Source organism: Kitasatospora sp. NPDC053057, assembly GCF_044546945.1.
In the GTDB taxonomy this organism is placed as follows: domain Bacteria; phylum Actinomycetota; class Actinomycetes; order Streptomycetales; family Streptomycetaceae; genus Kitasatospora.
Genome location: NZ_JBITZP010000050.1, coordinates 1 through 54,559, shown reverse-complemented (window position 1 = coordinate 54,559; position 54,559 = coordinate 1). Strand labels below are relative to the sequence as shown.

The following is a 54,559-nucleotide window of genomic DNA, read 5'->3' as shown; positions in this document are numbered from 1 at the left end:
CAGGCCGCCCTCGACGTGCACCACAACAAGCACCAGGGCAAGGTCGGCGTCCTCTGCCTCGCCCCCGAAGAGGGCCTGGGCGTCCGCGACCAGGAACTGCGCGAGAAGCACCTGCCCGCGATCAACCGCTTCCGCGAACTGCCGGCCGAATAGCACCCGCCGGACAACCCCGTTCCAGCACAAGAAAAGTGGCCCCGGTGCGCGGTACACCGCGCACCGGGGCCACCTTCGGAGGGAGGTCAGCGGGCGTCGCCCTCTGGCCGGGCCCGGCGGCGGCCGGCCAGCCAGACGTACACCAGGATCCCGGCGAACAGGAACAGCACACCCTGGTAGACGGCCGCGTAGCCGGCGCCGGCGAGGAGCCAGATCGAGAAGGCGAAGGCGCCGAGGCCGAGGACGGCGTCGCGCACCAGGTGCGGACCGTTGACCTTGTCGGTGGCACCGCGGACCAGCCAGTACAACTGGGCGGCGGTGGACAGCAGGTAGGGCACGACCGCGGTGAAGGTGGTGACCAGCACCAGCATGTCGAACGCGCCCTTGGCGCCGCTGGCGAAGTTGGCGATGGTCAGCACCGAGGCCAGGGCGACGCTGACGATCACGCCGAAGGTCGGCACGCCGCGCTTCTCCTTGCCGAAGGCGGCCGGGAACAGCCCGTCCTTGGCGGCCGCGTACGGCGCCTGGGCGGCCAGCAGGGTCCAGCCGTTGAGCGCGCCGGTCATCGAGATCAGCGCGGCGACGGCGATCACCGTGCCGCCCCAGGTGCCGCCGAACATCGCGTTCATGGCGTCCGAGAAGGGAGCGCTGGAGTTGACCAGCTGCTGGTGCGCGACGGTGCCGAACACCGCGAGCGTGCCCAGCAGGTAGACCACCGCGGCGCCGCTGGTGCCGAGCACGCTGGCCCGGCCGACGTTGCGCTCGGGGTCGCGGACCTGCCCGGCGCTCATCGCGGCCGACTCCACGCCCAGGTAGCTGAACAGCAGGATCGCCGCGGCGGCCGTCATGCCGCCCATCCAGCCCTGGCCGTTGCCGTCGAAGGGCCCGATGTTCTTCGGGTCGAAGAAGAACAGCCCGCCCACCGAGACCAGCAGCAGCGGGATGAACTTCAGTACGGTGGAGACGAGTTGGACCGCCCCGACGAAGCGGGTGCCGGCCAGGTTGGCCAGCGCGGGCAGCCACTGGAAGGCCAGCGCGGCGGTGATCTCCAGCGCGATGTCGCCGTGGATCGGCACCAGCACGTCCAGGTAGCCGACGGCGGCCACGGCGAGCGCGGCATTGCTGACCCAGGTGGTGATCCAGTACGACCAGGCCGAGAGGAAGCCGGCGAAGTCCCCGAAGGCCTCGCGGGCGTAGACGTACGGCCCGCCGGTGCGCGGGTTGCGGCGGGCCAGCTGCCCGAAGACCAGCGCCAGCGCGATCGCGCCCACGGTGAGGACGACGAAGGCGAGCAGACTGACCGTCCCGAACGGCGCCACGGCGGCCGGGATCATGAAGATGCCGCCGCCGATGATGTTGCCCATCACCAGCGCGGTGGCGGTCGGCAGCCCGAAGCGGCCGTTCTTCGCGGGAGCGGGGGTGGGGGTGACCGGGTCCGGGCCTGCTGGATCGGAGCCGGCCGGGCTGCTCGGTCGGGTCGCCTGCCGGGTCGCGGCGGGGCTGGTCTGCATGAGGGTGGTGCGCCTTTCGTGGTCCTGCTCGTGCTCGGTGGAGCGACCGTTCATGCTCGGACCGGGCGGTACCTTGCACCAAATCGATGGGATTTGTTCATCCGGCCCGGCGGATCACCGCAAGACTTGCGGTCGCACGCCGGTCGGACGGGCACTCGTCCGGTGCGCCCCGAGAAGCCGTTCGGCCCGCAACGCGGGCGTACGGCCGTGTTCATCCAGGCGCGTGCGGGCGTACGACCGTGTTCGTCCGGTGCGTTCCTCCGGCCGGGGGAGATGTGTCACCCGGATGCCCCAGCCCGGTTGCGGCGCGCCGTCGGGCCGCGCGTTCGTGTGCCAACGTTGGCGCGGCGCCTCCCCGGTGGGGCGCCCGCCCGGCCCGTCGATTCGGCTCGAACTGGCCGTTCGGGGGCTTGGGTTGAGGACCAGACAGACGAACCAAAAGGACATCAGATGTCGCTTCGTGGGAACATCCGCAAGCTCGCCGTGATCGTTGCCGTGGCCGGTGCCGTCGTGGCGGTCCCGACCTCGGCGATGGCCGGGGGCCACGCGCCGACGCAGTCGTCCGGGCAGAGCCTGGAGTCCGGCTCCGCGGGCGTCGGCCTGTTCGGCCCGCACGCCAACTGGTTCAACTTCCACGAGCACAGCGACAGCGACTGCGGCTGCTGATCCCTCCGCACCCCGAGCCCGGAGGCCGTCCCTCGGCCCCCGGGCTCAGTGCTGCTCCTCCGGCTCTCACCCCCAGGCGGCAGTGACTCGTTCCGGCCGGCCACCGCCCCGCCCGACCGGCAGCCCCAGGCCGGGCCGGCGGATCTCAGACCGGAACGGCCGCCCGCTCGCGCAGCTCCCGCAGCACCGCGATGTCCATCGCGTGCCCGGTGCCGTCCCCGCCGTGCTTGCGGTCCGGGGTCTCCACCAGCAGCGGCACCCCGGCCGTCTCCGGGTGCTCGAACAGCTCGCGGAACGGCTCCGCGCCGATCATCCCGGCGCCGATGTTGGCGTGCCGGTCCTTGCGGGCGCCGACCACGTCCTCGGAGTCGTTGGCGTGGATCAGCCGCAGCCGGCCCGGACCGGCGGCCGAGGCCAGGGCGTCCAGCGCGGCCGTCACCCCGCCGGGCACGGCCAGGTCGTGCCCGGCGGCGAAGGCGTGGCAGGTGTCCAAGCAGACGCCCACCTTGGGGTGCCCGTCCAGCGCCTCCACGTACTCGGCCAGCTGCTCCAGCCGCGAGCAGAGCGAGCTGCCCTGGCCGGCGGTCGGCTCCAGCAGCAGCCAGGGCGCGTCCTCGCCGAGTGCGTCCAGCTCGTCCAGCAGCGGCCGGACGTCGGCGCGTACCTGCGCCATCGCCTCGGCCCGGCGCGAGCCGCCGCCTGGGGCCGTACCGACGGCCGAGCCGGTGTGCAGCACGACGCCGAGGGCGCCGATCGCGTGGCCGCGGTGCAGCGAGTGCCGCAGTGAGTCGGCCGAGCGCTCCCGGGTGGCCGGATTGTCCGAGCCGAAGTTGATCAGGTACGGCGCGTGCACCCAGGCCGGGACGCCCTGCTCGGCGCAGGCCGCGCGGAACGCCTCGTCCTGCGCCGGATTGCCCGCGGGAGTGGCCCAGCCGCGCGGGTTGGCCACGAACACCTGCACCGTCTCGGCGCCGACCTTCTCCGCGTACGCCAGACCCGTCCCGGCCAGGCCGCGGCCGGCCACCGGGACGTGGGCCCCGATCGGGTTGCGGCGGGCGGCGACGGGCGGTACGGGCGCGGTGCTCATGCCCCCGAGGATGTCACGGGCCCGGGCGGGAACGGCGCGCGGGCCGTCGTCCCGGCGGACAGGCACGCCACGCCGGGCCGTACCACCAGTGGCCGACGCCCCGTCAGTCCGGCAGCCCAGCCCTGGTGGCGGCCCCTCCGGGGCGACCGTACCGTCGACTCGGCCCTACTCACCGACCGTCACCACCCGCACACGCCGGGTCGGACCGGCTTCCCGAACACCCCGAAGACCGCCCCACCCGTCGAACCGTCCCACCGCGCGCCGAAAGAACAGGTCACCACTCATGCCCATGTGTCGGGTCCACCACCTCGCCGCGGCCACCGCCGCCGCCACCGCTCTGACCACCGCCCTGGCCACCCTGGCCGTCGCACCCGCGGCCCACGCCGCCGGCGGCGCCCTGCACCTCGTCCAGCCGGGAGGGTCGATCCAGCGGGCCGTCGACGCCGCCCAGCCCGGCGACGTCGTTCAACTGCTCCCCGGCACCTACCGCGGCAGCGTCCGCATCACCACCCCCGGCCTCACCCTGCGCGGCTCCGGACCGGCCAGCGTGATCACCCCCGGGACCGGCACCGAGAACGCCTGCGCCACCGCCGGCCACGGCGTCTGCGTGGTCGGCACCGAGGCGGCCCCGCTGTCCGGCGTCACCATCGAGTCCCTCGCCGTCACCGGTTTCGGCAAGAACGGCATCGACGCCGGCGGCACCACCGGACTGACCGTCCGCGCCACCTACGTCCACGACAACGGCCAGCAGGGCATCAGCCAGGAGATGTCCACCAAGGCCGCCATCCTCGGCAACCGCGCGACCGACAACGGCCAGTCCGGCGTCTTCCTCGCCAACTACGCCTACCGCGAGGGCGGCGCGCCCGACACCGGGGGCACCCTCGTCGAGGGCAACGAGCTCTCCGGGAACCGGGTCGGCGTCACCGTGCGCCGGCTGCGCGCGCTGACCGTCCAGGGCAACGAGATCAGCGGCAACTGCAGCGGCGTCTTCGTGGTCGGCGACGAGGGCGTGCCCCGCGCCGGGGACCTCGACGTCCGGAAGAACCGGGTCGTCGCCAACAACAAGTTCTGCCCGGCCAATCCGCGTCTCGGTGCCGTCCAGGGCGCCGGCATCGTGCTCACCGGCACTGAGGACACCCGGGTCACCGACAACGAGGTCCACGACAACGTCGGCCGCACGGACTTCTCCGGCGGCATCGTCCTGTTCAAGAGCGTCGTCGGCATCCCGAACACCCGGGCGACCATCGCCGACAACAAGCTGAGCGGCAACGGCCCGGCCGACCTCGCCGACCGCGACACCGGCACCGCCAACACCTTCGCCCGCAACACCTGCTCGGTCTCCGAGCCGTCCGGCCGTTGCTGACGCCCCCGATCGGGAAGGACCACCCATGACCACCGCCCCCGTCAACACCACCGCCCAGGCCGCGATGCGGTTGCGCGAGCTCGTCTTCGGCGCCGCCTGCGCCGCCGCCGTCCGCGCGGTCGCCCGGCTCGGTGTCGCCGACGCGCTCGGCGACACCCCGACCAGCGTCACCGACCTCGCCGCGCAGCTCGACACCGAACCCCGCCAGCTGCGCCGCCTGATGCGCGCGCTCACCTGCTACGGGATCTTCTCCGAGACCGGCGGCGACCACTTCGAGCACACCGAGATGTCCCGCCTGCTGCGCGAGGACGCCCCCAACTCCCTGCGCTACATCTCCCTCTGGTGCACCGAGCCGTGGACCTGGGAGGCCTGGCCGAAGCTGGACGAGGCGGTGCGCTCCGGGCGCAACGTCTTCCCCGAGCTGTTCGGCAAGGAGTTCTTCGACTACCTGCACAGCGACGCCGGCGACTCGGCGAAGGTCTTCGACAAGGCGATGACCGCCTCCAGCCAGCAGTCCGCCCAGGACTTCGCCGACTACCTGGACCTCACCGGCATCGACTCGGTGGCCGATATCGGCGGCGGCCAGGGCCACGTGCTGGCCAGCCTGCTGGAGAAGCACCCGGCCCTGCACGGCACCCTGCTCGACCTCCCCAAGGTCGTCGCCGGCGCCGACCCCCGGCTGCAGGACGGCGGCGCCTTCTCCGCCCGCGCCCGTCTCGTCCCGGGCGACTGCCGTACGGAGATCCCGGTCCGCGCCGACCTCTACATCATCAAGAACATCCTGGAGTGGGACGACGACAGCACCCGCCGCACCCTCGCCAACGTGGTCGCGGTGGCCCGCCCAGGCGCCCGGGTCGTGGTGGTGGAGAACCTGGTCGACAACAGCCCGTCGATGCGCTTCACCACCGCCATGGACCTGATGCTGATGCTCAACGTCGGCGGCGCCAAGCACTCCGAGGAGAGCATGGTCCACCTGATGGAGGAGGCCGGCCTCGACGTCGTCGCCGTTCGCCCGGTCAACCCCTACCTCCACGCCTTCGAGGCCACCGTCCGGGTCTGACCCGGCCCCCTCGCACACGACGGCCGCTGCTCCCCGATCCACCGGGGAGCAGCGGCCGTCCGACGTGCCGGCGTCAGGCCTTGTGCGAGGACTCCAGGTGGGCGAAGACCACCACGTTGTCCAGGTAGTCCCGCCGCTTCTTGTCGTACGTGCCGCCGCAGGTGATCAGCCGCAGCTGGGCGTCCGGGGTCTTGCCGTACACCTTCTGGTCGGGGAAGGCGTCCTTGGCGAAGGTCTGCACCGAGTCGACGCCGAACACCGCGACGGTGCCGTCCGCGCGGCTCACCTCGACCTTGTTGCCCGGAACCAGCAGGCTCAGCAGCAGGAACACCGCCGGGCCCTTGGTGGTGTCCACGTGCCCGGCGACGACCGCGCTGCCGCGCTCGCCCGGGGTGACGCCGTCGCGGTACCAGCCGACCAGGTTCTTGTCGTCCGGCGGCGGGGCGTTGAGCTGGCCGGCCGGGTTGAGGGTGAGCTCGGTGAAGGGCGCGTCCACGGCGATCTGCGGGATCCGCAGCCGGGTCGGCTTGGAGCGCTTGAGCGCCGGTGCGCCCGGGGCCGCGGTGGGCGCCGCCTGTCCGACGGCGGTGGCCGACGGGCCCGGGACGGCGGGTGCGACGGCCGCCGGGGGAGCGGCCTGGCCCGCGACCGGGTCGCCCTTCCCGGTGGCCACCGAGTTGTAGATCAGCAGCAGGCCGACCGCCGCCGCGCCCATCCCGCCGCGCAGCAGCCGGGTCATCCCGGAACCGGGACCGCCGGTCATTCCTGTCCTCCGCTCGAAGTCCTTCGTCAGGAGCCTGTTCCACAACGACCCGCCGCCCCCGGGCGCCCCACCCGGTCGGGGGAGGGGCCCCAGAGGCGGCAGTGGCAGGTGTCAGACCGCGGCCGCACCGGAGGTGCGGCGCCCGCGGCGCAGCGCGTACGCGCCGGCCCCGAGGCCGCCGAGCAGCAGCACCGCGCCGGAGGCGAGGCCACCGCCGGACAGTGCCAGGCCGCCACCGCCGGTGTGCACGCCGCCGTGCGGGCCGTGCTCCTCACCCCGGCCTTCGTTGCCCCGGCCTTCGTTGCCTCGGCCTTCGTTGCCCCGGCCCTCGTTGCCGCGGCCTTCGTTGCCGCGGCCTTCGTTGCCTCGGCCTTCGTTGCCTCGGCCTTCGTTGCCCCGGCCTTCGTTGCCTCGGCCTTCGTTGCCCCGGCCTTCGTTGCCTCGGCCTTCGTTGCCCCGGCCCTCGTTGCCCCGGCCTTCGTTGCCTCGGCCCTCGTCGCCGCGGCCTTCGGAGCCCCGGCCTTCGGAGCCCCTGTCGTCGGACTGCTTCTCCTGCCAGCTGAGGTTCTTGCCCTGGACCGAGGAGCCGTCGGCGAAGGCCATGGGAGTGCCGGCGGTGAGGACGGCGGCGACAGCCGCTCCGGCGAGCAGCGTGCGTGCAGAACGCATGAGGATGATCCTTCCGGCGCGCGGACCGCGGCTGCCGGCAGGGTGCCGGTCATGGGGACTCGCGGGAAAAGTGGCGCCTGATCCACCGTCAACCACGCCGGGGCCGCGTGCCACCGGAGCGTGGCGGTGCCGGTGCGGACCGTGATCCCTTCGGGTGGTGTCCCGGGTGTGTTCACTCGACTGCCCCGGCGATCCGGGTGAACCCACGGCGGTGCCGGGTGGTACGGGTGCGCACCCGGGTGATACGGCCGCGCACCCGGGCCGCACCCGGGCGCGCACGTGGGCCCGCCCCCGGCGCACGGCCGGGGGCGGGCCCAAACGGGACCGGGTTCAGCGGTCCCAGCGGTAGAACTCTCGTGCCATCGCGTCCTTCGGCTCGCGCCAGGTGGCGGGGTCGTAGGCCTGGACGAAGGCGGTCAGGCGGTCGCTGACGGTCCGGAACTCAGGGTGGCCGAGGACCTTGGCGACGGCCGGGCCCGGCGGGCGGTCGGCCTCGATCAGGTGCAGGTAGACGTCGCCGAACTGGAAGAGGCTGCGGCCGGTGACACCGATCAGGTGCGGCAGTTCGCCCCGGTCGGAGTCGGCGAACACCTCGGCGATGTCCGGGGCGGCGCCGGGCTTCATCCGGGCGACGATCAGGGCGCGGTGGGTCTCGGTCACTGCTCTGCCGCCCGCTTCTCGACCTTCTCACGGATCAGCTGCATCTGGATCCGGGAGTTCTTGTTGATGTGGTTGACCATGCCGTCGTCGTCCACCGGCGCGGTGGGCTTCATCGCGAAGTCCTGGATCCAGCGCATCCTGGTGCCGGCCGGGACCTCCGCGTACTCCCAGCGGATCTCCATGAACTCGAACGGCCCGGGCTCGACCCGGCGGGCCTTGACAGCGAGCGAGGAGCGGTCGGTGGTGCGCTCGGAGACCCAGCTCCACACCTTGCCGTTCTCGTCCGGGTGCATGGTGAGCCGGAACCGCACCCGGTCGCCCTCGCGCTCCAGCACCTCGACCGAGGCGTACTCGCTGAACAGCTCCGGCCAGTTCTCCAGGTCGTTGGTGATCTCCCAGACCAGGTCGAGCGGAGCGTTGATGACGATCTCGTTGTCGGTGTGTCCGGGCATCTCAGGCGCCTGCCTTCGCGGAAAGGGAGCTGTTGACCAGCTCCAGGAACTCGGCCGGGGTCTTGGCGGACTCGGCGCCGGAGGTGACCTTGAGACTGTGGCGGTTCTCCAACTCGCCGACGACGCCGAGCAGTCCGAGCGAGTCGATGCCGAAGTCGTCGAACTGGGCGCCCGGCTGCTCCAGGTCGCCGGGGGCGACGGTGACGCCGGCCCGGGCCTGGAGCAGGGCGGCCAGCTCGGGATAACTGAAGGTGGTGCTCACGGGTTTCCCTTCGAAGGTGCAGCGGATCGGGGGTACGGGGGGATTCAGAACCACTCCCCGCGCCGGAGCACCAGCGCGGAGTTGGAGCCCATCAGCCCGCGGCTGAGCACCAGCGCGGTGCGCAGTTCGGCCGGGCGGGCGCGGTCGGTCACCAGGGCGAGCTCGTGGCAGACCTCGGTGACGTTGGGGGTGGGCGGCAGCACGCCGTCCTCCATGGCCAGTACGGCGGCCGTCACGTCCAGCATCGGGGCGCCGCAATAGGCCCGCCCCGTACCGGACTTGGGTGCGGTGACCGGGACCCGTTCGGCGGTCGGGCCGAGCGCGTCGGCCAGCGCCAGGGCCTCGGCCCGGTCGGCGGCGGGGACGCCGAGGGCGTCCGCGAAGACCACGTCGATCTCCTCGGCTGGGATCCGGGCCTCGTCCAGCGCGATCCGGATCGCGGCGGCCAGCCCCTCCCGGGACTCCTCCCAGCGGGAGGCCCCGGTGAAGGTGGCGCCGTGTCCGGCCAGGTGCGCCCGGACGTTGGCGCCGCGCCGCCGGGCGGCCTGTTCGTCCTCCAGCAGCAGCATCGCGCCGCCCTCGGCGGGGGCGAAGCCGCAGGCCTGCGCGGTGAACGGCAGGTAGGCCGCCTCCGGCCGGTCGGCCAGGCTCAGCTCGGGGTAGCCGAGCTGGCAGACCATGGAGTACGGCGCCAGCGGGGCCTCGGCGGCGCCGACCACCACGGCGTCGGTGCCGCGCGAGACCGAGCGGGCGGCGTGCGCGAGGGCGTCCAGGCCGCCGGCCTCGTCGCTGGCGACCACCCCGCACGGGCCCTTGTAGCCGCCGCGGATCGAGATCTGGCCGGTGCTGGCGGCGTAGAACCAGGCGATGGACTGGTACGGGCCGACGAACCGCGGCCCCTGGCCCCAGAGTTGCTGGAGCTCGCGCTGACCGAACTCGCCGCCGCCGGAGCCGGCCGCGGTCACCACGCCGACCGCGTAGGGCTGTTCGGGGTCGGGCCGGAACCCGGCGTCCGCCACCGCCAGGTCGGCGGCGGCCATCGCGTAGTGGGTGAAGCGGTCGGTCTGTACGAGGAAGCGGCTGTCGATCACCGACCGCGGATCGAACTCCCGCACCTCACCCGCGACTTTGAGCGGCATGTCGGTGCAGCCCTCGCGGGATATCCGGTCGAGGACGCTCACGCCCTGCCTGGTGGCCTTCCAGAAGGCGTCGGCACCGACACCGTTCGGCGCCACCACGCCGAGGCCGGTGACCACCGCCCGGCGGCCCTGCTGACGTGACGTCATGGCATTCACCCCGTTCTGTTGAGCACGACGGCGGACTGGAATCCGCCGAATCCGCTGCCGACCGAGAGGATGTGGCTCAGCGGCAGCTCGCGCGCGGTGCGCGGCACGTAGTCGAGATCGCACTCCGGGTCGGGAGTCTCGTAGTTGGCGGTGGGCGGCACCACGCCGTGGGCCAGCGCCAGGGTGCAGGCGACCACCTCGATCGCGCCGATCGCGCCGAGCGAGTGCCCGACCATCGACTTGATCGAGCTCATCGGCGTGTCGAAGGCGTGGTCACCCAGCGAGCGTTTGACCGCGGCGGTCTCGTGCCGGTCGTTCTGCTTGGTGCCCGAGCCGTGCGCGTTGACGTAGTCGACGTCGGTGCGGTCGACCCGGGCGTGGTCGAGCGCGTGGTCGATCGCCCGGGACATCTCCAGCCCCTCCTTGGTGAGGCCGGTCATGTGGTAGGCGTTGCCGAAGGTGGCGAAGCCGCCGATCTCGCCGTAGATCCGGGCGCCGCGGCGGCGGGCGTGCTCCAGCTCCTCCAGCACCAGGACGGCGCCGCCCTCGCCGAGGACGAAGCCGTCCCGGTGGGCGTCGAAGGGGCGGGAGGCGTGCTCCGGGTCGTCGTTGCGCTCGCTGGTGGCCTTGATGGCGTCGAAGCAGGCGACGGTGATCGGCGAGATCGGGGAGTCGGAGGCGCCGGCGACGCAGATGTCGGCGCGCCCCTCCTCGACCGCCTGGAAGCCGTAGCCGATCGCGTCCAGGCCTGAGGTGCAGCCGGTGGAGACGGTCTGCACCGGGCCGTGCGCGCCGACCCGCTCGGCCACCGCGGAGGCCAGCGTGCTGGGTGCGAAGGCCCGGTGCAGCTGCGGCTCGGCCTGCCGGTGGTCCACGTCCCAGCGTGCGCCGGTGGCGCTGACCAGCGCGTAGTCGTGCTCCAGCCGGGTGGTGCCGCCGACGGCGGTGCCGAGTGAGACGGCGATCCGCCACGGGTCCTCGGCGGCCAGGTCCAGCCCGGCGTCGGTGACCGCCTCGGCGGCCGCGACCATCGCGAACTGCACGTAGCGGTCTGCCCGTTGGACGTCCTCGGGGCTCAGCCCGTGGGCCTGCGGGTCGAAGTCGCACTCGGCGGCTATCCGGGAGCGGAACCCGGTCGGGTCGAAGAGCGTGATGCCCCGGGTGGCGGTGCGGCCGGCCGTCAGGAGGTCCCAGAAGGCCGGGATCCCGATCCCTCCGGGCGCGACCACACCGATCCCCGTGACGGCGACGCGCCGGGTCACGAGCCCACCTTGGCGTGTTCCGGCGGGCCGGATGCGGCGGACTCCTCGGTGCTCACGTGGCCGAGGTCGGGGCGCGGGGCGAGCGGGCCGCAGTGGAAGACCATCCGGGCCTCGGTCTTGCCGACGTTGCGGAAGCGGTGGCGCATGTTGATCGGGATCATCAGGCCCTGATCCGGCTTGAGCGGGTGGGCCTTCCCGTCCAGGTCCACCTCCAGGTCGCCGGAGACGACGAACACGAACTCCTCGGAGTACGGGTGGTAGTGCTCGTTGATCCGCTCCCCGGGCTTGATGATGGCCAGGCCCATGAAGCCGCTGGTCGCCCCGCAGCTGGGAGGGGTGAGCATGGTGCGCAGCTCGGCGCCGTGGCGGCGGTTCTCCGGGGCCTCGTCGACGTTGATGATCCTCGGGTACTGCGTGGTCATGATGGTTTTCCTCCAGGGGGGTTGACTGGGTGCGTCAGTCGCTCAGTCGCTCAGTCGCTCAGCGAACTGCGGTCGGTGACCGGGCTCATGGCGCGGGCGGCGAGGAACGCGCTCAGGCCGGCGACGGTGCGCAGGTCGCCGGCCGGGCCGAGGTCCAGCAGCCCGGCCAGCTCGGCCGCCTCCTGGGCGCCCGCCACACCGAGCGCGGCGGCCGGCTCGGCCTCGGCCGGCACCCGCAGGTCGACCAGGCGCACCACGGTGTCGTCGCGCTGGAAGACGGTGGCCGCCGCGACCGGGCCGGTCGGGTCGGCGGTGGCGAGGTTGTCGTGGTCGAAGAGCAGCTCGGCGACGGCCTGCCCACGGCCCGGGCGCACCGGGTAGAGCACGGCGTGCCGGTGCAGCCGGCCGGAGGCGGGGGAGCTGGCGATCGCCTGGTGCCGGGCGGGCAGCGCCGCCTTGGCGAAGAAGGCGCGGGCGGACTGCGGGTCGCCGAACTGCCGGGCCTCCTCCAGGTACGGGTTGAGCTCCTCCTCGACCGCCCGCACCTCGGGCTGCATCGACACGTGGCGCAGCGCGTCGCCCAGGTTGCCGACCACCTCGACGGCCCGCACCACCCGGTTGCCGTGCATGAACAGCGAGGTGCGGTGCAGCCGGGTGTGCTCGTCCACCTCGGCCCTGGGGGAGGCGTAGGCGGACAGGATCCGGGCGACCTCGGCCTCGCTGCCGGGCTTGACCGTGAAGGTCAGCGCGTGGCGCACCAGGCCGTCCGGGCCCGGCTCGGCCCTGGGCGGGCCGACGTGCCCGGCGGGCTCGCTGCGCGGCATGCCCGGCGGCACCTCCATCGGGGCCCGGTCGCCGGTGGCGCCGGCCGCAGAGGTCTGGCGCAGGACGGCGTAGCGCAGCGAGCGGAAGTTGTCGCTGACGCAGCCGTGCATCGGCTTGACCATCTCGCGGTGGGCGGGGCTGTCCACCCACTGCAGGAAGGTCTCCTGGTCCTCCCACTCACTGGTGATCAGCCACTGGCGGGGGTCGTTGATGGACTGGCACAGCTGGTCGCTGACATGGCCGGGCACCGCGGCCACCTGGTGGCGCAGCTGCTCGTAGACGTCGAGGAAACGCTGCTGGGCGCCGTCCTGGATCTCCAGCATCAGCACCACCCTCAGCCGGGTGTCGGACTCTTTGTGCTGCTTCGGCTGCGGTTCGGACAGAGTTGTCATGATCCACTTTCTGCTCTCGGCCGCTCGCGGCGGGCCCTGACGGCCGCGTCCGGCGGGTGCTCCCGGCCTGGGGGAGGGGGTGCGGTGGCGGTCGGCCCGGGCAGTGTCGGCGCCAGGCCTGAGGTCGATCGTGAGCGGCCGACCGGGCGCGGCGCGAGATTTGCGGGCCATCCGGGCGAAGAGGCGGCACAGCCCCCCTCGGGCGGGGGATGGAAGAGCGGGGCCCCCGGCTGAGCGGGCCCGTCGAGGGCGGCGCCGAGTCCAGCTGCCGGGCCGCGGAATCCCCTTACAGGGTGGAGCAATTGATGAATCCGAAGGTTGACGACCGGGTGCCGGTCCTGATCGTGGGCGGCTCCCTGGTCGGGCTGTCGGCCTCGCTCTTCCTCGGCCGGCTGGGTGTCAGGCACCTGCTGGTCGAGAAGCACGCCGACACCTCGCATCACCCACGCGGACGAGGCAACAACGTCCGCACGATGGAGCTGTACCGGGTGGCCGGGATCGAGCCGGCGATCCGCGAGGCGGCCTCGGTGCTCGCCCCGAACCACGGCATCCTCCAGGCGCCCTCGCTGACCGGCGAGGAGCAGGAGTGGCTGTTCCGGGAGATCGACCCGGGCGGCAAGCTCGCCCGGTTCAGCCCCAGCCGCTGGTGCCTGTGCAGCCAGAACGACCTGGAGCCGGTGCTGCTGCGCGCGGCCCGCGACCTCGGCGGCGACGTGCGGTTCAGCACCGAGCTGGTCTCCTTCGAGCAGGATGCCGACGGCGTCACCTCCCTGCTGCGCAGCCGGGAGACCGGCGAGGAGCGGGTGGTGCGCTCGGACTACCTGATCGCCGCGGACGGCCCGCGCAGCCCGGCCCGGGTCCGCCTCGGCATCGGCCAGACCGGCAAGGGCGAGCTGTTCCACAACGTCAGCATCACCTTCCGCGCCAAGCGGCTGGCCGAGGTGGTCGGCGACCGGCACTTCATCGCCTGCTACCTGACCAACCCGGAGGCGGACGGCGCGCTGCTGCCGGTGGACAACCAGTCCGAGTGGGTCTTCCACGCGCCCTGGCACCCCGAGCACGGCGAGCCGCTGGAGGCCTTCACCGACGAGCGCTGCGAGCGGCACATCCGCACCGCCGTCGGCCTGCCCGAACTGGACGTCGAGGTCACCGGCCGGGCACCCTGGCACGCCGCCGAACGGGTCGCCGAACGGTACAGCGCCGGGCGGGTCTTCCTCGCCGGGGACTCCGCCCACGAGATGTCCCCGACCGGCGCCTTCGGCTCCAACACCGGCATCCAGGACGCCCACAACCTGGCCTGGAAGCTGGCCGCCGTGCTGTGCGGCTGGGCCGGGCCCGGCCTGCTGGAGACGTACGGGCAGGAGCGCCGCCCGGTCGCCGAGGTCACCAGCGAGCGCGCCTCGGCCCGCTCCGCCGAGCACAGCCACCCCGGCTACGCGGTGGTCCCGGGCGTCGGCCGCCAGGCCGGGGTGCTGGCCGTGGCGCTCGGCTACCGCTACCCGCGCGGCGCGGTGCTCGGCACCGACCCGGCGGGCGCCGTCGTCCCGGAGACGTTCGAGTCGGCCGGCGAGCCGGGCAGCCGCGCCCCGCACCAGTGGCTGCTGCGCGCGGGCGTACGGCTGTCCACGCTGGACCTGTACGAGCAGGCGATGGTGCTGCTCACCGGCCCCGAGGGCACGGCCTGGCAGCAGGGCGCCCGGCGGGCGGCCGACCGGCTGGCCGTCCCGCTGGACGCCTACCGGATCGGCGACGGCGCCGAGGACGACCTCGCCCCAGAGCCCGGCACGGACTTCGCCGCGCTGCACGGCCTCGGCCCTGGCGGTGCGCTGCTGGTGCGCCCGGACGGCTTCGTCGCCTGGCGCTCGCCGGGCCCGGCCGCCGACCCGGAGGCCGAGGTGGAGGCCGCGCTGCGCGCGGTGCTGGACCTGTAGGACGCGCGGACGGGCCCGCCGGTCGACTCAGCGACCGGCGGGCCCGTCCGTCGGGTGAACGATCAGGAGGTCAGTGACCGCCCGCGTCGACCACCTCGACGTCGGCGACCTCCCGCTCGATGTCCTCGGCGGGCAGCGCCACCCGGATCGCCCAGTAGTAGATGGCCAGCGAGAACACCGCGACCAGCGCCATGTCGTACCACATCGGGATCCGGCCGGTGCCGTCGCCGAAGCCGCCCTGCCAGGAGATCAGGCCGAGGCCCAGCAGGTAGACCGGCAGCCACTGGGCGGCCTTCCAGTTGAGCCGCGGCGCGTTCGGCAGGCCCTTCTTGATCGCGTACGCCGCATAGCTGCCGAGCAGGACGTAGCCGAGCACGATGGCGATGCCCAGGCGGGACAGGGTCTGCCAGCCGGCCCAGTAGATGATCAGGCTGGAGACCACGAAGGCGGCCGGGGAGATCACGCCGCCCAGCGGCAGCCGGTAGGAGCGCTCACGGTCGGGCAGCCGGCGGCGCAGGGCGCCGAAGGCCAGCGGGGCGCCGGCGTACATCAGCACGCTGGCGGAGGTGATGAAGCCGACCAGCTCCTGCCAGCTGGGGAAGGGCAGGAAGCAGATCACGCCGGTCACGAAGGAGATGATCAGGCCGAACCACGGCACGCCGTTCTTGTCCAGCTGCTCGAACTTCTGCGGGGCGTAGCCGTTGCGGCTCAGGCCGTAGGAGATGCGCGAGGTGGAGGTGGTGTAGATCAGGCCGGTGCCGCCGGGGGAGATCACCGCGTCGACCTTCAGCACGTAGGACAGCCAGCCGAGGCCGACCAGGGTGGCCAGGCCGGCGAAGGGGCCGTCGATGCCGGGGAAGTCGAGCTTCGCCCAGCCGTTGGCGAAGGCGCTGACCGGCAGCGCGCCGATGAAGACGACCTGCAGCAGGGTGTAGATCAGGGTGCCGATGGCGACCGAACCGAGCACCGCGCGCGGGATGTCGCGCTTGGGGTTGCGGCTCTCACCGGCGATCTGGATGGCCTGCTCGAAGCCCAGCAGCGCGAAGATGATGCCGCTGGTGCTGATCGCGGCGAGCACGCCCTTGGCACCGAACGGGGCGAAGCCGTGCGAGGTGAAGTTGGAGCCGTGGAAGCTGGTGATCGCCAGCAGGAAGATCGTGAGCAGAGGAACGAAGATCTTCAGCCAGGTGGCGACGCTGTTGGTCCGGGCGAGGACCTTCACGCCGAGGAAATTGACCGCGACGAATACGGCCATCAGCACGGTCGCGACGATGAACCCGCTGGTGGTCAGGGTCTTGTCGGCGTTCAGCAGCCCGCTGGCCCAGGGCGTGTCCTTGGCGTAGTTGATCATGGCCTCGACCTCGATCGGTGCCACGGTGGCCGCCTGGAGCCAGGAGAACCAGCCGAAGGACATGCCGGCCAGGCCGCCGAAGGCGTAGTGCGGGTAGCGCGCGGTGCCGCCCGAGACCGGGAAGAGTCCGCCGAGCTCGGCGTGCACGAGCGCGAGCAGCACGATCGCGACGGCGCCGATGCCCCAGGAGATGACGGCTGCCGGTCCGGCGGCGGTGACGGCGCTCTTCGCGCCGAAGAGCCAGCCGGAGCCGATGATCGAGCCGACCGAGGCCCACATGAGGCCGACGAGTCCGACGTGGCGCTTGAGCGACCGGTGGGCGGTTCCGGTGGTGCCGGAGCTCTGGCCGGGCGGCGAGATCTGGTTGAGGGAAGCCATGGATGATCTCTCTGTGTGTGGGGGCTCCGGGGTGGGCGGAGCGCGGAGAGTTGCCACACAGTAGGGCTATTCAGAGACCTCTGCACAGATTTCATTGCTGAATGTTTACTTTCTTTGCCAGATATCCGTGCAGGTAGGGGGCCTCCTGTTCATGGGCGTGTTACGTGACTCGCGAGTAGGTTCAGTATTTGAGCGCGAATTGAGCGTCGCTTCGAGCTCTGACAATATGGAGCACCCATCAATTCATAGAAATGACAGATTTCGCATAATCATGCTGTCGTGGGCCGGCGGCCGCCCGAGGCTTGCCGGGCGGAGTGCGGCCGCGTCGATGCCGGTAGCTGTGAAGAGGTCCCGCGATCCGGTCGATCGGATCGCGGGACCTCTGCGCAGTCTTGGCTGGATGTGATGTGGCTGTGGCGAGTTCAGCTCGCCAGTGGTGGTGGGCGGTGATGGATCGGGTGCGCGTTGCTCGGAGTCGGATCATGGAGTGGTCGCTGCTGCGCTGTCCCGGCGGACATCATCGCGGGGCGGGCTGCAGGGACCTGTGGAAGGATGCTGGTGTCGGTGCCCCGGCCCGATTACGGCGGGCCGGGGCTCCAGATTAGGCCGTTGGATGAGTTCTACTTCTCGCCGCGCTCGCCACGCTCGCCGCGCTCGCCGAAGCCGAAGTCGTGGTGCACGACCCGGAAGCTGCCGATGACGCCGTCCTCGACCTCGAGGCTCTCGTTGTGGCGGCGCGGGTGCACGCCGTCGCTGGAGCTGTGCGGCCCGACGGTGGCGATGGGGGCGCCGTTGTCGCAGACCGCGCCGCTGAAGACCTCGACGGTCCGGTGGCTGTCGTTGCGGACGTTGAGCGACTTGGCGCCCAGGCCGCTGACCACGGTGATGCAGCCGAAGTCGTCGGCGGAGTACGACCGCTCGTTGACGTGGATGACGCCCCGGTGCTCGCGACGCTCGTGACGCTCGCGGCCCTCGTTGCCCTTGCCCTCGTTGCCCTTCGTGCCGCCGTCGAGCGGAGCCAGGGCGGGAGCGGCCGCTGGGGCAGCCGCCGCCGGAGCGGCCAGCGGGGCGGCCTTCTGAACGACCGGGGCCGCCTTCGCCACGGGCTCGGAAGCGGCCGAGGCGTAGGTGATACCGGTCACGGCCACGGCCGCCGACGCCGCGAGGACAATGGCGGTGGTCATCTTGTTCATGGACCTTCTCCTGTTTTCCTGTTTCTGGACTGGATCGGCTTGGTGCCGACATGAATGAACGTACCGACTGACTAAATGACTGTCATATCAATCCGCGCCAAATGGTTGACGCCCAGGTCTAAACGGGTGTCAGGTGAGCCCCCGGACCACTTCCAGGGCTGGTGTCGGCCGGCGGCCCACGTTTCTCAAATCGCCTGACTTATAGGGGAGTTGACGGAGCGGTTTGGGCCATCTGTGTAATGCCTGACTCCCGCTCACTCATTTGGCCTGATCTCGGCATTCGTCCGCGGAAGTCGGGCCGGAATGACGGCGGGCCAGGTTGCCGGATCAGGCGGACGCGTCGAGGGGCGGGCGGCCGCGGCGGGCCTGCCGGGCTCCGTGCCAGTGGGGGGCTCGGCCTCCTCGGGGGGGGGCGAAGCGTCCCATTGGCACGCGTAGGCGCTGGGCGGGTCGGCTGCCGCTGCGGTCGAGAGGCTCACCACAGCCCTGCGGGTGCTCGGTGGCCTGCCGGCCACCCCGTCCACCCTCGGTGCGATACTCGCCGACCTCTCGCCCTCGGCGAGCTGAATTCCATTGGTATCAGGAAGTGTTGACGGTTCCAACGGACTGTTGGACCAGGTCCGACGGATTCACATCGGCGCCGCACAGCAGGGCGACCGTAGTCGGCCCGGGCGGCCCGGAAAGAGCACCGACGGGCGGGCATAGGCTGGCCGCGTGCGTTTCGTGATCCTCCCGCCGCCGGTCCGCTAGCGGGCGGCGTACTCCGACGAACCCGGCCGAGCGGGGATGCCCGCCGCCGGGGCGATGGCTGCCGCCCGCGTACCCCGCGGACCTGAACCGGCGAACCATCGTGGAGTACCGACGCATGACCTCGCACACCGCCGTGCCGTTCCGGCACGGACTGTTGTCCATTTCCGCCGCCGCCGTCGCCTGGGGGGTGGGCGGAGCCGTGGCCGCACTGCTGATGCGCACCAGCGGACTCGGCCCGGTGGCCGTCTCCTGCTGGCGCTTCGGCGTCGCGGCGCTCTGCCTGGCGCTGCTGCCCTCGGACGGCCCGTCCCACTCCGGCGGGAAGCGCGGCTCGGCCGTGCTGACCGGCCTCGGGCTGGCCGTCAGCCAGTGCGCCTACTTCGGCTCCGTGTACTACGCGGGCCTGGGGCTGGGCACCCTGATCACCATCGGCGCCGGACCGGTGCTCACCAGCATCGGTGCGCACCTGCTGCTCGGCGAACGCCTCACCCGGCGTTCGGCGGCCGCCGTCCTGCTCGCCCTCGGCGGGCTCGCCCTGCTGGTCGCGGCGCCCGCCGCCGGACCGCGCCCGGAGCTCGGCGTCGCCCTGGCGGTGCTCGCGGGCACCGGCCAGAGCGGACTCACCCTGTGGGCCCGCGGCGGCGGCTCGGCCCGGGCCAGCACCGGCGCCTTCACGACCGGACTGCTCTGCCTGCTGCCCTTCGCGGCGATCCAGGGCGTGCTGCCGACCGTGGGGCAGCCGGCGCTGACCGGCGGAGCCCTGCTGTTCCTCGGGACGGTTCCGACCCTGCTCGCCTACCGCTGGTACTTCAGCGGTTTGACGGCCGTGCCGGGCACCACCGCCTCCGTGCTGGTGCTGCTGGAACCGGCCACGGCAGCGGTGATCGGCGTGCTGTTCCTCGGCGAGCCCTTCACCGCCGGCCTGGTGGCCGGCTCGGCACTGCTGCTGGCCGCCATCGCGGCACTGACCCGGGCGTAACGGGGCTGGGGCCGGGGCACACCGCCGCAGGGGCGTGCCCCGGCTTCCGGCTTCCGGCTTCCCGTCGCCGGGCCGGCTGGGCGGGGTGGGCGGGGGCGTGCACCCGGGCGGGCGAGTCGTGGTCGCCGGGTGCACACCGCCGTGCTGTCGTGGCGGCATGAAGACCTCACGCGCGGCCCGGGTGGCCGTCACGACCGCGACCGCCGTCCTCCTCGCCGCTGGTGCTGTGGCCCCGGCCGCCTCGGCGGCGACGACCGGTCGGCGCGACGTCACCGCCGACACCTGTCGGGCCGCGGGCGGGCATGTCGAGGGCAGCGGCTACTGCGTCGATGCGAGCGGCGAGGACGCCTGGGGTGCGGAGATCGACGGTCAGGCGATCAATCCGAACCCGCGCCCCGGTTTCGAGTGAGGTACAGCGAGTCATGTGGCCGGTGCCGGGTGTAGTGGGTGCCGGCCTTCGGCGGCTGCAGGGGCGGGTGGGTGAGGTGCGGCGGGAGTTGCCCGCCGGTGAGGCCCGGCCCGGGGCGCGGGGCGCCGGGCCGGGCGGGGGGTTACGGCACCGGCCGCAGGGTCACCGGGGTCGGGGTCAGCGCGCGCAGGACCAGGTCGATGCGGATCTTGGTGGCGCCCGCGCGGTGGAGGGCGGCGGAGACCGCCCGTAGTTCCTCGGGGCCGGTGCAGGCGAGGCGGAGTTCCAGGTCGGCGTCGCCGGCGAGGGCGAGGCCGCTCCGCACGGCGGGGAACTCCGCGGCGAGGCGGTCGAAGTCGAGTGGGACCGGTCCGTGGCTGATCCGGGCGACGGCGTGCAGGACCCGGGCCTGCTCGGGTCGTCCCGGGGCGGGGGTGAAGCCGTCCGGGACGAGGTGGAGGGGGGCGGTCACCGGTGCTGGAGCTGGGTGGCCGGGGCCGGGACGGGTGCCGGGGCGGGTGCCGGGGCGGGGGTGGGGACGGGTGGGGCGACCAGGCGCGGGTCGAGGACCAGGGTGTCGACGCCGAGCGGGGTGGTGAGGGTGCGCAGGGCGGGCTCGCCGAGTTCGGTGTAGGCCTGCTCCGGTCCGAGGAGCGCGGCGAGGGCCTCTGGGCTGGAGAATCCGACCGCGCAGCGGCGGCCGTCGCGCGTGCGGAAGAGGCGCAGGGTGGTGGTGCTTCCGGTGGCGTTGGTGGTGACCGGAACGTGCCAGACGACGCGGGCCATGCGGATGCTCCCGGTTGGGGTGGTGGTGGCTGCCGGAACTGCTCTGTCCCGACGCTAGGTCGGGTCGGGCCGCGCGTCGCCGGTCCTGACGCAGCGTTGACCGAATGGGGTGGTGCATTGACGCACTCCTGACACCCGACTCATTCGATTGGACTACGCCCGTATCCCGGCCGCCCGAACATCGCCCGACCGGTTCCGGAACACCAGCCGACCGCCGCCTGATCGGGACGGTCCAGAAGCCCTCCGCTTGCCGCCCGGGCGGCCGAGGACCACGGTGGAGTCGGCCCTCCCGGCGCCCCCGGATCCGACCGGCGCACGCTCCGGGGCGGGGGGAGGTGGAGCGAGGGGCCCGGGACGAGATATCTTGACGTCAAGACGTTGGAGACGTGAAGCGGAGTACCGATGACTGACTCGACCATCATCTATACGCACACCGACGAGGCTCCGGCCCTGGCGACCTACTCGTTCCTGCCGGTGGTCCAGGCGTACGCCTCGACGGCGGGTGTGCGGGTGGAGACCCGTGACATCTCCCTGGCCGGGCGGATCATCGCCAGCTTCCCGGAGCGTCTGACCGAGGCCCAGCGGATCGGTGACGCCCTGGCCGAGCTGGGCGAGCTCGCCAAGACCCCGAGTGCCAACATCATCAAGCTGCCGAACATCTCGGCCTCCGTGCCGCAGCTGAAGGCCGCCATCGCCGAGCTGCAGGCCCAGGGCTACGCCCTGCCGGACTACCCGGACGACCCGCGGACCGACGAGGACAAGGACGTCCGCGTCCGCTACGACAAGGTCAAGGGCAGCGCCGTCAACCCGGTCCTGCGCGAGGGCAACTCGGACCGCCGCGCCCCGCAGTCGGTCAAGAACTACGCCAAGACCCACCCGCACCGCATGGGTGCCTGGACCGCCGAGTCCAAGACCAACGTCGCCACCATGGGCGAGAACGACTTCGCGAGCACCGAGAAGTCCGCCGTGATCGCCGCCGACGGCGCCCTGCGCATCGAGCTGGTCGGCCAGGACGGCACCACCACCGTGCTGCGCGAGAAGGTCCCGGTGCTGGCCGGCGAGGTCGTCGACGCCTCGGTGATGCGCGCCGCCGCCCTGAACGAGTTCCTGGCCGCCCAGGTCGCCCGTGCCAAGGCCGAGGGCGTGCTGTTCTCGGTGCACCTCAAGGCCACCATGATGAAGGTCTCCGACCCGATCATCTTCGGCCACGTGGTCCGCGCCTTCTTCCCGAAGACCTTCGCCGCGTACGGCGAGGTGCTGGCGGCCGCCGGTCTGAACCCGAACAACGGCCTCGGCGGCATCCTGGCCGGCCTCGACAAGCTGCCGAACGGCGCCGAGATCAAGGCCTCCTTCGACGCCGAGCTGGCCGAGGGCCCGGCCCTGGCCATGGTCGACTCCGACAAGGGCATCACCAACCTGCACGTGCCGAGCGACGTCATCGTCGACGCCTCGATGCCGGCCATGATCCGCACCTCCGGCCACATGTGGGGCCCGGACGGCCAGGAGGCCGACACCCTCGCGGTGCTGCCGGACAGCAGCTACTCCGGCGTGTACCAGGCCGTCATCGACGACTGCCGCGCCCACGGCGCCCTGGACCCGGCCACCATCGGCTCGGTCCCGAACGTCGGCCTGATGGCCCAGAAGGCCGAGGAGTACGGCTCCCACGACAAGACCTTCGAGATCGACGCGGCCGGCACCGTCCGCCTGGTCGACGCCGAGGGCAACGTGGTGCTGGAGCAGGCCGTGCAGCCGGGCGACATCTTCCGCGCCTGCCAGACCAAGGACCTGCCGATCCAGGACTGGGTCAAGCTGGCCGTCACCCGAGCCCGCGCCACCGGCGACCCGGCGGTGTTCTGGCTGGACGAGAACCGCGCCCACGACGCCGTGCTGATCCAGAAGGTCAAGACCTACCTGCCGGAGCACGACACCACCGGCCTGCAGATCGAGATCAAGTCCCCGGTCGAGGCCACCAAGTTCTCGCTGGAGCGCATCCGCCGTGGCGAGAACACCATCTCGGTCACCGGCAACGTGCTGCGTGACTACCTGACCGACCTGTTCCCGATCCTGGAGCTGGGCACCAGCGCCAAGATGCTGTCGGTCGTCCCGCTGATGGCGGGCGGCGGCCTGTTCGAGACCGGCGCCGGCGGCTCCGCCCCGAAGCACGTCCAGCAGCTGGTCAAGGAGAACTACCTGCGCTGGGACAGCCTGGGCGAGTTCTTCGCCCTGGCCGCCAGCTTCGAGCACCTGGCCACCAGCACCGGCAACGCCCGCGCCAAGGTGCTGGCCGACACCCTGGACCGCGCCACCGGCACCTTCCTCAACGAGGACAAGTCGCCGAGCCGCCGCCTCGGTGGCATCGACAACCGCGGCAGCCACTTCTACCTGGCCATGTACTGGGCCCAGGAGCTGGCCAAGCAGACCGCCGACGCCGAGCTGGCCCAGGCCTTCGACGGCCTGGCCAAGGCGCTGACCGAGCAGGAGAAGGCCATCGTGGACGAGCTGATCGCCGTCCAGGGTTCGGCCGTCGACCTCGGTGGCTACTACCAGCCGGACCCGGCCAAGGCCGCGGCCGTGATGCGCCCGTCGAAGACCTTCAACGAGGCGATCGCCAACCTGGCCTGACACCAGACGGGTTGAAGCACCGGGAGGCCCCCTGGTCCGCTGCGGCGGACCAGGGGGCCTCCCCGCGTGTCAGGCCGCGTCGCGGAGTTCCCGGGCGGGCCGGCGGAGGCGTGCGCCGAGCCAGGCCGGGTCGTCCACCGTCCAGTCCCGGGCGGCCAGGGCGGACGCCACCACCGCCGTCGCGAAGGCCGGCACGCTGACCGCGCCGCCGATCCGTTGGAGCGGGCTCCACCCGTTCTCCGGTTCTGTCATGCCGCCCCCTGAGCGCTTGGTTTCGTCCTCATACTGACGGAGCGGGCGGCATGATCCAATGGCCCGTTCAGGCCAGGCCCAGCACCACCCCGGCGCCGGTCAGCAGCAGGAGGGCGGCGCCGTTGACGCGCGGCAGGGCGAGCGCCGTGCCGACCGCCTCGCGCAGCAGCTGGTACGGGCCGTGCGCGAGCGGCCCGTCCGCGCCGAGCACCCGGCCGGGGGCGCCGGCCAGGCGGGCGGCCAGGGCGGAGCGGACGGTGTGGAAGCCGCTGGTGACGACGGTGCAGCGGTAGCCGGGGCGCTCGGCGGCCATCAGGGCGGCGCTGAAGCGCAGGTTCTCGGCGGTGTTCACGGCCCGCTCCTCGCGCCGGATCCGCTCGGCCGGCACGCCCCGGGCGATCAGGTAGCGGGCCATCGCGCCGGCCTCGGTGCACTCCTCGTGCGGGCCCTTGCCACCGGTCACCAGCAGCAGCGGGGCGTGCCCGGCGGCCTCCTCGGCGGCGAGGCGTTCCAGCGCGGCGTCCAGCCGGGCCGCCAGGGTCGGCGCGGGCTCGCAGCCGTCCAGCGCGGCGCCCAGCACCACCAGGTAGTCGGCGCCGACGGGCAGCGGCCGGCGGCGCTGGTGCAGCGCGCAGGCGAGGAAGCCGAGCAGCCAGAGCAGGACGTACCCGCCGAGCAGGACGGCGGGCGTGAACAGGGCGTGCATACCCGTCGAACGCGGCCGGTGGAACCACCGTTCCGGAACGCGGGGGAGGGCGGTATGACGGAGCCCACGTCCTCGGGGAGGACGTGGGCTCCAGGGGTTCCGGCGGTTCCGGGGGCGGGGGCTTCGGGTGTTCCGGGCGGGCGGCGGGGCTCAGCCGGCGTCGGCCGCCGGGCGCCGGCCACCCTTGTTCAGCGAGGCCAGGTAGGCGTTGTACGCCTCCAGCTCGGCGTCGCCGCTGCGCTCCTCGGCGCGGTCGCGGCGGCGGGCCTGCCGCCGCTCGGAGCCCATCCACTGGTAGACCAACGCGATCAGCACGATCGCGGTCGGGATCTCGCCGAACGCCCAGGTGATGCCGCCGGCCAGCTTCTGGTCCTCCAGCAGGTCCGTCCCGGGTGGTGCGCCCTGGACGGTGAAGGTGGAGACCAGCGGGTGGCTGGCCATCATCACCGCCACGCCGAAGAACGCGTGGAAGGGCATCCCCATGAACAGCTCGATGATCCGCATCACGTGCCCGGGGCGGTGCGGGCCCGGGTCCACGCCCATGATCGGCCAGAAGAAGGCCAGACCGGTCATGAGGAAGTGGACCATCATGAAGATGTGCCCGAGGCGGTACTGCATCAGGACGTCGAACACCGGGGTGAAGTAGACCCCGTACAGGCTCGCGATGAACAACGGGATGGTGAACGCCGGGTGCGAGACCACCCGGACGTACCGGCTGTGCAGCAGCGCCACCAGCAGCTCGCGCGGCCCGCGCGGCCGCCCCTTGCCCGCCGGGCGCAGGGCGCGCAGCGCGAGCGTGATCGGGGCACCGAGCAGCAGCAGGATCGGCGTCAGCATGGACAGCACCATGTGCTGGATCATGTGCGCGCTGAACAGCACCATGCCGTAGTCGTTCAGCCCGCTGCAGGTGACCAGCAGCATGCTGGCGACGCCCGCGACCCAGCCGACGACCCGGCCGATCGGCCAGCGGTCGCCGCGCCGGTACAGCCGGACCACGCCGACCAGGTACAGCGCCAGGGCGACCAGGCCGCCGAGCAGGAACACCCAGTCCGGGGACCAGGTCCACACGCTGGAGAGGGTGAACGGGCCTAGTCGCGTCATCCCGCCGTGGTGGTGCATTCCTGACATTCCGTCGCCCATCGGCGGGTCCCGCTTTCCGTCCTCGTGGTCCCCGCTGGGGGTCCGGTTCGCCCGTTTTGCTTGGCATACAGCCTAGGTGGGCCTTACCTCGGCCATACCGCCGCCCCCTCCGTACGGGACTCCGTGCGGGGTCCGTACGGGCGGCGCCCCCGGCGCTCGGCGTCGTGGCTAGACTGACCGGTCGGTCGGCAGGGAGGAGTCAGCCATGGCGGCGTCGCAGCGGCCGGCGGCACGGACCACGGTCGCACTCACCGGGGCGACCGGCTTCATCGGCTCGGCCGTACGGGCGGCCCTCGCGGCGCGCGGAGTCCCGGTGCGGGCGCTGGTGCGCGGGGAGCCCGCCATGGACGGGCACACCGCCTGGGTGCGCGGCGACCTCGCCGACCGGGCGGCACTGGCCGAGCTGTGCGCGGGCGCCGGGGTGCTGCTCCACCTCGCCTCGCTGGTCGGCGGCGGCGCCGAGGAGTGCGCGGCGGTCAACGACCGGGGCACGGCGGCGGTGATGGCGGAGGCCACCCGGGCCGGGATCCGCCGGATCGTCCACCTGTCGACGACGGCGGTGTACGGCGAGGGCCCGCACGCGGGCATCGGCGTCGACGAGGTGCCCACCACGCCGCTGTCCGAGGCCAGCCGCACCAGACTGCTCGGCGAGGGCCACGCCCTGGCGGCCGGCGCCGTGGTGCTGCGCCCCGCACTGGTCACCGGGACGGGCGACCGCTGGGTGGTGCCCGGTCTGGCCGAGCTGGCCCGGCGGGTGCCCGGTCGCTGGGCGGGCGGCGACGTCCGGCTCTCCCTGGTGGACCGGACGGATCTGGCCCGGCTGATCACCGCGCTCGCCCTGGACGTGCCGGATCCGGTGACCGGGATCCACCACGCCGCCCACCCGGAGCCGGTCCGCAGCGGCGACCTGCTCGACGCCCTGGCCGGGCTCGGCCTGCTGCCCGCCCTGGACGGCCCGGCGCTGCCCTGGGAGGAGTGCCGCCGGCTGCTCGCGGCGACGCCGGGGCGGGTCTCCGAGCGCCAGTTGGCGATGATCGCCCGGGACCACTGGTACCGCAGCGACGACGTCTGGCGGCTGGCCGACTGCCGGCCCGGCCCGGGCCCGCTGGCCCGCCTGGCGGGGGCGGCGCCGTGGTACCGGGCGGCGCTCGGGCTGGACTGAGCCGGGCTTCGAGTGCGCCTGTGGTCACTACGGTTGTGGTTGCTGCGCCTGTAGTGACTACGTCCGTGGTTACTACGCCTGAAGTCGGCGGGCCCGCGCGTCCAGGAACCGCTGCTCCGCCAGGCTCGCCGTGGCCTTCGCCGCGCGGCGGTAGTGGTCGTACGCGCCAGCCCGGTCGCCGGACCGTTCCAGCAGGTGCGCCCGGACGGACAGCAGCCGGTGGTGGCCGGCCATCCGCTGGTCCTCGTCCAGGGTGGCGAGCAGGGCGAGCCCGGCCTGCGGGCCGTCCCGCTCGGCGAGGGCGATGGCGCGGTTGAGGGTGACCATCGGGTTGGGGGCGATCCGCTCAAGGATCAGGTAGAGGGCGTGCACCTGCGCCCAGTCGGTCTCCTCGGCGGTGGCGGCGTCGGCGTGGGTGGCGGCGATGGCGGCCTGGAGCTGGTACGGGCCCAGCTCGGGGCCGGCCAGGGCGGCCTTGGCCAGCGCGGTGCCCTCGTCGAGCAGGGCGCGCTCCCAGCTGGTGCGGTCCTGCTCGGCCAGCGGCACCAGGTCGCCCGCTGCCGTCGTCCGGGCCGCCCGGCGGGCGTGGGTGAGCAGCATCAGGGCGAGCAGCCCGGTCACCTCGCCGTCCTCGGGCAGCTGGGCGTGCACCATCCGGGCCAGCCGGATCGCCTCCTGGGCGAGGTCGGCGCGGTGCAGTTCGCTGCCTGAGGACGCGGTGTAGCCCTCGTTGAAGATCAGGTAGAGCACGTGCAGGACGACCCGCAGCCGCTCCTCCCGCTCGGCGCCCTCGGGGAGGGCGAAGGAGCTGCCGGCCGCCCGGATCCGCTGCTTGGCGCGGCTGATCCGGGCCGCCATGGTGGCCTCCGGCACCAGGAAGGCCCGGGCGATCTCGGCGGTGGTCAGGCCGCCGACCGCGCGCAGGGTGAGCGCGGTCTGGGAGGCGGCGGTGAGCGACGGGTGGCAGCACAGGAAGAGCAGGAGCAGGGTGTCGTCGGTGTCCGGCACGTCCTCGGGCACCACCTCGGCGGCCGTGGTCGCGTTCTCGCGCTCGCGGCGGGCGTGGTCGCTGCGGATCTGGTCGACCAGCCGCCGGGAGGCGACCGTCACCAGCCAGCCGCGTGGATTGTCCGGCACGCCCTCCTCGGGCCACTGGACGCTCGCGGCGAGGACGGCCTCCTGCACGGCGTCCTCGCAGCCCTCGAAGCGGCCGTACCGTCGTACCAAGGTGCCGAGGACCTGCGGCGTGAGATCACGCAGCAGGTCCTCGAAGTCCGGTGCTGTCATGCCTCCAAGTGTCCGTCGGAGAACATCACCTGGCGCACCTCGACGCCCAGTCCCTCGATCGCGGCGTCCGGGATCCGCGCGGCGAGCTCGATCGCCCGCTCCTTGTCCTCGCAGTCGACCAGGTAGAAGCCGCCCAGGAACTCCTTGGCCTCCAGGAAGGGGCCGTCGGTGACCGCCGGCTGGCCGTCGCGCACCTTGACCACGGCGGCCTGGGACGGGTCGACCAGCGCCTGGGTGACGATCAGTTCGCCGGAGGACTTCAGCGCCTCGATGAACTTCCCGTGCCCGGTGCCGATCGCCGCCTTCTCCTCGTCGGTCAGCGCGTCCAGCACGGCCGGGTTGATGTGCAGGCTGATCAGGAACTTCATCGCGTATCTCCTCGTCGTGGGCGGGCCCCGGTCGGGCCCCTCGACCGTACGGTCGGAGCCGGCGCCGCCGTCTTGACATCCCCGCCGGAGAAACCTCCCACGAGTTCCCTCCCGTCGCACCGTGCACCGGCGTCGAGAAGCCGGTGTCAAGAAACCGGCGCCCGCTCCGACCGCCCGGCGGAAGGTTTCCGAGGCGGAGGAGTCGCCGAGATGAGAGTGAACCGGGCACGGCTGGGACTGGCACTGCTGATGCTGCCGACCCTGCTGGTCGCGATGGACATGACGGCGCTGCTGCTCGCCCTGCCGAGGCTGAGCGCCGACCTGGGCGCCTCCGGCGTCCAGCAGCTGTGGATCAGCGACGGCTACGGGCTGATGGTGGCCGGGCTGGTCATCACCATGGGCACACTGGGCGACCGGATCGGCCGTCGGCGTCTGCTGCTCATCGGGGCGGCGGCCTTCGGGGTGCTGTCGGTGGTCGCCGCCTTCGCGGTCGACCCGCTGATGCTGATCGTCGTCCGGGCCCTGCTGGGCGTCGCCGGGGCGACGCTGGCGCCGTCCACGCTCGCGCTGATCACCAACATGTTCCGGGACGAGCGCGAGCGTGGGCGGGCGATCGCGGTCTGGGCGACCTGCCAGTTCGCGGGCGGGGCGCTGGGGCCGGTGCTGGCCGGGTTCCTGCTCCAGCACTTCTGGTGGGGATCGGTGTTCCTGGCCGCCGTCCCGGCCATGGCGGTGCTGCTGGCCGCCGGGCCCGCCGTGCTGCCGGAGTTCCGCAGCGGGGCGGCCGGGCGGCTGGACCCGGCCGGTGTCGGGCTGTCGCTGGTGGCGGTGCTGCTGATGCTGTACGGCATCAAGCAGCTGCCGGTCGGGGGCGCGCCGCTGGGTCCGGTGGCGGCCCTGCTGGCGGGCACCGGCGTGGGGTACGTCTTCGTCCGGCGGCAACTGCGCTCGGAACGGCCGCTGTTGGACCTGCGCCTGCTGCGCAGCCGGCCGTTCGCGGCCGTACTGGTCTCGCTGGTGCTCGCCGGGGTCGCGATGGCCGGCACCGGGCTGCTGGTGACCCAGTACCTGCAGAGCGTGCTGGGCCACTCGCCGTTCGCCTCGGCCGTGCTGTTCGCCCCGATGGGCCTGGCGGTGGCGGTCGGCACCATGGCGGCGCCGCGGCTGGCCGGCCGGGTGGAGCGGACCACCGCGATCGCGGGCGGGCTGGCGCTGTCCGCGCTGGGCGCCCTGCTGCTGGTCGCCGCGGACGAGAACGCGGGCTCGCTACCGCTGGTGATGACCGGCATCGCGGTGCTGGCGCTGGGCACCGGGCCGCTGTTCGCCCTGGGCACCGGGCTGGTCCTCGGCTCGGTGCCGCCGGAGCGGGCGGGCTCGGCGGCCTCGATGTCGGAGACCGGCAACTACTTCGGCGGCTCGCTCGGCTTCGCCCTGCTCGGGACCGTCGCGGCGGCGGTCTACCGCGGCCGTGCGGGCGGCGGCTCCGACTCGCTGGCGGGCGCGGTCGAGGCGGCCCGGCACCTGCCGGCCGGGCAGGGCGCCGAACTGCTGCACGGCGCGCGCTCGGCGTTCACGGCCGGGCTGCACGTCAACGGGCTGATCGCGGCCGCGCTGTTCGCCGGGTTGGCCGTGCTGACCGTGGCGATGCGCCCGGCGAAGCGGTCCGCGCCGGCGGAGGAGGAGACGCCCGCGTACGAGACGGCTTGAATCTGACAGCTACCTCTACCAGCACGGCCCGTACGGCAACGGCACCCCGGTGCTCAACGCCGCCCGGCACTTCGGGGACGAGCCCTGCCTGGTGCTGTGGCCGGACGACGTGTTCGTCGCCGAGGTGCCCCGCGCGCAGCAGCTGATCAGGGCGTACGAGCAGACCAACGCACCGGTGCTGGCGCTGATGCCGATGGCCCCCGAGGACTCCTACCGCTACGGCGTGCCGGTGGTGAAGGAGGACCTCGGCGGCGGATCGCTGCGGATCACCGGCCTGGTCGAGAAGCCCAAGCCGGTCGACGCCCCGTCCGCGTACGCCGCCATCGGCGGGTACGTCATCACCCCCGGCATCGTCGACGAACTGCGCGAACTCACCCGCCGCTGGCACGAGAAGCCGGAGGACGAGGTCTACCTGACCGACGCCATCAACGCCTACGCGGCCCGCCGCGCCGTCTACGGGCAGGTCATCGCCGGCACCTGGTACGACACCGGCAACCCCGCCGCCTACCTGCGCGCCCAGTTCGCCGCGGCGCTCGCCAACCCCGAGTTCGGGCACGAGCTGCGCCAACTGGCAGGCGAGCTCGCCCCGGTGGAGTAGCACCGTTCCTGCGCGGTGCCTCAGCTGCGGTCGTGGTCCCCGGTCGCGCCGTCGGTGAGCTCGCGCAGGATGTCCATGTGCCCGGCGTGCCGGGCGGTTTCGGTGGTCATGTGGATGAGCACCCAGCGCAGCGAGACCGTCCGGCCCGACCAGGAGGTGCCCAGGGAGTCCAGCTCCAGCTGGCCGATCGCCTCGTCGGCGGCCGCCCGGGCGCGGGCGTAGAAGGCCAGCACGTCCGCCGTCGACTCGTGCGGCTCGATCCGCAGGTCGGAGCTCTCGTCGGCGTCGACGTCGAACGGCAGCGGGCCGGTCTCCAGGCCGAAGGTCTCGCGGAACCAGCCGAGTTCGGCGCCGCCGAGGTGCTTGACCAGGCCCAGCAGGTTCGTCCCCGAGGGCGTCATCGGCCGGCGCAACTGCTCGTCGTCCAGGCCCCGGACCTTCCACAGCACCACGTCGCGGTGCCGGTCCAGGGCCGCGTGCAGGCTTTCCTTCTCACCGCCGGTGAACGGCACGATCTTGACCATGCGCGGGACGGTAGCAAACCGCGCGGGGCCGGGCGATACCGGCCGGGTCGTGGCCCTCCTGGCAGATCGCTCCGCTGTGTGTAAGGTAGACGAACTTTGTCGGGGGGCGGGGGAAACGGACGTGGTACAGCAGGAGTGTGGGGCGCCGCGGTTGCGGTTCAGCCTCCTCGGGCCGCTCGGCATCGAGAACGAAGGACGGGCCGTCGCGCCCGGCCCGCCGCAGCAGCAGGCCATGCTGGCCGCGTTGCTGCTGCGGGCCGGCCGGGCCGTCACCCTGTGCGAACTCCTCGGGGCGCTGTGGGGTGAGGAGCCGCCCTCGTCCGCCGTGACGATCCTGCGCACCTACGCCTGGCGGATCCGCCAGCGGCTGCCCGGACCGGACGGCGGCGAGCCCGCGGCGCAGCTGCTCGCCTCGATCGGCGACGGCTACCGGCTGTCCGTTCCGCCCGAGTCCGTGGACGCCCACCGGGCCGAACGGCTGGGCGCTGCCGCCGCCAGGGCCTGGCGGGAGGGCAAGCAGGAGGAGTGCGCCGGGCTGCTCGCCGACGCGCTGTCGCTGTGGCAGGGCGAGCCGCTGGCCGGCGTGCCCGGGCCGCTCGCCGAGACCGAGCGCTCCCGCCTCGCCGAGCTGCGGCTGACGCTGACGGAGCAGCGCTTCGCCGTCGACCTCGCGCGCGGCCGGCACCTCGTCCTGGTGTCCGACCTCACCGCGTTCGTCCGGGAGCACCCGCTGCGCGAGCAGTCCTACGGCTTCCTGATGCAGGCTCTGTACGCCGCCGGCCGGCAGGCGGACGCGCTCGCCGTCTTCGCCCGCGCCCGGCGGACGCTGGACGAGGAGCTGGGGCTCGACCCCGGCCCGGAGCTGTCCGAGCTGCACGGCCGGATCCTCGCGGGCGATCCGGGGCTGCTGGCGCCGGCCGCCGCCCCGTCCGCGCCGTCCGCGGCGCCGGACGGCATCGTGCGGCCCGCCCAACTCCCGCCGGACATCTCGGACTTCAGCGGCCGCGCGGACGCCGTCCGGGAGCTGGCCGAGGCCCTGACCGGGGCCGACCGGTCCGCCCTCGCGGTGGTCTCGATCAGCGGCATGGGCGGCATCGGCAAGACCACGCTGGCCGTCCGGGTCGCCCACTGGGTCCGGAACCGCTACCCCGACGGCCAGCTCCACGCCGACCTGCGCGGCAGCAGTGGCGAACCGGCCGACGCCGGCGCCGTCCTGGGCAGCTTCCTCGGCGCGCTCGGCGTCGCCGCCGCCGACCTGCCGCGCGCCGTCGAGGACCGCTCCCGGCTGCTGCGTAGCCTGCTCGACGGCCGCCGGGTGCTGCTCCTGCTCGACGACGCCCGGGACTTCACCCGGCTGCGGCCGCTGCTGCCGGGCTCCGCCGACTGCGCGGTGATCGTCACCGGCCGCACCCGGGTGCCCGGGCTGTCCGCCCGTGCCCACGTCGACCTCGACGTGTTCGCCGCCGACGAGGCGCTCGAACTGCTGCGGCAGGTCGTCGGCGGGCCCCGGGTGGCCGACGAGCCCGCCGCCGCCGCGGACCTGGTCGAGCTCTGCGGCCGACTGCCGCTGGCCGTACGGATCGTCGCCGCCCGACTGGCGGCCCGGCCGCGCTGGGCACTGGCCCGGCTGGTCACCGCGCTCACCGACGAACGCCACCGGATCGACCAGTTGCGGGCCGGCGGCCTGGCCGTGACCACCGTGTTCGAGCACGGCTACCGGCAGCTGAACGGCGTTCAGGCGTACGCCTTCCGCACCCTCGCGCCCTTCACCTGGCCCACGATCGCCCTGGACGCGGCGGCCGCCGCGCTCGGCCTGGGCCGGGAGGACACCGAGGAGGTGCTGGAGTCCCTGGTGGACGCGGCCCTGCTGGAGTCGCCGCAGCCCGGCCGGTACCGCTACCACGAACTGCTGCGCAACTACGCCGAACAGCGGCTGACCGACCGCGAGCGGCCGCCGGTAGCCGACCGGCTGCTCCGCTTCCTGCTGGCGGGTGCCGTCTCGGCGTTCCAGTGGGGGGTGCCGGGGGATCCCGTCGGCACCACCTTCGCCGTCGCGGGCACCTCCCGGTTCGCCGACCTGGCCGAGGCCAGGGCCTGGCTGGTGCGGGAGTTCGACGGGATCGCCCACGCCATCGGGGTCGCGGTGCGGTCCGCCCCCGATCCCGTCCTGCTGGGAGTCGCCGCGGACCTGCTGGTCGCGTGCAGCGCCTTCGGACGGGACGTCCCGTCCGCCCGGCTCGCCTCGGTAGCCCGTCAGGTGGCCGAGGCCGCCGAGCGGGCGGGGGAGGACCGGGCGGCCGGCCGGGCCCGCTTCGTCTGCGGCAACGTGGCGCTCCAGGCCACCCGGCTCGACGAGGCCCGCGAGCACACCACCCGGGCCGCGGAGGCGTGCCGCCGGGCCGGCGACACCGTGATCCTCCGCCAGACCTGCAACGACCTGGGCGTCATCGCCCTGTTCCAGCAGCGTCACGCCGACGCGGTGCGCAGCTTCGACCAGGCCCTCGCCCTGGCCCGCAGCCTCGGCCACCGCTCCGGCGCGCTCGCCACCGCCCTGAACGCCGCCCTCGCCCGGCTGCGCAACGGCGACGCCGCGGGGGCGGTGGCGATCTGCGACGAGGAACTGCGGGCCCTGCGGGACGCCCCGGACAGCCACGGAGCTGCCCACGCGCTCGGGATCCGCGGCCGGGCGCTGCACGAACTCGGCCGCCACGACGAGGCGTTGGCCACCTACGGGAAGTGCCTGGAACTGTGCCGGACGGCCCGCCTGCCCCGCCAGGAGGCGATGACCCGCCACCGGCGCGCCGACACCCTGCGTGCGATCGGCCGGCTGGACGAGGCGTTGGCGGAGGCACGGTCGGCGGTGGCCCACCTGGAGACCGCGCGTGACGGCGAACGCGACCGGGCGTACGCCCTGGAGGTGCTGGCCCGGACCGAGGCCGAGCTCGGCGACCGGGCGGCGGCCGCGGAGCACGCGGCCCGGGCGTACGAGCTGCTGAGCGCGCTGGGGCTGCCGGAGGCGGCGCAGCTGCGGGAGTTCCGCGACCGGGTGCGGTCCGGAGGCTGAGCGGCGGAGGCCCGGTGGCAGGGCGGCGGAGCCGGGGGACTGAGCGGCGGAGGCCCGGGAACCCCCGGACCTCCGCCGCCCCGCGGACCGGACGGATCAGTTCTGCTGGGTGGGCGGTATCACCACGGAGGCGATGGTGTTCCACTCCTCGGGGGACGGCTTGGTGTTCGGGCCGCCGGCCTGGTAGGTGACCGCCGGGGCGGAGGCGGCCGCGCCGGTCGTGGCGGAGAGCAGGACGGCGCCGGCGGCGAGGCTCAGCAGGACTGCGGCGTGCTTGACGGCGGACGGAACGAGGTTCATCGGAAGGCTCCTGGTCACTCGGGAAGCGCACGGGGTGTGCGCCGACTCGGTGAGCGTCTCAGCCGCCGATTGACAAACGATCAACGCCGCCGGTTCGGGCGTCCGGTTACACCAGGAAACCGAGCACCGGTCCGGGTCTGGGGGTGCCGATGTGCAGGGCGCTCAGGCTGGTCAGCCCGTCTGCGGGGAGGCCGAGGGCCTCGTCGGTGGCGGCGCAGGAGGCGTCGGAGCGGATCCGGGCGGACAGCCCGAGCGCGGCCGCCGCCAGGGCGGCCCGTTGTAGGGCGAGCCCGGCCTCGATGTGCGCCAGCCGGTACCAGCGGTCGCCGTAGCCGTCGATCCCCGCCTCCAGGGCGGCGACCGGAAGGAGCGTCAGCGCCGCCTCCAGGTAGTCCAGCCGGGTCGGCGGCGCGGCCAGCCCGGCTGCGATCCGTTCCGGCGCATCGGCCGGGACGGGCAGCGGGACCAGCGCCCCGTCGCGGTAGGCGTAGCAGCCCGGGGCGAGGCCGGTGACGTCACGGATCACGCAGCACAGCGCGACCGCCGCCGGAGCCGCCGCGACGCCGGCGAGGTCCCCCGGGTACCCGGCGGCCGCGGCACCGAGCACCGCCGCCAGCGCCCGCCGGTCCATCGGTACGGGCAGGAACCCGTTGCTCGCCGAGGCGCGCCGGGCCACCCCGGCGTGCAGTGCGGCCGAGCCCGCGAGGTCCGCTCCGGGCAGCCGGACCGCGGGCCCGGCGCCGGGTGCCGGCACCGGCCGGGCGGGCTGGACCGCGTCCGCCCGCTCGGCCAGCGAGGCCCGGTGCACGGCCGCCGTGTAGGGGAGCAGCCGCGCGATCGAGGCCGGTGCGGTGACCGGCCGGGCGGTCGGTGCGGCCTGCGGTGCGGCCTGTGCTTCGCCGGGGCCGGTCGCCGGGGCGGCCGGGTGGTGGAGCGTCAGGACGGCCGTCACGCTCTGCCGGTAGGGGTCCAGGCCGAGCAGCGCGTCGACCGGCCGGTCGTCCTGCCGCAGCCGCATTCCGACGGTGGCGCCCAGCGACTCGGCGACCGTCTGCGCCTGGGCGAGCAGCACGCCGGTCTCCTGCTGCTGGAGCCGGTAGCCGAACTCCCGGTACTTCACCGCACTGCGCCAGAACACCGTGGTGAGGACGAGCACCAGGTCGGGCACCTCGCCGGGCGCCGGGGCCAGCGCCTGCCGGTGGTCGCCCGACCGGACGGCGCTCAGCCGGTGGCCGACGCTGTCGTAGTGGTAGAGCGCCGCCGGCAGTCCGGGCGCCGCGCCGACCGCGAGGTACGCCTCGATCGGGTAGCGGGCGCCGCCGCTCGGCGCGGGCCGGCAGTCGCCCTGGCCGGGCGGGGCGGGCAGCGCGGCGCCCGTCGCCGGATCCACCGGGTACATCCAGTTCGCCCTGGTCCGGCCGAGCAGTCCGCGCAACAGCGTGCCCAGGACGGCCGGCCAGTCGGGCGCGCCCTCCGCGGGCTCCCAGGGCAGGGGCACGGTGGGGCAGTCGGTGTGGACGAGGTTCGGCGGCGGCAGCAGGCCCGGGGACTGCGGGAGCGGTCCGGGGTGGCGGCCGTGCGGCAGGTAGGCACGGGCCGCCGCGCCCGGTACCGGGTCGGCGGCGGGAGGAGCGGTGGGTGGCACGGGGACCTCTACGGGGACGGTGACGGTTCGGTCGTGGCGCTTCGGTCGCGGTGTGTTCAGGGGAACGGGTGCGGATCCGGGTTGAGCTCCGCCGGGGTGAGGTCGCGGTCACGGTGGCCGAGCAGCCGGGGCACCGTCAGCAGCCGCGGCAGCCCGTGGGTGCGCCGGAACCGGTGCCCGAAGGTCATCGGCAGCGTGCCGGGGACCAGCACCTTGACGCAGGACAGCCCGCCGGCCCGGTGTTCGGCCGAGGTCTGGTCGACCACCACCACGTCCAGGCCGGTCGCGGTGAACCGGCCGACCAGTTCGGTGAGGTCCGCGACCAGGTCCCGGTGCTCCGGCCAGGGGGTGGCGGCGGCCACGGTGGCCAGCGGCACGGGTGGCGCGCCGGCGCCGAGGAAGCCGAGCCGCTCCCGGGCGGCCGGGTGGCCGTACAGGGTGGCGTGGTCGTCCATGGTGCGCACCTCTCCCGGGTCCGCCAGCATCCGGCGGGCCCGGTCCGGGTCGTGCCGGCGGTCCGCGCCGGACAGGAAGCCGGTGAGCTCGGCGAGGCTGCGCAGCAGGGCCCGTTCGGCCGAGAGCCCGGTGCCCGCGCCGCACAGCAGGTTCAGCCCGCGTGGCGCGGCGGACCCGGCGGCCGGGTCGGCCTCGGCCAGCACCCAGAAGGCGGGCACCCGGTGCTCGGTGGCGGTGGCGAACGCGCGCAGCCGGTAGCCGAGCCGGTGCCGGGCGAGTTCCGCGAGCAGCGGGATCCGGCGGTCGGCGGCCGAGGCCAGGTCGACCTCCGGGACGGGCAGCCGGGCGTACCAGGTGAGCAGGAACGCGTCGCGCTCGGCGACCTCCAGCAGCCCGTGAAGCGCGGCCTCGGCCGGGCAGTTGCCGAGCGCGCAGCCGTTGGACGTCTCGAACACGAAGGTGTCGTCGTGGTGGCCGCGGTTGTAGTAGACGTAGCTCTCGGGCACCAGGACCGGCTCGCCCCGGCCGAGGGAGTACCCCCACACCCAGCGCAGTTCCCGCTCGGGCGTGTACGGCGCGAACGGGAAGCCGGGGAGGCCGTGCTGCTCGGGGTGGTGCAGGCCGAACCGCTGCGGGTCCACGGCGTGGTCCGCGACGTCGCGGAACCGGGCGGTGACCGTGGTGCGTCGCCCGCGCGGGGCCTCGCCGCCCAGCCGTTCCAGCGCCTCCAGGACGGCGGCGAGCCGGGTGGAGCCGAGGTCGAAGGCGCGGCCGTAGCCGTTGGCGCTGGCGTGCACGGCCCGGGCGGGGGCCGGCCGGGCGGTGGCGCACAGGGCGGCGGGCGTGGACCAGGTGTCCACCGAGGCGATCACGCCGGTGACCGGGTCGACGTAGCGGTCCGCGAGGGCCCGCGGGTCCGGCTGGGCGGTGCGGGGGACGTCCGGGCGGAGCTTCGGGGCGGGCGGCAGCGGGAGCACTGCCGCCGTCGCGCTGTCGGGCGGCAGCGCGCCGCAGTGCGGGCAGTACGGGTGCGGCAGCAGGGTGCTGCGGGAGGTCGCGCCGGTGTCCGTCGCCACCCGGAGCACGGCGCCGGCGGTGCGGGGCGGGGCGTCGGTCGGTTCGGCAGGGTCGGTGAGTCGGGTGGCCTCGTCGGCGACCAGGCCGCGGACGACGTCGAGGAGCAGCGGGCTCAGCGGGGGCACCGGCAGGTCCGGCGGGAGCAGCTCGCGGTGGGCGGGCTCCGGGCTGTTGTCGCGCTCGCGCAGCTCGGCGCAGCCCGGGCAGCTGGGGCGGTCCGGGAGGCCGGGGCGGTCCAGGCAGCCGGGGCGGTCCGGGAGACCGGCGGGGCCGAGGACCACCTGCCCGGCGAGCAGCCGGACCGGCAGCCAGGGGCGGCGGTGTGCCGCGGCCCAGGCACGGGCCTGGCGCAGCGGTTCGGGATCGCCGGGGTCGGTGGCGGCGACGATCAGAACGTCCGGGACGTCCGGGTCGGACTGCGTCAGTTCCTCGGCGGTGACGGCCCGCCAGCCGGGGGCGGCGGCGAGCCAGGGCGAGCCGAGCAGGGCGACGGTGGCCGCGCCGGCGCGAACGGGCGCGGCGGGGCGCGCGGGTGTCCCGATGTCAGTCACGGAGCAGCACCACCCGGGTGAGATCGGGCAGGACGGCGGTCGCCAGCGGATCCCGGTCCAGCGGGACTGCGACGGCCCGCAGGCCGGTGGTGGCCCGCAGGGCGGCGGCCAGGGCCGTCAGGTCGGTGCCCGGCGCGTCCGCCCGGTCCGCGGTGGCGGCCACGGGCGCGAGCGCGGTGATCCCCGGAACCGTCTCGGGCCGGTACGCGGGCTGCCCCTCCGCCTTGGACTGCCAGGCCAGCACCGCGCGTTCGGCCGAGCGGGCGACCGCCTCGGCCAGGTCGCGCCCGGCGGCGGCGACGGTCTCGGCGCTGAGGTCCTGCCCGGCGGGCCCGAGCCGGGTGGCGCAGGCGGGCACGCCGGTCACCGTCGTGAGGTCGTACAGCGCGGGCTCGCCGAGCGTTTCGAGCAGCCGCAGCAGGTGGCCGGTGCGGGGGTCGGCGGCGAAGTCCGCCGGGTCCAGCGCGGTGATCCGCCCGGCCGGGTGGGACGGCAGGGCCAGCAGCGCCTCGACCTGGTCGGCGAGGCCGTGCCAGTGCGCCTCCTCGGGTGACCGGCCGCCGGCCGCGCCGCGCGGCCGCGTCCCGGGGACGCGGTCCGGGAATGCCGCGGACGCCGGGATCAGGACCGTCCGGCCGTCGGCCAGGTCCACGCCCTCGACGGCGGCCCGGCCCTCGTCGGCCGTCCGGCAGGCGGCGGCGTCCGCCGCGTAGGCCGCCAGCCCGGCCAGCACGGCCGTGAGCCGGGCCTCATCCCGTTCCAGGCCCGAGCCGATGGCCGGCGCGTCCAGCGGCCCGCCCCGGTAGCCGTGCGGGACGGCGCGGCAGACCCAGAGCGGGGACTGGCTGAAGTCGGCCTCGTCGACCGCGCCGAGCAGGCCGGTCCGGGGGTCGACGACGCGCGCCGCGCGGGCCAGGAGGTCCGCGCCGGTGCCGTCGGACGGCGTCGCCGCGGGCGTCGGGTCCGCGTCCCCGGTACGGAATCCGGTGGTCACGGCCGCCGGGTGGGGGAGGGCAGGGTGACGGGAGCCGGCCAGGGTGTGCAGGTCGGTGCGGGCCAGTACGGGGTCGGCGGAGGACCCGGGCGCGGGCGGCAGCTCGTCCAGGCCGGTCAGGGCGCGGAACAGACCGAGGACCAGCCGGTGGGCGAGCAGGCCGGGGACGGCGCCGCCCAGTGGCGCCTTCCGGGCCCCGTCGCGGGGCGGCAGCAGCCGGTGCCAGCCGGCGGCCGCGGACCCGGCCCGGGTGGGTCCGAACCAGACCTCGTCGTCGCCCACCAGCAGCTGGGCGGGCGTCAGGCCGGCGGCGGCGCAGTGTTCCGCGGTCGTGACGAGCGCCCGGCGCGCGGTCTCGAAGTCCCCACGCACCGTCCGGACCTCCAGCACGGCCCCGGTGCGCGGCACTCCCGGGACGTCCGGAACGTCGGCCCCGTCCGTCAGGTGCACCCACTGGTCCGGGTCCCGCCGCTCCTGCTCCGCGGCCCGGCTCAGCTCGGTGAACCGGGCCGGCTCGGCGACCACCTCGATGTCCCGGCAGCCGGTCCGCAGCAGCGCCCGCAGCACCGCCGCCCGCAGCGGCTCGTCGGCGAGCAGCCGCACCCGGGTGTCGCGGTACCGCTGGAAGCGGTGCTCGGCGGAGTCCAGCGCGTAGCGCAGGAAGGCGATCTCCGGTGCGTACTCGCGGAGTTCGCGCTCGCCGAGGCTGTGCGGAAGATCCTCCCGGGCGTCCCTGACGAAGCCCAGCCGGTGCAGCAGCAGCACCAGGTCCCGTACGGTGCCCCGCTTGGCCGCGGGCAGCGCGGCGGTCAGTTCGTCCAGGGTGTGTCGGCCGGTCAGGTGCGGGGTGAGCCCGCGCAGCCACTGGTACGCCTGCGGTCCGGGCAGGACCCATGAGCGGTGGCCGGCGTGCAGGTAGGCGCCCTCGGGGACCGGCACGCAGCGGACGTCGTCCTTGAGAAGGGGGCGCATCAGGCTCGGCTCCTCCGCGGGTCGGCGGTCTCGGGGGTCGGGGTGGCGGGGTGGCGGTCGACGTAGGCGCGGGCCCGGTCCAGCGCGCTGACCCCGAAGGTCTCCTCGACGGTGCGGGCGGCCAGGTAGCAGAGCAGGAAGCGCTGCGTGATCGACAGGCCCAGCCGGTCCAGGTGGGTGTACAGCTGGTTGACGGCCAGCCGGTGGCAGCGGAACCAGGTCGTGGACATCACCTCGCGCTGGTACGACTCGTTGCCGAGCAGCAGGCCGAGCAGCTCGCCGAGCTGCGGCTCGGCCGTCAGCGGGGTGCGCTCGGCGTGGTCGAGGTCGATCAGGCCCTCCTCCAGCAGCGGCAGGGCGGCGGCCTTCCGGTCGCGCACGTACCGGGCCCAGTCGGCGACGAAGGGCAGCCGCCCGGAGCCGTCCAGGGTGTCGAGCACGGCGGCCAGGTCGTCGCCGAGTTCGCCGCGCAGCTGCCGGAACCGCGCCTCGAAGGCGGCCCGGACGGCGTCCGGGTCGGCGCACTGGGCGAAGAAGCCCTCCGCGTGGGAGGCGAAGGACATGAAGCCCCGGGACACCGGCGGCAGGCTGGTGTGGGCGAAGGTGAACATCAGCCAGAGCGCGGGCCGCAGCCTGCTGTGGCCGGTGCGGCGGACGTGCTCCAGCAGCGGGAAGGCGAGCCGGGTGCTGGCGGCGTGCCCCGCGTCCAGCAGGTCCGCCAGCTGCGGGCTCCCCAGGACGTGCAGGCGGTCCTCGTACGGCTCGGTCTGCAGGGTGTTGTCCGGGTACCACGGCGACAGCGCGCCGCGTTCGTCCAGCAGCGCGGCCTTCCGGGCGTGCCGGGCGGTCTCCCGGGCCTCGTCGAGGACGGCGGTGGACGGGCTGCGCCGCAGGAAGGCGGTCAGCCGTTCCTCGGCGGCCGGTCGCACGACCTCGCGCCAAGCGGTGGGCGTGGTACGGAGGTTGAGCCGCAGGTGCGGGCCGCGCCGCCAGTGCTGCTGGAAGTACGGCAGCTCGGCCACGTCCGCGAGTTCGGCGAACAGGGGGCGGACGGCGTCCAGCAGCAGCGCGTCCTTGTCGTCCTGGTAGTAGCGGATCTGGAGGCTGTGCCACTCCGTCGGCTCCCGGTCGGGCGCGCCGGACGGCTGGGGCGAGCCGGGCGGGCAGGGCCGCACGGCGGGGTCGGTGTCAGTCAAGGCGGTACCCGGTCCTCACGGGGTCGTTGGATGTGGCGGCGCGCGGGTCGCCGGAGGGGCCGGTGCTCAGGCCGGACTCGACGAGGCGCCGGATGCGCTGCTCGACGGTGTGGTTCAGGCCGAGCCGGTTGTGCAGCAGGTGGACGCAGCGCAGCAGTACGGAGAGCACCGCGCGCTGACCGGGGGAGGCGGAACCGGGCGGCGGGACGGCGGTCGGGTGGGCGGCGGTGATCCGCAGCCGTCCGCGCGCGTCCAGCTCCAGCAGTTCGGCCCGCAGTTCGCGCACCGAGCGCAGCCACCGGGCCTTCGGCTCGCTGCCGCCGGCCGTTGACGCCGCCTGCCGCCAGCCGTGCGCCACCCGGGCGGTCATGGCGGGATCCGGCTCGCCGCCCGGGCGGGCCCGCAGCAGGGCCGTCAGCCGGTCCCGGTCGGGCTCCCAGACCGCGAGCGCCAGGATCAGCGCGTCCGCGCCGAAGCCCGCGCGCTGCGGTTCGGTCGCTCCGGCGGCGAGCAGGTCGAGTGCGAGGTCGCTGGAGAGCGTGAAGTGCCGTTCCACGGCGCGCACCGCCTCCGAGCCGCCGAACACCGCGTACTCGGGCCGGTAGCGGATCTCCTCGACCACGTCACGGTCACGGACCATCCGGTCGTGGTCGGCGAGCCCCTCGGCGGCGGCCAGCCGCTCGGCCCAGGCCGCGTAGTCGGCGGTCGGCATCCGGCCGCCGGAGGGGAAGGCGTCGAGGTGCCGGCTCAGCGCGGCCCGGGCCCGCTCGCGCACCGCGTCCGCCCGGGCGGCCGTGCGGGGCAGCAGCCGCAGCCGCAGGTGCGGGCCGCCCTCCCAGTACCGCAGGTAGAAGGACTCGTCGACCAGCCCGTCGGCCCGCAGCGCGGTGATCAGCGGCCGGACGGTGCGCACCAGCAGCGGGGTGGCGTCGGCCGTGCTGAAGGCGTGCAGGCTCACCCACTCCCGGCCGGCTCCGCGCGGCGCCTCAGCCACGATCGGGACCAGCCGCCGCGGCGGTACCCGCGTCGACCTCGACGACGTACTCCGCGACCCGCCGCCCGAGGTCGCCGAAGACCGTCGCGGCCTCCGGGTCGGGCAGCGCCTCCTGGAACAGCAGGACGCGGTCGGGCCGGGCGAGCAGGCGGTGGAACAGGAACACCAGGTCGGGGTTGGCGAGGTCGAGGAACATCGGCTTGCGGTCGCGGATCTCCGCGAAACCCCGGGGCCGGCGCGGCTCTCCGGCTGCGCCCGGTTCCTGCGGGGTCGGGCGGTCGGGGACGGCCCGTACGAAGGTGCGCTCCGGCACGCCGTGCCGGCGGGCCCAGTCGGCCAGTCGCAGCAGGTAGTGGGCCTCGTGCTCGCCCCGGCTCTGCTGCGGCACCGCGTCGGCCCGCACGCACCACGACGCCCGTGCCACGACGACCCGGCCGACGGCGGTGCGCGGCCGGTGCAGGACCGCCCGGGAGCGCTCGGCGGGGGTGGCGGCCAGCAGCTCCCACAGTCCGGCCGCGGGGCCGGGGGTCTCGCCGAACAGCCTGACCAGGAGCAGCATCAGCGGCGGCAGCAGCCGGTCGGCCATGGTGCCCAGGTGCACCGGCCGGACCTCGGGCCCGTCGGGTCCGTGGCGCAGCACGAGCCGCCCACGGGCCGGGTCGTGGCCGACGAAGAGCTCGGCGGCCGCCAGGCGGTCGGCGGCGGGCCGGTCGCTGTCCACCCCCGGGGCGTCGATCTCGAACCGGACGCCGGGAGCCCGCAGGTTGAGGTTGCTGCCGAAGGCGCCGCCGCTCTCCGCGAACAGCACGTCCGGCCGGGCGCCCTCGCTCGCGAAGTCCGGTGTCCGGTCGGCGAGTTGCGGCAGGACGCGGCGCAGCCGGGCGGTGCTGTGCCCGTGGCCGGCGCCGACGCCGTTGAGCACGAGTTCGAGCCGGCCGGCGTCGTCCCGGCCGGCTTCCTGTACGTAGCAGGACAGCGGTCCCGGAGCCGGTGCCCCTGGTGCCAGGGCGGAGAGCAGGCGGTCGACGGCGTCGGCCGGGATGCGGATGCGGCCGTCCTCGCCCGCGGGGTGCTCGCGCAGCAGGCGGAGCGCCTCGGCGCGGAGCCCGCCGAGCTCCCGGACGGCGGGTACGGTGCTCGCGCCCGGCAGCTGCCCGACGGCCGTGGCCGGATTGAGCAGGGCCCTCAACTCGTCGGCAGCGCTGCCGGGTTGGGCATCGCGCAGGCGAGTGACGAGGGCACGGTGGAAGAGCGGGAGCGGGACGGGCCCGGTGTGGTCCGCGAAGGCCTCGGCCGCGACGAGTTTCAGTGCGGCGTCCGGTTGGAACAGCGCCAGCAGTCGTCCGACGGCGCGCAGGTCCGCCAGTGCGTCCGCCCAGCGCGCCGGGTCGCCGTGCACGGCGACGTCGGTGAAGACGGCGTTCTCGTGGAACAGGTTCTTGCGCGGCGGGGCCTGGGTCCGGTCGCCGGGTGTCCCGTGGGCCTCCAGCAGACCGGTGATCTCCCGGTCCACCTGCCGGTGCAGCGCCGTCCGGGCGGCCGCCGACTCTTCGCCGGGGTAGGCCCGCAGGGCGTCCTGAACGGCTGCCAAGTCCCGCTGCCCGTCCGGGAGTTCCCAGCGCTCCAGGTGGCGCAGCAGCTCACCCAGGTGGTCCGGGGACTGGTCGGCGAACGGCAGCGCCGCCTCCAGCAGACCGACCTCGACCAGCCTGCTGAGAAAGGCCGTCGCCGCCGCCTCGGGGCCGGCGGCCGGTGCACCGGTCAGGGCCGTGAGGTGGTCCCGCAGCTCGGCGCCGGTGCGTGGGCCGCCGGTGCGCAGCAGGTCGACGCAGGCGCGCGCCGCACCGTCCGCGGCGACCGACAGCACCCGCTCCGACCAGCCGGGCGCGACGAACCAGTAGCGGCCGTCCTCCTCGCACAGCGTCGGATTGACCCGCAGCACCCGGCCCTGCGGCGGTGTGCCCGGGCCGGCCAGCGCGTGCGCCAGACGCTGCATCACCCAGACGTTCGGTTCCACGACGCTGCGCCAGGCGGTCGCCCCGGTCGGTGCGACGGCGGAGTCGCCGCGGCGCCACTCGCCGAGGCCGGTGACGGTGAAGGTGGCGTACGGGCTGGTCTTCGCGGCCGCCCGGGCCAGGTACTTGGCCAGGCGCAGCCTGGTCTTGCGGGCGGGCTCGGTGCCGGCGGGGGAGTCGAGCCAGGCGGTGAGCGCGTCCGAGAGCATCGGGTTGCCCTGGACCAGCCCGTGGCGGAAGGCCGGCGTCGCGGTGTGGTGGCGCAGGACCGCCAGGGCGTCCGCCAGCTCGCGGTCGTAGCGCTCGGGGAGCGCCCGGAACTCCGCCCGGTGGGCGCGCAGCGCCGCCAGCCAGGCGTCGATCCCGTCGGCGAGCCCGGCGGGCAGGGCCTGCCGGACCTCGTCCGACCAGACCGCCGGGCCGGGCGCGGTCACGCCGTACAGGCCGCGGCGCAGTGCCACCACCCGCGGCTTCAGCTCGGAGCCGGCCAGTGCGCCGATCACCGGGTGGCAGGCCTCGGCCAGTCGCCCGCCCTCGCGGGCCAGCCGCTCGCGTTCGGCGAGCAGCCCGTTCACGGCGGACCGGATGGCGGGCCGGCGCAACTCGCGCAGGGCGTCGGCCGGAAGGCCCGCGACGCGGACCGCGAACCGGCCGACGGCAGGGGCAGATGGGGGATTCACGGTGGGCACGCCGTTTCGTCTTCAGAGGGTCCCGGCGGGCCCGTCCCAGCGCGCCGGAGGGTTACCGCCGGTCAGTCACCGGCGGTGGTGGTGCGGGTGGCACCCGTACGTGGGTCGGGTGCGGCCGGGACCGATCAGGTCAGGCTGAAGTAGCAGTGGCAGCCGTAGGGGGCGCAGGAGGCGCCGACCTCGGTGTGCGCGCTGTCGGTGGCCAGCGAGCCGATGGCGTCGCCCTCGGCCAGCTCGATGCCGTTGACGTCCAGGGCGTCCAGGTCGAGCGAGAGCAGCTGGGAGTCCATGGTGATGGTCCTTCCTCTTGGTTCCGTCGGTCCGTTCGGCCCGACAGGAAGACCTTCACAGGCGCTGATCTACAGCCGATATACGGAGCTCTGCGGCGGGAACGCCCGCCGGGCGCGAGGGAGCCCCCGGCCGGGCGGCCGGGGGCTCCCTCGCTGACGGCGCGACGGTCAGATGACCGTCTCGGCCTCCTGGTAGCGCTCCTGCGGGACGGTCTTCAGCTCGGCGACCGCCTCGGCCAGCGGCACCAGGTTGATGTTGGTGCCCTGCAGCGCGGTGATGTGCCCGAAGGCGCCCTTGTGGACGGCCTCGACGGCGTGCCAGCCGAAGCGGGTGGCGAGCACCCGGTCGTAGGCGGTCGGGGTGCCGCCGCGCTGGGTGTGGCCGAGGATCACCGGGCGGGCCTCCTTGCCGAGGCGGTGCTCCAGCTCGCGGGAGAGCTGGGTGGCGATGCCGGTGAAGCGCTCGTGGCCGTAGATGTCCTTGGTGCCCTCCTCCCAGTGCATGGTGCCGGGCTCGGGCTTGGCACCCTCGGCGCAGACCACGATGGCGAACTTCTTCTGCCGGTCGAAGCGCTCGCGGACGACGGCGGTGAGCTTCTCGATGTGGAACGGGCGCTCCGGGACGACGATGGCGTGGGCGCCGGCCGCCATGCCCGCGTTCAGCGCGATCCAGCCGGTGTGCCGGCCCATGACCTCGACGACCATGACCCGCTGGTGGGACTCGGCGGTGGTCTTCAGCCGGTCCAGGGCCTCGGTGGCGACGGACACGGCGGTGTCGAAGCCGAAGGTCACGTCGGTGGCGGCGATGTCGTTGTCGATGGTCTTCGGCACGCCGACGATCGGCAGGCCCGCGTCGCTCATCAGCTTGGCGGCCTTCAGGGTGCCCTCGCCGCCGATCGGGATCACCGCGTCCAGGCCGAGGTCCGAGCAGTACTTCTTGGCCCGCTCGACGCCGTCCCGCAGGTGGCTCGGCTGCACCCGGGAGGAACCGAGGATGGTGCCGCCCTGGGCGAGGATGCCGCTCACCGAGTCCAGGGTCAGGGGGCGGTGGTGCCCTTCCAGGAAACCGCGCCAACCGTCCTCGAACCCGATGATCTCGTCGCCGTGGTCGACCACCCCCCGGTGCACCACGGAACGGATCACCGCGTTCAGGCCGGGGCAGTCACCGCCGCTGGTCAGCACTCCGATACGCATTAGCTTTGCAACTCCCGAGCAGAACCGAGGAACGGCCGGACTACAGGCTGGGACGACGAGCCGACACCGTGATGAGGCGCTCCCACACCGGGATGGCGGGGAGGTGGCCGCGAGGTGAAGGACCGGCCGATCCGGACAGAAGGTCCGAAACGGCCGTGAAGTCGAGCATACGGCCCCTGGTCCGGCCGGGCAGGAGCCGACGCGGGAGCGGCGCCGTCGGCGCCCCCGCGCGGAATTGCGGCCTGCTGCCGAGGAGGGTGTGCAGCCGGCAGCCCCATTGTCGTACGTCCGGGGCCGCCCGCGGGCCGGGTGACCGCATCGCGGGCACCCGGGCGGGGCGTTCGGTCGTACGAGGGGGGTGCGTCGTGGGTACTACCGCCCGGTACTACGCGGGGCGCGTCGTGGCGGCGATGCGCTCGGCGCGCAACGCGTCGTACCAGGTGGTGTCGGCCGGCGGCAGGGCGTTGACGTCCAACGCCAGCCGGATCAGCATGTCGGCGATGGCGGGATTGCGGGCCAGCACCGGGCCGTGCATGTAGGTGCCGAAGACGGTGTCCCGCCAGGCGCCCTCGGTGCCGTCGCCGGTGCCGTTGCCGCGACCGACGGTGACGGTCGCGAACGGCTGGACGCCCTGGCCGAGGTGGGTGACGCCCTGGTGGTTCTCGAAGCCGGTCAGCTGCGGCAGGCCGAGCCGCGGGTCGATGTCGGCGAGCACGTCGCCGACGCAGCGGGGGCCGTCGCCGCGGGTGGTCCAGACGTCGAGCAGGCCGAGGCCCGCCTCGCGCTCGCCGAGGTCGTTGATGAACTCGTGGCCCATGATCTGGAAGCCGGCGCAGACGCCGAAGATGATCGCGCCGTTCTCGGCGGCCCGCACCAGGCCGCTGTCGGCGCGCAGCCGCTCGGCGGCCAGCCGCTGCGGGCGGTCCTCGCCGCCGCCGATCAGGTAGATGTCCCCGCTGGTGGGGATCGCCTGGTCGGACCGGACGTCGATCCGGGTCACGTTGAGATGGCGCTGGCGGGCCCGGCGCTCCACGACCAGGGCGTTGCCCCGGTCGCCGTAGGTGCTGAGCAGGTCCGGGTAGACCCAGACCACGCGCAGGCTGCTCTCACTCATCCTCGAAGGCCTTCCGTCACGAAAAGACTGGTGTGCGGGCGCGGCATCAGCCGGCCACGACCTTCCGCAGCTGCTGGAAGGCGGTGTAGTTGGCGATGGCCTCGATCCGACCGGGCGGGGCCATCCGGACGGCCTGCTCCAGGGTGTCCACCACGTGGAACTGCAGCCCGGCGACCTCCAGGCGGACGGCCAGGTCCAGCTTGCGCTGGCCCATCACGAAGATCGGGTGCCCGGCGAGGCGCTCGTAGTCGACGTCCCACAGCCAGGAGGTGTCGGTGCCGTCGGCGTCGAGGGCGTTGACCGAGAGCAGGACCGGGGCCGGCGGGCCGTCGATCAGTGAGAAGGTCTCCAGCCAGCCGGCCGGGTTCTTCGCGAGCAGCAGTCGGATGTCCCGGCCCTGGTACTGGACCACGTCGTAGCGGCCGGCCACGGCGGTCACCGAGCGCATCCGCTCCAGCGCGACCTGCGGGGAGACGCCGAACACGGCGGCGACGGCGGCCGAGCTGGTGGCGTTGGCCAGGTTGGCCCGGCCGGGCAGCTGCAGCTGGATCGGCCAGGCGCCGCGCTGCGGGTCGATCACGTGGGTGCCCTGGAGCGCCCAGTGCGGGTTGGGGCGCCGGAAGCCGCACTCCTGGCAGAACCAGTCGTCGCCCGGGCGCTGCATCACACCGCCGCACGCGGGGCAGGACCAGGCGTCCTCCTTCCAGGCCTGTCCGGCGGCCACCCAGACCACCTTCTTGCAGGAGGAGGCGGCCCAGGTCACCAGCGGGTCGTCGGCGTTGGCGATGACCACGGCCTCGGTGTCCTGCAGGCCCTCGCGCCACTTCTCCGCCATCATGCGGGTCTCGGCGGCGCGGTCGAGCTGGTCGCGGGAGAGGTTGAGCAGGGCGATCGCCTTGGGGTGGGTGTCGCGGGCGACCGTCGCCAGGTACTTCTCGTCGACCTCGATCACGCCGAAGCGGGCGTCCGTGCCGCCGGCCAGGGCGGAGGTGATGCCGGCCGGCATGTTGGCGCCCAGGGCGTTGGAGACCACCGGGCCGGCGGCGCGCAGCGCCTCGGCGATCAGGCGGGTGGTGGTGGTCTTGCCGTTGGTCGCGCTGACCAGGACCACGTCGAGGTGGTCGGCGAGGGTGGCGAGCAGGTCGGGGTCGAGCCTGAGGGCGACCTTGCCGCCGATCACCGAGCCGCTTCCGCGTCCGGCCTTCCGGGACACGGCGGCGGCGACCTTGCCGGCCGTGACCGCGATCTTGGCGCGGGCCGGCAGCGAGGCGTCGCGTGCGCCTGTGGGCTCCGATTCGGTGCCTGCCATGCTCAGTGGTTCCTCCTTGCTGCGGCACCGCCCGCTGGCCGGATAACGGGCCGTCGGGCGGCGGGGACGGGATCAGCCTACCGACTCCGTCGCCCGGCCGGACGATCCGGACCCCGCGCCGCCTGCTGCGACGCGGCCGCCGAGGCCGCTGACGGTCCGTCAAGGACGGCGGTGTACGGACGGACCTTCGTTTCCCCGGGGGACGCTCCGCCGCCGGTCCCGGGTTCCGAGGGCATCCGGTAAGGATGTGGTGAAGAAATGATCAGCGGCCCGGGGTGGGTGCGGATGCCGGGGTGGCAGCGGCACCGGCGGCCAGCGTGGCGGTGATCACCAGGGTGCCGTCCTCGGTGCGGAAGTCCAGCGGCGTCGCCAGCCGGCGCATCGCGGCGATCAGCCCGGCGTTGGCGGCCTGGGTCATCGCGTACACCGTGCCGATGCCGGCCGCCCGGGCCGCCTCGGTCAGCCGCCGCAGCAGGGCCACGCCCAGCCCGCGCCGCTGCCAGGCGTCCTCGATCAGCACGGCGAGTTCCGCCTCCTCGTCGTCCCACATCAGGTGCCCGAGCGCGAGGATCCGCCCGTCCGGGGCGGCCACGACCAGGCTGCGGCCGTGCCGCGGGTCCAGCAGGTGGTCCAGGTAGCGGTCGGCGTCGCGGACCGGCCCGTGGTAGCGCAGCCGCAGCGCGTCGGGGGAGCAGCGGCCGTGCATCGCCAGGGCCGCCGCCTTGTCGGCCGGCCCGGCGGGGCGCAGCACCAGCCCGGTCCCGTCCGGCAGGGACAGCCGGGACACCGCCTCCCAGGCCCGGGCGGCCGGCGCCGGGTGCGGCCGGGCCTGCCGGTAGGGGCCGCCGGCGAGCCCGGGCAGCCGGGTTCCCTGGCCCTCAGGAACCGCGCACCTGCGCGCTGACCTGCGGAAGGGCCGGTGCCAGAGCCGTTCGAGGCGAGTGCGGGATGCCGTCATGGGGCCGACGCTACCGACGGCTCGCTTCCGGCCGGTTACGTGATCGTGAACGCACGAATGCCCGGAGGTGCGCCGCCCCACCGGGGACGACCCCGTCACAGGTCCAGACAGGCGCCTCATGCCGTCGGGACGACGGGCGGCGAGACCTGCGAGTTCGAGTACAGCTTCCGCGAGCTGGCCGCACGGCGGCTGGCGGCGCCGGTGACCATCTTCAAGGCCTCGGGCGACGACTACTCGTTCATCGAGGGTGGCACCGGCTACTCGGCCACTCCGCCCACCGTGGTGGAGCTGGCGGGGGACCACTACGGGGTGCTGAGGGAGCACGGGGTGCGCGAACTCGTCGCCGCCGTCCGGGCGGTGGGGCGGATGCCGGCATGACGCCCGGTCGCCCCGGCCGCTGACGCGGACACGCTCACGGATGGCCCAGGATCCGTGACCGCGGGAGCCCCTTCGGATAGGGATGGCTCGGCTTCTCCGCCGAACCCATCCCGATCCGAAGGGGCTCCCCGATGTCCAGGAAGAACTCCGCACTGGCCACGGCCTGTTGCGCCCTGCTGCTGGCCGTGCCGCTCGCCTTCGCCCAGTCGGCCGCCGCCGGCACCAGCATCAACAGCACCAGCAACACCGGCAACAACGGCCCCAAGACCCCGGAGGAGGCGGCCACCTGCAAGGCCGTGACCGGCTCCCTGCTCGGCGGCTTCGGCAGCATGCTGGGCAACGCGGTGTGCGTGGTGCAGCCCGCGAGCCAGAGCTGAGCGGAACCGACCGGAACCGACCGGAACGGAACGGACCGGCGGCGGATGCCCGAGCGGGCACCCGCCGCCGGTCCGTCACTTCCGCGACGACGCGGTGAAGGAGCTCCAGGACTACCCGGCCGGTCCCTTCTGCGGAGTGTCGCAGTGCGCGGCGCTCGACTTCGCGACCGCCGCCCAGACCGCCTGTGTCTGGGCGGACGACGAGACGGTGGGCATCGTCACGGACGAGAAGGGCGCGGTCGGCCCGGACGACCTGGCCAAGCGCGCCCTGGAGATCCGCGCGGCCGTCGAGGTCGAGGGCTGAGGCCCGTTCGGATCAGGCGATCCGGGTCGGGGCGTCCTGGAGGGTGTGGCCGCTGGTGGTGAGGAGGGCGCTCAGGGCCGTGGGGGTGAGGGTGTGCGGGGTGCGGAGGAAGAGTTCGTCGGTCGTGGGGTGGGGGTGGAGCGAGAGCAGCGTGATCTGGTGGTCGGCGAGCGTGGTGTGGGTGTGCGCCAGCGCGGTGGTGCGCACCCGCCACAGGACGGTCGGGGGAGGGGCGTGCGGGGACCACCAGGCGTGCAGGAGGGCGGCGGCGAGCAGGGCGACGGCGGAGGTGGCGAGGACGGCCGGGCCGTCGGAGCCGTGGAGGACGACCTTCGCGATCAGGTCGGCCGCGGTGACGGAGAGGAAGGCGGCGGCGAGCTCGACGGTGTCACGGCGCCAGCGGCGGGCACGGTGGAAGGAAGGCTTTGAGTGCTCCATGGCCTCCACCGTGCCCGACCGGTGTTTCCTGATCGCGAACCGGCCGTGACCTGGTGGTTAAGGTCCGCCACGATGTGTTACGGCAGCAGCGTGCGGGCGGCGGCCTTCACCTCGGCGAGCAGGAGGTGGAGGTCCTCCTCGGTGGTCGCGGCGTTGAGCAGGCAGGCGCGGAGCACCTCGTGCCCGTCGAGCCGGGCGCCGGTGACGAAGACCCGTCCGCGCTGCTGGACGGCGACCGGCAGGTCGCGGTTGAGGGCGTTCAGGGCTGTCTCGTCCGGTCCGGCGGCCCGGTGGCGGAATGCGACGATGGAGGTCTGGACCTCCGCCAGCAGCTCCAACTCCTCGTCGGCCTCGACGAGTTCGCCGAGCCGGCGGGCGAGGGCGGTGCAGCGGGCGATGTCCTGGGCGAGGCCGGTGCGGCCGCGGTGGGCGATGGTGGCCCAAACCTTGAGGGCGCGGAACGGGCGGGTCTGCTCGGTGCCGTACTCGGAGAACCAGCCGAGCGCCCCGGCCGCCTCGTCGCGCAGGTAGGACGGGACGAGGCTGAAGGTGCCGCGCAGTTCGTCGGTGTCGCGGACCAGGGCGCAGCCGCAGTCGACCGGGACGCCGAGCCACTTGTGGGGGTCGAGGGCGAGCGAGTCGGCACGCTCCAGTCCGGCGTAGCGGTGGGCGATCGCGGGGTCGAGGCGGCCGAAGGCGCCGTACGCGCCGTCCACGTGCAGCCATATGCCCTGCTCCTCGCAGAGGTCGGCGATCGGGCCGAACTCGTCCACCGCGCCGGTGCCGACGGTGCCGGCCGAGGCGACCACCAGGAAGGGCAGCAGTCCGGCGGCGCGGTCCCGCTCGACGGCCGCCCGCAGTTCGGCGGGGTCGAGGCGTCCGTCGGGGCCGGTGGTGACGGTGCGCAGGTGCCTGCTGCCGAGGCCGAGGAGTTCGGCGGCCTTGCGGACGCAGGAGTGGGTCTCGCCGGTGACGTAGCCGACCAGCGGCGGCAGGCCGGTCAGCCCGTCCTCGCGGACGTCGTGCCCGGCCCGGCGGGCGGCGCGGTTGCGGGCGGCGGCGAGGCAGACGATGGTCGCCATCGAGGTGCCGGAGGTGAGCAGTCCGCCGCCGGCCGGGTGCGGGAAGCCGACCAGTTCGGCGATCCAGCGGACGACGGCGCGTTCGAGGTGGACGTCGGCGTGGTCGCCGCCGGCCGAGCTGGGGTTCATCGCGGCGGCGGCGAGGGTGGCGAGCACCCCGGCGGGGGCGGGGGCGGAGTTGACCCAGCCGAAGAAGCGCGGGTTGCCGTTGCCCATGGGATGGGGGAGGACGTCCTGCTCGATGGCGGCCAGCAGTTCACCGAGCGGGCGGCCCTCGGCGGGCAGCGGGGCGTCGAGCAGGTCCTTCCGGGCGGTGTCGCCCATCGGCTGCCAGACCGGGCGGGCGGGCAGCTCGGCGAGGTAGTCGGAGACCAGGTCGGCGGTGGCGTGGGCGGCGCCGCGGAAGTCCTCGGTGGTCATGGCGTGCTCCAGGGAGGCCGTGGGTGGGACCGGGCCAGGCGCGGCTTCCTCGGCGCACCCTGATCAGGCGATGGTCGGGTGATCCTACGCAAACGGGCCCGCGCCATGCGGCGCGGGCCCAGCAACTGGGACGGGGACGATCGGTCCCTCGATCGGTCCGTCGATCAGTCCGGCGATCAGTCCAGCGAGGCGGACAGTCCGCCCGCCGAACGGCAGTAGCCCTGCATCTCCTTGTTGGTGATCTTCGCGCAGAGCCGCCCGGCCGCGCCGCCGTCGGTGTAGTTGACCGTGTAGTAGCTGACCAGCCCCTCCGCGCAGGCCTTGCGCTGCCAGCCGTCGGCGGCGGTGGCGCACTGCTGGGCGGCCCAGTCCTCGCGGTCCAGGTTGTACTTCATGGTCCGCGAGCCGACGCCGCGGCTGCAGTCCACGGCCCCGCCGCCGGCCTTGCCGTTGAGGCACCACTTGAGGGCGTCGGCGTAGACCTCGGGGTGGTTCGGGTAGTCGTGCGAGGACAGGTAGAAGGTCGGGGCGTAGAAGAAGCAGGCGGACTGGAACAGCGACGGCTGGTCCTTGCACGGGTACAGCGGGTCCTGGGCGAGCTTGTCGGCGGGCAGGTTGGCCTTCGCCAGCTCGTCCTCCTCGTCCGGGCCGAAGAGCTGCATGAACAGGCCCTCGGAGCAGCGGATCCGGTTCTGGTCGGTGGTGAACTTGTTGCACAGGTCGCGGGCCTTGGCGACGTCCTGCTTGGCGACGAACATCGTGCCGTGGCCGACGCCGTGGATGCACGGACCGGTGTTCTTGGGGGCGCACAGCTTGAGCAGGTCCACCTCGGGCTGGGTGGAGGCGTTGAGCATCTCCTCGACCGCGCCGTGCAGGTAGCCGGCCGCGCAGGTCTCGTGCGGGAAGGAGATGACCTTCTGGAAGTCCTCGTGGTAGCGCTTGACCGCCGCGTGGCCGAGCTCGTGCGCGATCGGGTGGCAGAACCGCACGGTGTACGGCTTCGCCTTGGTGATCTTGTCGAGGTCGGCGAGGGCGACGCCGGGGTCGGTGGCGTCCATCTCGGCCATCAGCTTGTTGCGCAGCGTCGAGCGGGTCCACACCGCCGGGTCGCCGGTCGGGGTGGCGCCCGCCCCGCCGACCGCGACCGGCTGGGTGCCCGCACCGCCTCCCGGCTCGGTCGAGGCGGCCGGGGCCGCGGTGGCCGCCGCGGGCGACCAGTCGGTGACGGCCACCGAGCCGAGGCCAAGGACGCCCAGGAGCAGGGCGGTGAGAATCGCGAAGACTCGCGGCTGCATGACGGGATCCCCCGGCGGATCGAGGTGAACGGTTCGCTCCCATCCTGACGGCACGGGGGGCGGGAATCCGCGTTTTCGCCCGCCATTCGGGAGGTCTCGGCGACGCTACCGCATGGTCCGTACGCCCCGACGCGCCGGGATGGTTCCGGGTGATCATGCGTCAGCGGTGACTCCTTGTGACCAACCGTCCGCCGTGGTCCCCGGTTCCCGGCGTTCACCCGGACGGCGCAGCGGCCCGTCCGGGTGGGCCGCCGCGCCGTCCGGGGGTCGCTAACTGCGCTCGAATAAGTGTTCATGAGTGTCTTTCAGGTGTCATGAGTGTTGTATGTTCTTGTGTATGAACCTGACGGAATGAGCACGCGCACAGGGGGTCGCCCCGCGTACTGCGTACCGCTGGTTCCGTGAGGGCACGTTGCCGGTCCCTGCGGAACGAGTGGGGCCGCGCACGATCCTGGTGAACATCGACGCGAA

Annotated in this window: 48 protein-coding genes and 4 pseudogenes; 16 read left to right on the top strand and 36 right to left on the bottom strand. The window is 73.9% G+C overall.

The window, feature by feature from the left end; all coding sequences use genetic code 11:
* Positions 1 to 153, top strand: a pseudogene (locus ACIG5E_RS34160) (crotonyl-CoA carboxylase/reductase); the annotation flags it as partial.
* Between the two features lie 86 nt (positions 154 to 239).
* On the opposite strand, the gene ACIG5E_RS34155 reads toward ACIG5E_RS34160, so the two are convergent.
* On the bottom strand, positions 240 to 1,664 hold the full coding sequence (locus ACIG5E_RS34155; protein WP_396540227.1) for an amino acid permease: 1,425 nt from the start codon (positions 1,662 to 1,664) through the stop codon (positions 240 to 242).
* Between the two features lie 450 nt (positions 1,665 to 2,114).
* On the opposite strand from ACIG5E_RS34155, the gene ACIG5E_RS34150 reads away from it, so the two are divergent.
* Positions 2,115 to 2,330, top strand: a complete 216-nt coding sequence (locus ACIG5E_RS34150; protein WP_396540223.1) for a hypothetical protein — start codon at positions 2,115 to 2,117, stop codon at positions 2,328 to 2,330.
* 145 nt (positions 2,331 to 2,475) lie between these two features.
* On the opposite strand, the gene ACIG5E_RS34145 is transcribed toward ACIG5E_RS34150, so the two are convergent.
* Positions 2,476 to 3,417, bottom strand: coding sequence for a deoxyribonuclease IV (locus tag ACIG5E_RS34145; RefSeq protein ID WP_396540221.1), 942 nt, complete (start codon positions 3,415 to 3,417; stop codon positions 2,476 to 2,478).
* A 283-nt stretch (positions 3,418 to 3,700) separates the two neighbouring features.
* Between ACIG5E_RS34145 and ACIG5E_RS34140 the strand changes: the two genes are divergently transcribed.
* Both ACIG5E_RS34140 and ACIG5E_RS34135 read left to right on the top strand, forming a co-directional pair.
* The gene (locus tag ACIG5E_RS34140; protein ID WP_396540219.1) at positions 3,701 to 4,780 is read left to right on the top strand and encodes a nitrous oxide reductase family maturation protein NosD; all 1,080 of its coding nucleotides are present in this window, start codon (positions 3,701 to 3,703) and stop codon (positions 4,778 to 4,780) included.
* Between the two features lie 25 nt (positions 4,781 to 4,805).
* Positions 4,806 to 5,840 carry a methyltransferase gene (locus tag ACIG5E_RS34135; RefSeq protein ID WP_396540217.1) on the top strand — a complete coding sequence of 345 codons (1,035 nt, stop codon included), beginning with the start codon at positions 4,806 to 4,808 and terminating at the stop codon, positions 5,838 to 5,840.
* Between the two features lie 73 nt (positions 5,841 to 5,913).
* Here ACIG5E_RS34135 and ACIG5E_RS34130 read toward each other — a convergent pair whose 3' ends face one another.
* From ACIG5E_RS34130 to ACIG5E_RS34090, 9 genes are all read right to left on the bottom strand, one after another.
* Positions 5,914 to 6,603, bottom strand: a complete 690-nt coding sequence (locus ACIG5E_RS34130) for a class F sortase (protein ID WP_396540215.1) — start codon at positions 6,601 to 6,603, stop codon at positions 5,914 to 5,916.
* 111 nt (positions 6,604 to 6,714) lie between these two features.
* Entirely contained in the window at positions 6,715 to 7,272 is a 558-nt protein-coding gene (locus ACIG5E_RS34125) for a hypothetical protein (RefSeq protein WP_396540213.1), read from the bottom strand.
* A gap of 330 nt (positions 7,273 to 7,602) precedes the next feature.
* Positions 7,603 to 7,896, bottom strand: a complete 294-nt coding sequence (locus tag ACIG5E_RS34120; protein ID WP_396540225.1) for a TcmI family type II polyketide cyclase — start codon at positions 7,894 to 7,896, stop codon at positions 7,603 to 7,605.
* A gap of 32 nt (positions 7,897 to 7,928) precedes the next feature.
* Entirely contained in the window at positions 7,929 to 8,384 is a 456-nt protein-coding gene (locus ACIG5E_RS34115; RefSeq protein WP_396540211.1) for an SRPBCC family protein, read from the bottom strand.
* 1 nt (position 8,385) lies between these two features.
* Positions 8,386 to 8,646 carry an acyl carrier protein gene (locus ACIG5E_RS34110; protein ID WP_396540209.1) on the bottom strand — a complete coding sequence of 87 codons (261 nt, stop codon included), beginning with the start codon at positions 8,644 to 8,646 and terminating at the stop codon, positions 8,386 to 8,388.
* Positions 8,647 to 8,690: 44 nt separating this feature from the next.
* On the bottom strand, positions 8,691 to 9,932 hold the full coding sequence (locus ACIG5E_RS34105; protein WP_396540207.1) for a beta-ketoacyl synthase N-terminal-like domain-containing protein: 1,242 nt from the start codon (positions 9,930 to 9,932) through the stop codon (positions 8,691 to 8,693).
* Positions 9,933 to 9,937: 5 nt separating this feature from the next.
* Positions 9,938 to 11,194, bottom strand: coding sequence for a beta-ketoacyl-[acyl-carrier-protein] synthase family protein (locus ACIG5E_RS34100; RefSeq protein WP_396540205.1), 1,257 nt, complete (start codon positions 11,192 to 11,194; stop codon positions 9,938 to 9,940).
* Positions 11,191 to 11,616 (bottom strand): cupin domain-containing protein, encoded by a 426-nt coding sequence (locus ACIG5E_RS34095; RefSeq protein WP_380413893.1) that lies wholly within the window; start codon positions 11,614 to 11,616, stop codon positions 11,191 to 11,193. Before ACIG5E_RS34095 ends, ACIG5E_RS34100 begins: the two co-directional genes overlap by 4 nt.
* A gap of 50 nt (positions 11,617 to 11,666) precedes the next feature.
* The gene (locus tag ACIG5E_RS34090) at positions 11,667 to 12,833 is read right to left on the bottom strand and encodes a SchA/CurD-like domain-containing protein (RefSeq protein ID WP_396540203.1); all 1,167 of its coding nucleotides are present in this window, start codon (positions 12,831 to 12,833) and stop codon (positions 11,667 to 11,669) included.
* Between the two features lie 305 nt (positions 12,834 to 13,138).
* Between ACIG5E_RS34090 and ACIG5E_RS34085 the strand changes: the two genes are divergently transcribed.
* Positions 13,139 to 14,764 (top strand): FAD-dependent oxidoreductase, encoded by a 1,626-nt coding sequence (locus ACIG5E_RS34085; protein WP_396540201.1) that lies wholly within the window; start codon positions 13,139 to 13,141, stop codon positions 14,762 to 14,764.
* A gap of 70 nt (positions 14,765 to 14,834) precedes the next feature.
* On the opposite strand, the gene ACIG5E_RS34080 is transcribed toward ACIG5E_RS34085, so the two are convergent.
* Complete coding sequence (locus ACIG5E_RS34080; protein WP_396540199.1) at positions 14,835 to 16,493, bottom strand: APC family permease; 1,659 nt, start codon at positions 16,491 to 16,493, stop codon at positions 14,835 to 14,837.
* Positions 16,494 to 17,113: 620 nt separating this feature from the next.
* Entirely contained in the window at positions 17,114 to 17,686 is a 573-nt protein-coding gene (locus ACIG5E_RS34075) for a hypothetical protein (protein WP_396540197.1), read from the bottom strand.
* A gap of 865 nt (positions 17,687 to 18,551) precedes the next feature.
* On the opposite strand from ACIG5E_RS34075, the gene ACIG5E_RS34070 reads away from it, so the two are divergent.
* Positions 18,552 to 19,415 carry a DMT family transporter gene (locus tag ACIG5E_RS34070; RefSeq protein ID WP_396540195.1) on the top strand — a complete coding sequence of 288 codons (864 nt, stop codon included), beginning with the start codon at positions 18,552 to 18,554 and terminating at the stop codon, positions 19,413 to 19,415.
* A 157-nt stretch (positions 19,416 to 19,572) separates the two neighbouring features.
* Positions 19,573 to 19,824: a hypothetical protein gene (locus ACIG5E_RS34065; RefSeq protein WP_396540193.1), complete on the top strand. Its 252-nt coding sequence runs from the start codon at positions 19,573 to 19,575 to the stop codon at positions 19,822 to 19,824.
* Between the two features lie 142 nt (positions 19,825 to 19,966).
* Here the strand turns inward: ACIG5E_RS34065 and ACIG5E_RS34060 are convergent, their stop codons facing one another.
* Positions 19,967 to 20,296 (bottom strand): hypothetical protein, encoded by a 330-nt coding sequence (locus ACIG5E_RS34060; protein ID WP_396540191.1) that lies wholly within the window; start codon positions 20,294 to 20,296, stop codon positions 19,967 to 19,969.
* Positions 20,293 to 20,610, bottom strand: a complete 318-nt coding sequence (locus ACIG5E_RS34055; RefSeq protein ID WP_396540189.1) for an SAV_915 family protein — start codon at positions 20,608 to 20,610, stop codon at positions 20,293 to 20,295. The genes ACIG5E_RS34060 and ACIG5E_RS34055 overlap by 4 nt, the downstream gene beginning before the upstream one ends.
* A gap of 402 nt (positions 20,611 to 21,012) precedes the next feature.
* Between ACIG5E_RS34055 and ACIG5E_RS34050 the strand changes: the two genes are divergently transcribed.
* Entirely contained in the window at positions 21,013 to 23,232 is a 2,220-nt protein-coding gene (locus tag ACIG5E_RS34050; protein ID WP_396540187.1) for an NADP-dependent isocitrate dehydrogenase, read from the top strand.
* A gap of 69 nt (positions 23,233 to 23,301) precedes the next feature.
* Here the strand turns inward: ACIG5E_RS34050 and ACIG5E_RS34045 are convergent, their stop codons facing one another.
* The 3 genes from ACIG5E_RS34045 to ACIG5E_RS34035 all read right to left on the bottom strand — a co-directional run bounded on the left by ACIG5E_RS34045 (position 23,302) and on the right by ACIG5E_RS34035 (position 25,309).
* Positions 23,302 to 23,484, bottom strand: coding sequence for a hypothetical protein (locus ACIG5E_RS34045; RefSeq protein ID WP_396540185.1), 183 nt, complete (start codon positions 23,482 to 23,484; stop codon positions 23,302 to 23,304).
* Between the two features lie 67 nt (positions 23,485 to 23,551).
* Positions 23,552 to 24,190 (bottom strand): YdcF family protein, encoded by a 639-nt coding sequence (locus tag ACIG5E_RS34040; protein ID WP_396540183.1) that lies wholly within the window; start codon positions 24,188 to 24,190, stop codon positions 23,552 to 23,554.
* Between the two features lie 150 nt (positions 24,191 to 24,340).
* Positions 24,341 to 25,309 carry a cytochrome c oxidase assembly protein gene (locus ACIG5E_RS34035; RefSeq protein WP_396540181.1) on the bottom strand — a complete coding sequence of 323 codons (969 nt, stop codon included), beginning with the start codon at positions 25,307 to 25,309 and terminating at the stop codon, positions 24,341 to 24,343.
* Positions 25,310 to 25,535: 226 nt separating this feature from the next.
* Here ACIG5E_RS34035 and ACIG5E_RS34030 point away from each other — a divergent pair, with 226 nt between their 5' ends.
* Positions 25,536 to 26,492: an NAD-dependent epimerase/dehydratase family protein gene (locus ACIG5E_RS34030; protein ID WP_396540179.1), complete on the top strand. Its 957-nt coding sequence runs from the start codon at positions 25,536 to 25,538 to the stop codon at positions 26,490 to 26,492.
* Between the two features lie 72 nt (positions 26,493 to 26,564).
* On the opposite strand, the gene ACIG5E_RS34025 is transcribed toward ACIG5E_RS34030, so the two are convergent.
* Together ACIG5E_RS34025 and ACIG5E_RS34020 are read right to left on the bottom strand one after the other, a co-directional pair.
* Positions 26,565 to 27,779, bottom strand: a complete 1,215-nt coding sequence (locus ACIG5E_RS34025; protein ID WP_396540177.1) for an RNA polymerase sigma factor — start codon at positions 27,777 to 27,779, stop codon at positions 26,565 to 26,567.
* Positions 27,776 to 28,147 carry a YciI family protein gene (locus tag ACIG5E_RS34020; protein WP_396540175.1) on the bottom strand — a complete coding sequence of 124 codons (372 nt, stop codon included), beginning with the start codon at positions 28,145 to 28,147 and terminating at the stop codon, positions 27,776 to 27,778. The genes ACIG5E_RS34025 and ACIG5E_RS34020 overlap by 4 nt, the downstream gene beginning before the upstream one ends.
* Before the next feature lie 210 nt (positions 28,148 to 28,357).
* On the opposite strand from ACIG5E_RS34020, the gene ACIG5E_RS34015 reads away from it, so the two are divergent.
* Together ACIG5E_RS34015 and ACIG5E_RS34010 are read left to right on the top strand one after the other, a co-directional pair.
* The gene (locus ACIG5E_RS34015; protein ID WP_396540173.1) at positions 28,358 to 29,854 is read left to right on the top strand and encodes an MFS transporter; all 1,497 of its coding nucleotides are present in this window, start codon (positions 28,358 to 28,360) and stop codon (positions 29,852 to 29,854) included.
* A gap of 7 nt (positions 29,855 to 29,861) precedes the next feature.
* Positions 29,862 to 30,452: pseudogene (locus ACIG5E_RS34010) on the top strand (sugar phosphate nucleotidyltransferase); the annotation flags it as partial.
* Positions 30,453 to 30,472: 20 nt separating this feature from the next.
* On the opposite strand, the gene ACIG5E_RS34005 reads toward ACIG5E_RS34010, so the two are convergent.
* Positions 30,473 to 30,976, bottom strand: a complete 504-nt coding sequence (locus ACIG5E_RS34005) for a DinB family protein (RefSeq protein WP_396540171.1) — start codon at positions 30,974 to 30,976, stop codon at positions 30,473 to 30,475.
* Between the two features lie 121 nt (positions 30,977 to 31,097).
* Between ACIG5E_RS34005 and ACIG5E_RS34000 the strand changes: the two genes are divergently transcribed.
* On the top strand, positions 31,098 to 34,040 hold the full coding sequence (locus ACIG5E_RS34000; RefSeq protein WP_396540169.1) for an AfsR/SARP family transcriptional regulator: 2,943 nt from the start codon (positions 31,098 to 31,100) through the stop codon (positions 34,038 to 34,040).
* Between the two features lie 96 nt (positions 34,041 to 34,136).
* Here the strand turns inward: ACIG5E_RS34000 and ACIG5E_RS33995 are convergent, their stop codons facing one another.
* From ACIG5E_RS33995 to ACIG5E_RS33940, 12 genes are all read right to left on the bottom strand, one after another.
* Positions 34,137 to 34,340 (bottom strand): hypothetical protein, encoded by a 204-nt coding sequence (locus ACIG5E_RS33995; protein WP_396540167.1) that lies wholly within the window; start codon positions 34,338 to 34,340, stop codon positions 34,137 to 34,139.
* A 106-nt stretch (positions 34,341 to 34,446) separates the two neighbouring features.
* Positions 34,447 to 35,985: a SagB family peptide dehydrogenase gene (locus ACIG5E_RS33990; RefSeq protein WP_396540164.1), complete on the bottom strand. Its 1,539-nt coding sequence runs from the start codon at positions 35,983 to 35,985 to the stop codon at positions 34,447 to 34,449.
* A gap of 56 nt (positions 35,986 to 36,041) precedes the next feature.
* A complete protein-coding gene (locus ACIG5E_RS33985) occupies positions 36,042 to 38,069 on the bottom strand; it encodes a TOMM precursor leader peptide-binding protein (protein ID WP_396540162.1) in 2,028 nt (675 codons plus the stop codon).
* Positions 38,062 to 40,035 (bottom strand): hypothetical protein, encoded by a 1,974-nt coding sequence (locus tag ACIG5E_RS33980; protein WP_396540160.1) that lies wholly within the window; start codon positions 40,033 to 40,035, stop codon positions 38,062 to 38,064. The genes ACIG5E_RS33985 and ACIG5E_RS33980 overlap by 8 nt, the downstream gene beginning before the upstream one ends.
* Positions 40,035 to 41,231 (bottom strand): thiopeptide maturation pyridine synthase, encoded by a 1,197-nt coding sequence (locus ACIG5E_RS33975; RefSeq protein WP_396540158.1) that lies wholly within the window; start codon positions 41,229 to 41,231, stop codon positions 40,035 to 40,037. Before ACIG5E_RS33975 ends, ACIG5E_RS33980 begins: the two co-directional genes overlap by 1 nt.
* Positions 41,224 to 42,225, bottom strand: a complete 1,002-nt coding sequence (locus tag ACIG5E_RS33970) for a lantibiotic dehydratase C-terminal domain-containing protein (RefSeq protein WP_396540156.1) — start codon at positions 42,223 to 42,225, stop codon at positions 41,224 to 41,226. The genes ACIG5E_RS33975 and ACIG5E_RS33970 overlap by 8 nt, the downstream gene beginning before the upstream one ends.
* On the bottom strand, positions 42,218 to 44,920 hold the full coding sequence (locus tag ACIG5E_RS33965; RefSeq protein ID WP_396540154.1) for a lantibiotic dehydratase: 2,703 nt from the start codon (positions 44,918 to 44,920) through the stop codon (positions 42,218 to 42,220). Before ACIG5E_RS33965 ends, ACIG5E_RS33970 begins: the two co-directional genes overlap by 8 nt.
* A 134-nt stretch (positions 44,921 to 45,054) precedes the next feature.
* Positions 45,055 to 45,219, bottom strand: a complete 165-nt coding sequence (locus tag ACIG5E_RS33960; RefSeq protein ID WP_396540152.1) for a hypothetical protein — start codon at positions 45,217 to 45,219, stop codon at positions 45,055 to 45,057.
* A gap of 168 nt (positions 45,220 to 45,387) precedes the next feature.
* On the bottom strand, positions 45,388 to 46,413 hold the full coding sequence (locus ACIG5E_RS33955) for a 6-phosphofructokinase (RefSeq protein ID WP_396540151.1): 1,026 nt from the start codon (positions 46,411 to 46,413) through the stop codon (positions 45,388 to 45,390).
* Between the two features lie 385 nt (positions 46,414 to 46,798).
* Positions 46,799 to 47,527, bottom strand: a complete 729-nt coding sequence (locus ACIG5E_RS33950; RefSeq protein WP_396540150.1) for a type 1 glutamine amidotransferase — start codon at positions 47,525 to 47,527, stop codon at positions 46,799 to 46,801.
* A gap of 46 nt (positions 47,528 to 47,573) precedes the next feature.
* Positions 47,574 to 48,836 carry a MurT ligase domain-containing protein gene (locus ACIG5E_RS33945; protein WP_270141562.1) on the bottom strand — a complete coding sequence of 421 codons (1,263 nt, stop codon included), beginning with the start codon at positions 48,834 to 48,836 and terminating at the stop codon, positions 47,574 to 47,576.
* Between the two features lie 262 nt (positions 48,837 to 49,098).
* Positions 49,099 to 49,794: a GNAT family N-acetyltransferase gene (locus ACIG5E_RS33940; protein WP_396540148.1), complete on the bottom strand. Its 696-nt coding sequence runs from the start codon at positions 49,792 to 49,794 to the stop codon at positions 49,099 to 49,101.
* 144 nt (positions 49,795 to 49,938) lie between these two features.
* On the opposite strand from ACIG5E_RS33940, the pseudogene ACIG5E_RS33935 reads away from it, so the two are divergent.
* From ACIG5E_RS33935 to ACIG5E_RS33925, 3 genes and pseudogenes are all read left to right on the top strand, one after another.
* A pseudogene (locus ACIG5E_RS33935) lies at positions 49,939 to 50,172 on the top strand (hypothetical protein); the annotation flags it as partial.
* 131 nt (positions 50,173 to 50,303) lie between these two features.
* Positions 50,304 to 50,549 (top strand): hypothetical protein, encoded by a 246-nt coding sequence (locus tag ACIG5E_RS33930; RefSeq protein WP_396540146.1) that lies wholly within the window; start codon positions 50,304 to 50,306, stop codon positions 50,547 to 50,549.
* A 94-nt stretch (positions 50,550 to 50,643) separates the two neighbouring features.
* Entirely contained in the window at positions 50,644 to 50,853 is a 210-nt protein-coding gene (locus ACIG5E_RS33925; RefSeq protein WP_396540144.1) for a hypothetical protein, read from the top strand.
* A gap of 12 nt (positions 50,854 to 50,865) precedes the next feature.
* Here ACIG5E_RS33925 and ACIG5E_RS33920 read toward each other — a convergent pair whose 3' ends face one another.
* From ACIG5E_RS33920 to ACIG5E_RS33910, 3 genes are all read right to left on the bottom strand, one after another.
* Positions 50,866 to 51,291 carry a hypothetical protein gene (locus ACIG5E_RS33920; RefSeq protein ID WP_396540142.1) on the bottom strand — a complete coding sequence of 142 codons (426 nt, stop codon included), beginning with the start codon at positions 51,289 to 51,291 and terminating at the stop codon, positions 50,866 to 50,868.
* 77 nt (positions 51,292 to 51,368) lie between these two features.
* Positions 51,369 to 52,793, bottom strand: a complete 1,425-nt coding sequence (locus tag ACIG5E_RS33915) for a pyridoxal phosphate-dependent decarboxylase family protein (RefSeq protein ID WP_396540140.1) — start codon at positions 52,791 to 52,793, stop codon at positions 51,369 to 51,371.
* Positions 52,794 to 52,969: 176 nt separating this feature from the next.
* Positions 52,970 to 54,088: a hypothetical protein gene (locus tag ACIG5E_RS33910; protein ID WP_396540138.1), complete on the bottom strand. Its 1,119-nt coding sequence runs from the start codon at positions 54,086 to 54,088 to the stop codon at positions 52,970 to 52,972.
* A gap of 355 nt (positions 54,089 to 54,443) precedes the next feature.
* Here ACIG5E_RS33910 and ACIG5E_RS33905 point away from each other — a divergent pair.
* Positions 54,444 to 54,559, top strand: a pseudogene (locus tag ACIG5E_RS33905) (IS607 family transposase); the annotation flags it as partial.

Excerpts from the sequence above, each read along its gene's own strand:
- ACIG5E_RS34155 (WP_396540227.1), bottom strand. The coding sequence starts at position 1,664 with ATGCAGACCAGCCCCGCCGCGACCCGGCAGGCGACCCGACCGAGCAGC.
- ACIG5E_RS34150 (WP_396540223.1), top strand. The coding sequence starts at position 2,115 with ATGTCGCTTCGTGGGAACATCCGCAAGCTCGCCGTGATCGTTGCCGTG.
- ACIG5E_RS34145 (WP_396540221.1), bottom strand. The coding sequence starts at position 3,417 with ATGAGCACCGCGCCCGTACCGCCCGTCGCCGCCCGCCGCAACCCGATC.
- ACIG5E_RS34140 (WP_396540219.1), top strand. The coding sequence starts at position 3,701 with ATGCCCATGTGTCGGGTCCACCACCTCGCCGCGGCCACCGCCGCCGCC.
- ACIG5E_RS34135 (WP_396540217.1), top strand. The coding sequence starts at position 4,806 with ATGACCACCGCCCCCGTCAACACCACCGCCCAGGCCGCGATGCGGTTG.
- ACIG5E_RS34130 (WP_396540215.1), bottom strand. The coding sequence starts at position 6,603 with ATGACCGGCGGTCCCGGTTCCGGGATGACCCGGCTGCTGCGCGGCGGG.
- ACIG5E_RS34125 (WP_396540213.1), bottom strand. The coding sequence starts at position 7,272 with ATGCGTTCTGCACGCACGCTGCTCGCCGGAGCGGCTGTCGCCGCCGTC.
- ACIG5E_RS34120 (WP_396540225.1), bottom strand. The coding sequence starts at position 7,896 with ATGAAGCCCGGCGCCGCCCCGGACATCGCCGAGGTGTTCGCCGACTCC.
- ACIG5E_RS34115 (WP_396540211.1), bottom strand. The coding sequence starts at position 8,384 with ATGCCCGGACACACCGACAACGAGATCGTCATCAACGCTCCGCTCGAC.
- ACIG5E_RS34105 (WP_396540207.1), bottom strand. The coding sequence starts at position 9,932 with ATGACGTCACGTCAGCAGGGCCGCCGGGCGGTGGTCACCGGCCTCGGC.
- ACIG5E_RS34095 (WP_380413893.1), bottom strand. The coding sequence starts at position 11,616 with ATGACCACGCAGTACCCGAGGATCATCAACGTCGACGAGGCCCCGGAG.
- ACIG5E_RS34090 (WP_396540203.1), bottom strand. The coding sequence starts at position 12,833 with ATGACAACTCTGTCCGAACCGCAGCCGAAGCAGCACAAAGAGTCCGAC.
- ACIG5E_RS34085 (WP_396540201.1), top strand. The coding sequence starts at position 13,139 with ATGAATCCGAAGGTTGACGACCGGGTGCCGGTCCTGATCGTGGGCGGC.
- ACIG5E_RS34080 (WP_396540199.1), bottom strand. The coding sequence starts at position 16,493 with ATGGCTTCCCTCAACCAGATCTCGCCGCCCGGCCAGAGCTCCGGCACC.
- ACIG5E_RS34075 (WP_396540197.1), bottom strand. The coding sequence starts at position 17,686 with ATGAACAAGATGACCACCGCCATTGTCCTCGCGGCGTCGGCGGCCGTG.
- ACIG5E_RS34070 (WP_396540195.1), top strand. The coding sequence starts at position 18,552 with ATGACCTCGCACACCGCCGTGCCGTTCCGGCACGGACTGTTGTCCATT.
- ACIG5E_RS34065 (WP_396540193.1), top strand. The coding sequence starts at position 19,573 with ATGAAGACCTCACGCGCGGCCCGGGTGGCCGTCACGACCGCGACCGCC.
- ACIG5E_RS34055 (WP_396540189.1), bottom strand. The coding sequence starts at position 20,610 with ATGGCCCGCGTCGTCTGGCACGTTCCGGTCACCACCAACGCCACCGGA.
- ACIG5E_RS34050 (WP_396540187.1), top strand. The coding sequence starts at position 21,013 with ATGACTGACTCGACCATCATCTATACGCACACCGACGAGGCTCCGGCC.
- ACIG5E_RS34045 (WP_396540185.1), bottom strand. The coding sequence starts at position 23,484 with ATGACAGAACCGGAGAACGGGTGGAGCCCGCTCCAACGGATCGGCGGC.
- ACIG5E_RS34040 (WP_396540183.1), bottom strand. The coding sequence starts at position 24,190 with ATGCACGCCCTGTTCACGCCCGCCGTCCTGCTCGGCGGGTACGTCCTG.
- ACIG5E_RS34035 (WP_396540181.1), bottom strand. The coding sequence starts at position 25,309 with ATGCACCACCACGGCGGGATGACGCGACTAGGCCCGTTCACCCTCTCC.
- ACIG5E_RS34030 (WP_396540179.1), top strand. The coding sequence starts at position 25,536 with ATGGCGGCGTCGCAGCGGCCGGCGGCACGGACCACGGTCGCACTCACC.
- ACIG5E_RS34025 (WP_396540177.1), bottom strand. The coding sequence starts at position 27,779 with ATGACAGCACCGGACTTCGAGGACCTGCTGCGTGATCTCACGCCGCAG.
- ACIG5E_RS34020 (WP_396540175.1), bottom strand. The coding sequence starts at position 28,147 with ATGAAGTTCCTGATCAGCCTGCACATCAACCCGGCCGTGCTGGACGCG.
- ACIG5E_RS34015 (WP_396540173.1), top strand. The coding sequence starts at position 28,358 with ATGAGAGTGAACCGGGCACGGCTGGGACTGGCACTGCTGATGCTGCCG.
- ACIG5E_RS34005 (WP_396540171.1), bottom strand. The coding sequence starts at position 30,976 with ATGGTCAAGATCGTGCCGTTCACCGGCGGTGAGAAGGAAAGCCTGCAC.
- ACIG5E_RS33995 (WP_396540167.1), bottom strand. The coding sequence starts at position 34,340 with ATGAACCTCGTTCCGTCCGCCGTCAAGCACGCCGCAGTCCTGCTGAGC.
- ACIG5E_RS33980 (WP_396540160.1), bottom strand. The coding sequence starts at position 40,035 with ATGCGCCCCCTTCTCAAGGACGACGTCCGCTGCGTGCCGGTCCCCGAG.
- ACIG5E_RS33960 (WP_396540152.1), bottom strand. The coding sequence starts at position 45,219 with ATGGACTCCCAGCTGCTCTCGCTCGACCTGGACGCCCTGGACGTCAAC.
- ACIG5E_RS33955 (WP_396540151.1), bottom strand. The coding sequence starts at position 46,413 with ATGCGTATCGGAGTGCTGACCAGCGGCGGTGACTGCCCCGGCCTGAAC.
- ACIG5E_RS33950 (WP_396540150.1), bottom strand. The coding sequence starts at position 47,527 with ATGAGTGAGAGCAGCCTGCGCGTGGTCTGGGTCTACCCGGACCTGCTC.
- ACIG5E_RS33945 (WP_270141562.1), bottom strand. The coding sequence starts at position 48,836 with ATGGCAGGCACCGAATCGGAGCCCACAGGCGCACGCGACGCCTCGCTG.
- ACIG5E_RS33940 (WP_396540148.1), bottom strand. The coding sequence starts at position 49,794 with ATGACGGCATCCCGCACTCGCCTCGAACGGCTCTGGCACCGGCCCTTC.
- ACIG5E_RS33930 (WP_396540146.1), top strand. The coding sequence starts at position 50,304 with ATGTCCAGGAAGAACTCCGCACTGGCCACGGCCTGTTGCGCCCTGCTG.
- ACIG5E_RS33920 (WP_396540142.1), bottom strand. The coding sequence starts at position 51,291 with ATGGAGCACTCAAAGCCTTCCTTCCACCGTGCCCGCCGCTGGCGCCGT.
- ACIG5E_RS33915 (WP_396540140.1), bottom strand. The coding sequence starts at position 52,793 with ATGACCACCGAGGACTTCCGCGGCGCCGCCCACGCCACCGCCGACCTG.
- ACIG5E_RS33910 (WP_396540138.1), bottom strand. The coding sequence starts at position 54,088 with ATGCAGCCGCGAGTCTTCGCGATTCTCACCGCCCTGCTCCTGGGCGTC.